Source organism: Exiguobacterium sp. SH5S13 (assembly GCF_004337085.1).
In the GTDB taxonomy this organism is placed as follows: Bacteria; Bacillota; Bacilli; order Exiguobacteriales; family Exiguobacteriaceae; genus Exiguobacterium; species Exiguobacterium aurantiacum_A.
This window is the reverse complement of record NZ_SJUS01000012.1, coordinates 1-57,671: the sequence shown is the minus strand read 5'-3', so window position 1 is coordinate 57,671 and position 57,671 is coordinate 1. Positions and strand designations below refer to the sequence as shown.

Genomic DNA, 57,671 nt, shown 5'->3' with positions numbered 1-57,671 from the left:
AATTTTGCGAATCAAGTTTCGCGCATCGTTATGACGCGGAATGTAGGCAGGGTCACCTGACAACAAGTATCCGACGATTTGATTGATCGGTTGGTAGCCTTTTTCCTCGAGTGCTTGATACACCGTGATCAGTGTCTCCCGAGTATTGGCTCGATTATCATCTTCTGGAAAATTGAATTGCATCGTGCGATCCATTTGGCTCACAAGAATCCACCTCTTTCCGTTTGCACTTCACATTCTATTATGCCAGTGATTGAACGTAATGTGAAGCAAACTTCAATGCTTCGTCCAGTTTTGTCGCATCACGACCTCCGGCTTGCGCCATATCAGGACGGCCGCCGCCGCCTCCACCGCAACGAGTCGCGACTTCTTTAATCAATTTCCCGGCGTGGAAACCGCGGTCGTTCAAGTCTTTTGTCACACCTGCGACGAGGTTGACCTTGTCGCCGTTCGCTGATCCGAGAATAATGACGGCTGATCCAAGTTTTCCTTTCAACTCGTCGACCATGCCCCGGAGCGCATCCATATCTTGTCCGTCGACACGTTTAGCGATCAATTGGACGTCGCCGTACGTCTCGATCGAATCTGTGAGCGTTGACGCCTCGATGTTCGCAAGTTTGGCTTTCAACGACTCGGTCGCCCGTTCCGTCTCTTTCATTTCAACTTGAAGCGCTTGGACGCGAGTAGGCACTTCGAACGGTTTCGTCTTCAACAGTTTCGCAGCCGCTTCAAGCGTCTCGATATGTTGGTTCATGACTTCATACGCGCCAGCGCCTGTGACTGCCTCGATCCGGCGAGTCCCGGCCCCGATACCTGACTCAGACAAAATTTTGAACAACCCGATTTCAGCCGTGTTGGCGACGTGGCAACCTCCGCATAGCTCGACCGAGTAATCACCGGCCGCGACGACGCGGACGACGTCCCCGTACTTCTCTCCGAACAGCGCCATCGCTCCCTTCGCTTTTGCGTCGGCGATGTTCATCTCTTCGATATCGACACTGATCGATGCCCAAATCTTCTCGTTCACTTGACGTTCGATCGACTGGAGTTCTTCCGCTGTCACTTGACCGAAGTGCGAGAAGTCGAAGCGGAGACGGTCCGGTGTCACGAGGGATCCGGCTTGATTGACGTGCTCACCGAGCGTGTCTTTCAAAGCGCGGTGCAACAAGTGCGTCGCCGTATGGTTCTTGATGATCGCTTGGCGCTCGTCTTTATCGACCGTAGCTGTCACCGCGACCTCAGCCTTGGCGATTCCTGAATCGACGACGACCGCATGCAAGTTTTGACCGTTCGGTGCTTTTGATACACCCGTGACGCGCAAGACGAAGTCCGTCCCGACGATTCGGCCTTTGTCACCGACTTGACCGCCGCTCTCGGCGTAGAACGGGGTGTGGTCAAGGATGACTTGCGCCTCTTCTCCTGCCGCGACGACGTCCGCAAGCTCGCCGTTATGAATCAAGCTGACGATTTTCGCTTCAGACTCAAGGTCCGTGTACCCGACGAATGATGACGGGAGCTTGATGTCAGCGAGGACACCGGATTGAATTTGCATCGACTCGACGTCAGCACGCGCCGTACGGGCCCGTTCACGTTGTGCGTTCATCGCTTGCTTAAATCCATCCTCATCGACCGTCAACTTGTGATCTTCTGCGTATTCGATCGTCAACTCGAGCGGGAAGCCGTACGTGTCGTATAGACGGAACGCGTCTTCTCCACTGATCACGTTCGATCCAGTTGCTTTTTGTGCTTTCGCGACTTCGTTCAATATCGCAAGGCCGTCGTGAAGCGTCTCGTGGAAGCGCTCCTCTTCGTTCTTGATGACTTTTTTGATGAAGTCCTTTTTCTCACTCACTTCTGGATAGAAGTCGACCATGATGTCGCCGACGACGTCGACGAGTTCAAACATGAACGGACGTTCGATCCCAAGCATCTTCGCGTAACGGACGGCACGACGGAGCAGACGGCGCAACACGTAGCCGCGGCCTTCGTTTGACGGGAGTGCCCCGTCCCCGATCGCGAACGATACGGTCCGGATGTGGTCGGCGATGACTTTGAACGCCACGTCTTTACTGTTGTTAGCCCGGTACGTCTCACCGCTGATTTTTTCTGTCTCGCGAATGATCGGCATGAACAAGTCGGTGTCGAAGTTCGTCGGCACGTCTTGAAGCACACTCGCCATTCGCTCGAGTCCCATCCCTGTATCAATGTTTTTACGCGGGAGCTCGGTATAGTTACCGTGACCGTCATGGTTGAACTGGCTGAAGACGATGTTCCAAATTTCAAGGTAACGCTCGTTTTCGCCGCCTGGATAAAGTTCCGGGTCGGTCGGGTCGTCACCGAACGCCGGGCCGCGATCGAAGAAGATCTCCGTATTCGGGCCAGACGGGCCTTCGCCGATCTCCCAGAAGTTTTCTTTGAGCGGGATGATCCGGTCAGCAGGAACACCTAACTCGAGCCAAATTTGTTTCGCTTCCTCGTCGTCCGGGTGAATCGTTACCGACAAAAAGTCCGGGTCAAGCCCGTACCAGTCGTCGCTCGTGAGTAGTTCCCAACCCCATTTGATGGCGTCTTCGCGGAAATATTCACCGACCGAGAAGTTCCCGAGCATCTCGAAGAACGTATGGTGACGCGCCGTCTTCCCGACGTTCTCGATATCGTTCGTCCGAATCGACTTCTGGGCGTTGACGATACGCGGGTTTGCCGGAATGACGCGGCCGTCAAAATATTTTTTAAGCGTCGCGACGCCTGAGTTGATCCAAAGAAGTGTCGGGTCCTCGACCGGTACGAGTGAGGCACTCGGCTCGACCGCGTGTCCTTTTGACTTAAAGAAATCTAAATACATTTGGCGAATCTCGGCGCCAGTTAATGGTTTGAGCGGTTTCATCAACAATTCCTCCTTATTCTGAACGAAACGAAAAAAAAGCGATGCCCATCCCTGTGGAAAGGGACGAAAGCATCGCTTCGTGGTACCACCCTCGTTCGCACGGATTTACCGTGCCTCGAAACATCCGATAACGCGGATGAGACGCCCAGGGTGAGTGGGGACTCCAGACTAGCTTCGGTCGACCGACCCCCATCTTCTCACAGCCTAGGAAGATGTCTCTGGTGAGGCGGTTACGACGTACTCATTTCCTTCATCGTCTTTAATCGTTTCAGTTTTCTATTGGTCATTATCACATGTCAGAAACCAGACGTCAAGACTTGCCGCCAAGCCGTTCGACGAGTTTTGTCCGCCGCACCGGCTCTTCTTCCCGCGTCGCCGCCTCGAGCGCCCGGACGTCGCCGAACAAGAGCAAACTCTTCTTCGCCCGCGTGACGGCCGTATAGATCAAGTTGCGCGACGAGCGGAACCCGCCGTTGAAGAAGACGGGCATGAGTACGATCGGAAACTCGGAGCCTTGCGACTTATGGATCGTGATCGCATAGGCGTGGGTGAACTGGTCCCATTCGCTGCGGTTGTATTCGACCTCAGTCTGGTCGAAGCGGATGTAAATCTTATCGACTTTGTCGACGTTCTCTTTGGCGAAGAAGATGTTCGTGATCTCGCCGATGTCACCGTTATAGACGTTCTCTTCGGCGTTGTTGACGAGTTGGAGCACTTTGTCGCCGCTCCGGTACGTCCGATTGCCGTGTTTTACTTCCCTTGCCGCCGACTTCGGATTGAACACGTTTTGGAGCGCCTCGTTCAACCCATCGATGCCGCACACCCCCCGATACGTCGGGGCGAGCACTTGGATATCGAACGGCGAATAGCCTTTTCGCAGTGCGGCGCCGGCCATCTGACAGATCGCCTGCAGCGCCGTCTCTTGGTTCGCTGTATAGAAGCGGCGGTCCGGCAACGCCGCGAGCAAGTCGTCCGGCATTTGTTTCGCGTTGAGAGCGTGCGCCAGACGCAGGATGCTCGATTCGGACGCCTGGCGATGGACGACGTCGAGCCGGACGACAGGGATGCCGCCGGTCGCCATCAAGTCGGCGAGCACTTGGCCCGGTCCGACCGACGGGAGTTGATCACGGTCACCGACGAACAAGATTTTCATCCCGTTCGGCACGGCCCGCAATAGGCTGCGGAACAAGAAGATATCGATCATCGACGCCTCGTCGACGATCAACACTTTGCCGACGAGCGGGTTCGTGTCATCGACTTGGAACGAGCTACCGTCAAACTTGAGCAACCGATGAATCGTCGAGGCCGGCAGCCCGGTCGATTCACTGAGCCGCTTGGCAGCGCGTCCGGTCGGTGCGGCGAGGACGAACGGGAACGGTTGGTTCGGTACCGGCTCGAGTTTCCAATCGAACACGTCGCTGAGCGCGTGGATGATGCCGCGGACGACGGTCGTCTTCCCTGTTCCCGGTCCGCCGGTGAGCACCATGAGCGGGGACTTCAAGGCGAGCTCGATCGCTTCGCGCTGTTGTTTGGCGTACTCGATCGAGAACATCTCCTCGACCCGGCCGACCGCATCAAAGATCGTCGTCATATCGACGTCTTCCGTCGTTGATGTCGACATGATCCGGGCCAGTTCTTCGGCTGCTTTGCGTTCAGCCCGGTAGATGCGCGGATGATAGACGACGCCGTCCTCGACGATGATCCGTTCGTCCTTGACGAGCGTCTCGAGCGCGCCGTTGAGCGCCTCGCCCGGGTCGCCGCCGATGATGCGCGGCATCTCGTTCGCGAGTTGATCGGCCGTGACGAACAAGTGTCCGTTCCCTTGCTCGAGTTCGAGCACATACAATACCGCCGCCGCGATCCGCTCCGGATGGATGCCTTGAATCCCGAAGTGGGCGGCGATGGCGTCGGCCGTCTTGAAGCCGATGCCTTGCACGTCATACATGAGCGCGTATGGATTCTTTTCAATCGTCTCCATGGCCCGACCTTCATACTCTTTATGAATCTTCGAGGCGAGTCGCGGTGTCACGTCGAACGGGGCTAAAAACAGCAACAGCTGGTCGACCCCATATAAGACGTTCAACCGCTCGGTGATGACGCGGGCTTGTTTTTCTTTCAACCCTTCGACTTTCGATAAGACATCGGGATGCTTGACGATCTGGTCGATACAATCGTCACCGAGCGTGTCCGCGATTTTTTGTGCCGTCTTTTGGCCGATCCCCGGAAACGATCCGTTCGTCAAAAAACGGACAGCAGCTCGCTTCGTCATCGGGACGACGCGGCGGATCCAATCCGCTTTCATCTGTTTGCCAAACCGTGGATGGTCGACGAGACGGCCGTGCGCTTTGTACGTCTCGCCTTTCTCAATGCCGACACCGACGCCGGCGATGACCATTTCGGTCTCGTCTGTCTCAAAATTTTTCTCTTTTATACGTACGAGCGCAATGGTATGCGCTTCTTCTTCCGATTGAAACAGGACGCGGATGACTTTTCCTGTCAACTCGTAAGGTGCTGCTATCATTCGAGCCACCTCCAGCTAGTTTTCCATTCCCCATTATAGCCCGAGTTCGAACGGTAGAACAAATCGACTAACTGAATAGATTCAAGATTTGCTCGAGTTGATCGAGATTGAGCCGCTCGAGCAGCCGAATCAATTGGTCGATATCGACCCGATTTAAGATGCGTTCGAGTTGCTCCAAGTCGACGGTCTCTAGCAACCGCTCGAACCGTTCGAGTTCACCTGAGTTGACGTATCCTTCAAGCCGGTCGAATAGCTCGGTCCGCTCGATGCGGAACAGCTGCTCGAGTGACGGCCGTTGAATGAAGAAGACGAGCCCGGCGGCCGCTACGTGGACACCCCAGTTGAGAACGACGTGACCGAGCCGTACCGTCTGTCCGACGAACGGGATGAGCGGGATGAACGAGAGTTGCAAGACGATGATGACGAGTTGAACATACGGGTTCGGGATGAACCAGGCGGTGAGCGCGAGCAGTGCTGGGACGACCCACGCCACACCGACCGTCCCGAGCGTCTTGGTCCACGACCGGTTTGATGACAACAGCCAATGCATGAGGATCCCGATGACGAGGAACGTCACAAATAATAACAAGAGCGTCGACGTCGCCCGCTCTGACTCGACGACGACCCGGTACAACAGATTGTTCGTCCATTCTCCCGTGGCAAGCCGTTCATCGACCGCTGTAAATAAACGTCCGAGCATGAACCATTCGACAATGAAAAATACGACGACACTAAATAAACTAAGTATGCGCATGATGTCTCCCCTTTCTAGCGTTCCCCTTCTTTTCCCCGAACCTGAAACAAGCTATGCACGTTTTTCGGTGAATCAAAGCGGGAACTGTCGAAGTGAAACCATGAAGGAGGAAACAATGATGACGAAACGGCTACCAATCAGTGGACTATGTGAACTCGTCTTAGAAGTGACCGACATGACGGAGGCCGTCGATTTTTGGCACGGAAAGCTCGGTCTGCCGGTCGTCGAGCAATGGGTCGGCGATGACGCCGAACCGAGTGCGTCGCAAGAAGGGGCGAACGAACCATGGGCGACATGGCTGTACGTCGGCGGCAATACGCGGCTCGGTCTATGGCTGAAGCGTGACTTTACGACAGACGAGGAAGAAAATCGCCAGCAGCAAGTGACCGAATGGGACACACTGTATGACGAAGGCGGCACCCACGTCCATTGCGCCTTTTTCGTGCCGATGAACTCGTTCGATCAAGCGCTCGAGGTGCTCGAGGCGTCAGCGATCCCGACGAAGCTGCGGACGTGGGACGAGGACGAGACGGTCAACGGCAAAGAGCGCTCGGCCTACTTTAAAGACCCGAGCAAGAACGTCATCGAATTGTATACGAAAAATATGGACGAGGCGTATGGCGAGTTTGCCGGCGAGCCGGTGAAGATCACGACGAAACAGCTATGATTCAAATTAAGTTGAAGTAAACCACGTGATAAGATGAGAGAAACTGGAAAAGGACGTGACTTATGAAAGCTGTCTCGCTTCTTACTGCGGCTTGCCTCGGCTTGTTGACGTATTTGCTTTACTTTGTGATTGATGCGTTTCCCACGCTCGATCGACCGACCTCTTTTTTCACACTTACCTTGTTATCATTCGTGGCGATATTCGTGATCTTGATCGACGGTGTGCGTAAGTCTAAATCGGGTGGCCCGGTCATGTGGAGCTATATCGCTCTCGCCTGCACACTCCTGCTCGCGGCTGGGAATCTTTTCATCTGGTTCATCGGACGATTGGCCATCTAGACAATTCGTACGTCAAAAAAGTGCCTTCGCATGTCGCGAAGGCACTTTTGTTTAGTGTCGATTCAATTCCCGAGCAACGCATCCATCTTCGCCTTCGCGTCACGCGCGAGCTCATGGTCCGGTTGCAGTTCGAGTACGCGCTCAAGTTCGGCGTACGTCTTGTCCTGCTCTCCGAGGAACGCATAGGCGATCGCCAAGTTGTAGCGGGCGTCGGTATGCGACGCATCCAAGTCGAGCGTGTCTTCGAGTGCTTCGACCGCCATGTCGAGCTGCTCGTTTTGCGCGAGCGCGAGACCGTATTGGAACGTGATCTCGACGTCTTCCGGCGCTTGCGCTTTCGCTTCACGAAGTCGCGGCAACGCGCGGACGAAGTCGCCCATCGCCTTGTACGTCAAGCCGAGCATGAAGTGCAAGTCTGCATCATTCATGCCGGAAAGGAGCGCTTGTCGAAGCGACGCTTCGGCCAAGTCGACTTGTTCGAGCTCATAGGCGAGCGCGCCTTTCGCGTAATGGGCCGCACCGAACGCATTGTCGAGTTCGAGCGCCTTGTCGTAAAAGACGACCGCCCGTTCATGGTCACCGATCGCTTGAAGCAGTGTGCCCATGTTGACGTAACCGGTCGGGTCCGTCGGGTTCGCCTCGATGGCGTCGTTGAAATATTTGGCCGCTTGTTCAAATTCACCTTGCTGCATCGCTTGGATGCCTTGTTCGTTTGCGTTCACTGTCATCACCTCATCCGATATAGTCGAGTTGTTTCCCGTTAATATACGCTTTGTCGATCGTCGCCCCGCCTAGACAGATATCCCCGTCATAAAAGACGACGGCTTGTCCTGGCGTGATGGCACGTTGTGGCTCATCAAATTTGACGAGTACTTCGCCACCTTCGAGCGGCGCGATCGTTACCGGCACGTCTTGTTGACGATAGCGGAACTTCGCCGTCGCCCGGAATTCCGCCTCAGGAGCCGAGCCGGTCCACGACAATTGTGACGCGAAGAGCGCGTCTGAATAGAGCGCGTCGTGGTGGAAGCCTTGGCCGACGTAGAGGATGTTCTTCTCGACGTCTTTCCCGACGACAAACCAAGGCTCTCCGTCTCCACCGATGCCGAGACCATGCCGCTGACCGAGCGTGTAATACATGAGCCCGTCGTGGCGTCCTTTCACAACCCCGTCGAGCGTCTGCATCTCACCTGGTTGTGACGGCAAATATTGACCGAGGAACTCTTTGAAGTTCCGTTCACCGATGAAGCAGATGCCGGTCGAATCTTTCTTCTTCGCCGTCGCGAGTCCAGCAGTCTCGGCGATGACACGGACGTCTTTTTTGTCCATGTGCCCGATCGGGAACATCGTCCGCGCGAGTTGGTCTTGCGACAATTGGTTCAAGAAGTACGTTTGATCCTTGTTGTCATCTTTCCCACGCAACAGGCGGTGCTCGCCGTCGACGAACTCGACGCGGGCGTAATGCCCTGTCGCGACGAAGTCGGCCCCGAGTCGGAGCGCATGATCAAGGAACGCCTTAAACTTGATCTCTTTGTTACACATGACGTCCGGGTTCGGCGTCCGCCCGAGGCGATACTCGGCCAAGAAATATTCAAAGACGCGGTCCCAATATTCTTTCTCGAAGTTGACCGCGTAGTACGGGATCCCGATTTGGTTGGCGACCGCGATGACGTCCTCATAGTCTTCTGTCGCCGTGCAGAATCCAGACTCATCCGTATCATCCCAGTTTTTCATAAAGATCCCGATGACGTTATACCCTTGCTCTTTTAACAGATGGGCCGTCACCGAAGAATCGACGCCGCCTGACATCCCGACGACGACCGTCGTGTCTCCAGGGGCTTTTGTTCGTAAGTTCATCTATCTCACTCCGTTCATAAATGTCGAGACGACCTCATGTAGTCGTTCGGCGAGCCGTGTCACGTCATCGACCGTGTTGCCCAGTCCAAAACTGATGCGGACCGATTGTTTCGTCCGGTCAGATTGACCGTACATGGCCGTCAGCACGTGCGACGGCTCAATCGTTCCAGCCGTGCAGGCACTGCCGCTCGAAATGGCATAACCACGCATATCCATCATGATCAGGAACGGCTCAAGCTCGATGCCCGGCAGGTACAAGTTGACGATGTGCGGCAAGCGGTTCGCCCCGTTCACTTCGTACTCGACGCCAAGTTCATCAAGCGTGTGTAGCAACGTGTCAGCCATCTCTCGGTAAGCTGTCACCCGCTCGTTCCGTTCGGCCATGACCAGTTCGGCCGCTCGGCTAAATCCGACGGCACCCGGAACGTTTTCCGTGCCGGCTCGACGTTTCCGTTCTTGTTGTCCTCCAAAAGAACGCGTCGCTAATTTTACACCTGTTTTTATAAAAAGAAAACCGATACCTTTCGGACCGTTCACTTTATGTGCCGACGCCGACAACAAGTCGACGCCGAGCGCGTGCACGTCGATCGTTTCTGTGCCGAGCGCCTGGACCGCGTCCGTATGGAACAACGTATCCCGGTCGGCTAGCAAGCCCCCGATGTCAGCAATCGGTTGGATTGTCCCGACCTCGTTATTGCCGTACATGACCGAGACGAGGATCGTATCGTCACGGAGCGCGTCTTTGAGCGCAGCGACCGATACGGCACCGGACTCGTCGACGTCTAAGTACGTCACGTCGAACCCTTCACGCTCGAGTTGCTCCATCGCATGCAAGACGGCGTGGTGCTCGACTTTCGTCGTGATCACATGCTTCCCTTTGTGTTGGTTCGCATAAGCCGCGCCGAACAAGGCGTAATTGTCTGACTCGGTCCCGCCCGACGTGAAGACGATCTCGTTTGGCGTCGCACCGATCCATGTCGCGAGCGTCCGGCGTGACGCGTCGAGTGCCGCCCGAGCTTTCCGGCCGACACCATGTATGCTCGACGGATTGCCGTACTGCTCTAAAAAATAGGGAGTCATCGTCTCGAGCACCTCAGGACGCATCGGCGTCGTGGCCGCGTGGTCAAAATAGTTCATATCCGTTCACCTCATCATTAAATATAGAACATGTAGCCTTCTGAATCTTCTTCCGCGAGATCGGCGAGTGTCGTTTCTTCTAACACCGTCTCGATCGCCGCTTTGATCTTGTCCCAAAGTTTTCGCTTCACGGCGTCGTCCGTCTCCGAGTCTTCGACGATCGTCAGCGGGCCTTCGAGCAATCGAATGATCTCACCGGCCGTGATGTCGCGCGGTGATTTGACGAGCTGATAACCGCCGTAGGCACCGCGGACACTTTTGACGAGACCGCCGTTACGGAGCGGGCCGATCAATTGTTCCAAGTAATGTTCTGGCAGTTCATGGCGCGCCGCGATTTTCTTCAAACTGAGCGGTTTGCTGTCCGTCTCACGGGCAAGCGCGATCATGATCGTTAAACCATAACGGCCTTTAGTAGATATTTTCATATTGGTTTCTCCTTCTGTTATACTGTTCGAACAAACGTTTGTCGAAAGGAACGTGTCCGTATGAGTGATTTATTTCAACAATCGAATAGCGGGCCGCTCGCCAACCGGATGCGCCCGGAGACATTAGACGAAGTCATCGGTCAACGCCACATCATCGGTGAAGGCAAGCTGTTGCGCCGCGCCATCGAGGCCGACCGGCTCGGCACCATTATTCTTTATGGTCCGCCCGGCACTGGCAAGACGACGCTCGCTCGCGTCATTTCAAACTATACGAAAGCGACGTTTGTTCAATTGAACGCCGTCACGGCAAAACTAGATGAGCTGCGGAGCGTCATCCGTGCAGCCGAATCTCGTTTTGATTTCGAGCAAGAGCGGACGATTTTATTTTTAGACGAGATCCATCGTTTCAATAAACTGCAACAAGATGCGTTGCTCCCGGCGCTAGAGGCCGGCAAGCTCGTCTTGATCGGGGCGACGACCGAAAATCCAAGTTTCGAGGTCAATGCGGCGCTATTGTCGCGCGCGACCGTGTTTCGGCTCGAGCCGCCTGGACAAGACGAGCTCCGGGTCGTGCTTGAGCGTGCGCTCGCCGACAAGAAAGGGCTCGGCAACTACCCGGTTGAAATCGAAGACGCGGCCGTTGACCATTATATCAAAATGGCGGACGGTGACTACCGTGTCTTGTTGAACGCGCTCGAACTGGCCGTCTTGACGACGCCGGAAGTCGACGGCAAGATCCAAATCACGCTCGACGTCGCCGAAGAGTCGATCCAACAAAAAGCCATCAAATACGATAAGACGGGCGACCGACACTATGACGTCATCTCGGCGTTCATCAAGTCGATCCGCGGCTCGGACCCGGACGCCGCCCTGTACTGGCTCGCCGTCATGATCGAGGCGGGCGAATCGCCGCGCTTTATCATGCGTCGCCTGTACGTTCACGCGGCCGAAGATATCGGTCTCAGCGACCCGAACGCGCTCGTCATCGTCGACGCGGCCGCACGGGCGAGCGAACATATCGGGTTCCCGGAAGCACGCATCCCGATGGCCGAGGCCGTCCTCTATCTGGCGACGGCACCGAAGTCGAACGCCGTCATCACCGCGATCGACAAGGCGATCCATCACGTCCGGACGGTCGAAGGTGGTCCCGTCCCGGTCCATCTCCGTGACGCGCATAGCCCTGGGGCACGCGAGCTCGGTAATGGCGCCGGCTACAAATATCCACATGACGAGAAAGACGGGTACGTCCCGCAAAACTACTGGCCGGAAAACTTGGCCCGGAAACGTCCTAAATATTATACACCGACGAGCCGTGGCTTCGAGCAACAACTCCAAAAACGGCTCGACTATTGGGAAAAACGACGCTGACTCATTCGAGTCGGCGTCGTTTTCTTAGTTCTGGATGCGATTGATCTCGACACCAGCCGTCTCGAGCATTTGATTGATGACGTACCCGGCGGCGACGAGTCCTGCGACCGACGGCACGAACGCGTTCGAGCTCGGTGGCATCTTCGCTTTACGGATCGGGGCGTCTTTCTTACCGACGACCTCGTTCACGTCCTCGCGCGTCACGATCGGTGACTCGTCCGAGAACACGACCGGCACGCCTTTATAGATGTTATGTTTACGCAAACGCGTCCGCACCATCTTCGCGATCGGATCGTATGACGTGTCTTTAATGTCGATGACTTGAATCCGGGTCGGGTCCATCTTGTTGGCCATCCCCATGCTCGAGATGACCGGGATACCGCGACGTTTACACTCGACGATCAAATGGATCTTATAGATGATCGTATCTGACGCGTCGATGACGAAATCGACGTTTTGAGCGAAGAACTCTTCGAACGTCTCTTCGGTATAAAACATCTTCAACTGGACGAGTTCGACGTCCGGATTGATGTCGAGCAGACGCGCCCCCATCGCCTCGACTTTCGGTTGTCCGACTGTCGACAAGAGCGCGTGGATTTGACGATTGACGTTCGTGATGTCAATATCGTCCTTATCGACGAGCACGATCCGACCGACCCCGCTCCGGGCAAGCGCTTCGGCCGCGAACGAGCCGACACCGCCGACGCCAAGAATGGCGACCGTCTTCCCTTTCAACGTTTCAATACCTTCTTGACCGATAGCCAACTCATTACGTGAAAACTGGTGTAACATAAGCTTCCTCCAAATTAATACTATTTTTTCACACTATTTTACTCGGAATTATAATCAAAAAAAAGACGTCTAGCGACGTTTTACAATAAAATCGATGGGGCCCGGAGTGCCGTGACGATGCCCTGCTTTTGAACCTGCTTAAGCAGGTGGGTGATCTAGCGTCCCCTTCACAAGTCCTCCTGCACGTGATGAGGCAGTTGATTCGGCTGGCAGTTCGATCTCCCGTATTCAAAGTGTTGGCTCAAAATAACGAAGGCGGCTCTCGTACACCTCAGGTATCCCATCTGTTGTCCTTACTATAGCACTACCTGTAAAAAGAAGTCAATCAGAAACTACGATTTCTAGTGACGGTTTCGTCACATCCACGTGTCACGAAACGCACGCGTCGGGTCATACGTATCTTGTTGGCGTGAGACGTTGAAACGCCGGTCGCGTGAATCGTTGCCGACACCGGCCTGATACGCCCAATTGCCATAATTGCTGGCGACGTCATAGTCGATGAGCATCGCTTCGAAGTAGGCCGCACCATAGCGCCAATCTTGTCCGAGCTCTTTGGCGAAATAGCTCGCGACGATTTGCCGGCCCCGGTTCGACATCCATCCCGTCGTGTTCAATTCGCGCATGAACGCGTCGACGAACGCGACGCCCGTCTCGCCTTGCTGCCACCGATGAATCACGTCCTCGTCCATTTTCCACGCCTTGTCCTTCGAACGTATCCCTTGGCGACGGAACAACCGCTTCCCTTGCTCGAGCGCGACCCATTGGAAAAACTCGCGCCACAACAGTTCAAAATAGAGCCAATATGTCGACTCGTTCGCCCCGTGCTGTCGTTCATGAAGCTCTAGTTCATGGAGCACACGCCGCGGCGAGAGCGAACCATTGGCAAGAAAAGCCGACAACTTGGATGAGTCGTCGACCCCAAAGCCGTTCCGTGTCTCTTTATACGTGCGGACGGGACCTGCCAAATAGTCGCTCAGACGTTTCCGCCCCGACGTCTCGCCGCCTTGAAACGGGAATGCGGACCGGGCGTCAAGCATCGGACGCTCGAACGGGACAGGAAACGGGAGCGGACGCGACTGACCTGAGCTCGTCCGCTCGATCAGCTGTTCAGGACGGGCATCGTCCTCGACCGCTTTTCGGAACTCGGTGAACAAAAACGGCATCTTTTTAAACGGGATTTCGGTGCGTGGGTACAGTGTGAACCCGTCGAACGATTGCCACTCCCCTTGCCAACGCGCGATGACGTCTTTTTCAAGCAAGCGTTCGTTCAATCCGATCGACCGTTGAAACAACAGCCGGTCTGTCGGGTCGAGGATGTCGAGCGGATGACCGACATGGATATGGAGCGGGATCCCGAGCGCGTCGAGCGATCCGGCCAAGTCTTCTAGCGACTCTTTTAAAAATTGAAGCCGTCTGGCCCCGAGCGGGATGACGCCGAACTGATTTTCGTTCAGCTCGTCCTCCCTTATAAAGTAATGCCCCTCGATCGCTTCATCATGTTTTTGCGCCTCTTCGAGCGGCCGATGGTCATCGATTCGTAAATCGTTCTGATACCAAATAATCGTCTTCATATTCTTCGCCTCCTGGCTCTATTATGCGTGATGCATCTGCCATCAATCGTGTCGAACCTGTTCGAAATATGTTTTCATTTCCGCAACGTGTGGAATATAACTCTTTAGAGAAGAGAAAGGGGTGCAACAACATGGCTAGAAAAGGAAAATTCGGTACACTCATCAAAGTCGCGACGGCGGTCGCTCCGTTCGTCTACAATTATTATAAAAAGAACAAAGCAAAAAAAGCAGAAACACCTAAAAAATAATCAACGACGTCTCAGCCAAGCTGAGGCGTTTTTTTCTTGCCTTGAAACCAATTATGATATGATGATGGAACATTTTAGGGAATCGAGGCGACCAACATGCAGGCGGTATGGATACAATCTTTACGAATCAGTTTGAAGTGGGCGTTGTTCATGGGTGGTTTGTTCCTGCTCGCTCTCGGATCGTCGATGATGATCACGGCCGACCTCGGCGTCTCGACGTGGGACGTGCTCCATCTCGGGCTCGCCCGGCACACGCCGCTCTCGGTCGGGACGATCATCCTCCTCGTCGGCTTGTTGCTCGTCTTATGCAAATACATATTGGACCGCATCCGACCCCAGTTCGGGACGCTCGTCAACGCCGTCTTCGTCGGCGTGTTCATGAACTTGATCCTCGACCACCACTTGTTGCCGACGCTCGACGGAACCGCACTCAATATCGCCTGGCTCGTTCTCGGCATCTTCGTCATCGGCATGGGTGCCGGGCTGTATGTCGCTATCGGTTACGGCGCTGGCCCGCGTGACGGACTGACGCTCGCCTTGGCCGACCGTTTCAATACGTCGGTCCGCATGATGCGGACGTGGATGGAGCTTTCCGCTTGCTTGATTGGCTGGGTGCTCGGCGGTCCCGTTTTTTTCGGGACGGTGCTGTCGATTTTCTTGATCGGTCCGTTCTTCCAGTTTTGGCTCGAACAGTTCCGCCGGCTCGTCTCGGTCATCGACCGGGCGAAAGCCGATATCGCCTGAATTTAAGAGAGGAAATCGGACTCAAGGGGTCCGATTTCCTCTCTTTGCTGTTACGGGACGAGGACGATCTTACCGACCTTGCCTTGCTGTTTGAAATACGTTTGCGCCGCCCGGGCCTCTTCTAACGGGAACGTCCGGTCGACGACCGGCTTGATCTGACCGCTCGAAATCGCTTGGAGCATCGCTTTGAATTCCGCTCGCGTCCCGAGCACCGATCCATACATCGTAATGTGCTTCAAGTAGAGCGTACGGAAATCGAGATCGGTCCGTTGTCCCCCGGCCGATCCGGATATGCAAAACTTACCGCCGTTCTTCAATACATCGAGCGACGTTGCGAACAACGCATCCCCGACGACGTCGAGCACGGCATCGACCGGTCCACCGTTCGCTGCTAAAATCTCGTCCGCGAGCGTCTTCGACCGATAGGAAACGACGTGGCTCGCCCCGAGCGCTTTCAGTTTCGGTGCGTCTTTCAAATCGCCTATGATGGCGATGACGTTCGCTCCGAACACGTGCGCTGCAATCTGCACGTTCAACGAGCCGACACCGCCGCTCGCACCGGTGACGACGACCGTCTCACCAGGACGGATTTGAATTTGCTCGTTCATATGCCACGCTGTCAACCCGCTCACCGAGAAGACGGCGCTGTCGACGAAACTGTCGAGCGGCATGTCATAACAAAGCTCGGCCGGCCAGACGACATATTCCGCATAACCGCCGTCATATTCCGAGCCAATGAACGACATGTCGGGAGCGATATGCTCCGCACCGTCCGCCCCACTCGACGTGAACGGAAACAAGACGACACGCCGGCCGATCATCCCTTCATCCACTTGATTCCCGACCCCGACAATTTCTCCGGTAATATCTGATCCTGGAATCCGGGGAAACTGGACTCCCTCCGGACGCCAGCCCGACTCTTGATCCGTCCCGTACGCCCCTTCTCGCATCCATATCTCCGTATTGTTGATGCCGCACGCCTGTACGCGAACGAGCACCTCATCGTCTTTCGGTGTCGGGACCGGGACGTCGACGACCTGTAATTGATCGACGTCACCGTATCCGATAACTTGAACTGCTTTCATCAATTCATTTCCTCCTCACACATACACTGATGCTTGTTTATACCCATTTTACGCAAAACAGCCACCAAGACTTGAATCACTGGTGGCTGCCCGACTAGTTAGAGCTGCTGCCGTCTGAGCAGCCCGGCGAAGACGCCGCCTTTGGCACTCAACTCGTCGTGCGTGCCGTCCTCGACGATGCCGTCGGCGGTGACGACGAGGATGCGGTCGGCATTCTTCACGGTCGCAAGACGGTGCGCGATGATGAGCGTCGTCCGGTCGGCCGCGAGTTCCGTAAGCGACTCTTGGATGATCGCTTCCGTCTCGGTGTCGAGGGCGGACGTCGCTTCATCTAAGATCAAGACCGGCGGGTTTTTCAAGAACATGCGGGCGATGGCGATCCGTTGTTTCTGTCCGCCCGACAGTTTCAGTCCCCGCTCTCCGATCTGCGTGTCGAGCCCGTGCTCGAGTTCGTCGACGAGCGAATTCAAATGTGCCTTCTCGACCGCGTGCATGACTTCCGCGTCGCTCGCCTCGAGCTTGCCGTAGGCGATGTTCTCGCGAAGTGTCCCGGCGAACAAGAACACGTCCTGCTGCACGATCCCGATCTGGCGACGCAGACTCTCTTTCGTCATGTCACGGATGTCGATCCCGTCGATCGTGATGGCCCCAGCCGTCACGTCATAAAAGCGTGGGATGAGCGAGCAGATCGTCGTCTTGCCGGCACCGCTCGTCCCGACGAGGGCGACCGTCGACCCGGTCGTGATGTCGAGGTCGATATGCGTCAACACTTCTCGGTAGTCCGAGTAGCCGAACGAGACATCGTGGAAAGCGATGTTCCCTTTCAGTGAACTGACCTCGACCGCATCCGGACGGTTCTCGATGTCCGGTGCCTCATCGATCAGTTCTGTGAACCGTTTGAAGCCGGCCATCCCTTTCGGATACATCTCGAGGAGCGCCGTGATCTTCTCGACCGGTTTGATGAGCAAGTTCATATACAAGATGAAACCGACGAGCTCACCGTATGTCAATTCGTTTTCATACGTCAAGTACGCCCCGTAGACGAGGACGAGCAACGTCATGAGCCGTGTCGTGATATAGATCCCGGCGAGCGACTTACTCATGACCCGATACGCTTCGATCTTCGAACCGCGATAGAAGTTGTTGTCTTGTTGGAACCGGTTGATCTCGAACGTCTCGTTCGTGAACGACTGGACGACACGCGCGCCAGAGACGCTGTCTTCGACGCGGGCGTTCACTTCACTGATGTTGCCGTACATCTTCTGCCACGCCTTGTTCATGTTTTTATTGGCGTACGTGATCATGATGACGAGGAACGGAACGGCGATGACCGTCACGAGCGCAAGTTGCGGATTGATCGAGAACATGATCCCGAACGCGCCGAGCAGCGTCATGATGGCGATGAAGAAGTCTTCCGGTCCGTGGTGTGCCACTTCGCCGATGTCGAACAAGTCGTTCGTGACCCGGCTCATCAAGTGACCGGTCTTATGGTTGTCGAAGAAGCGGAACGATTGCTTATGGATGTGCGTGAACAGTTCTTCGCGCATATCGGTCTCGATATTGATCCCGAGCTTATGTCCCCAATAGTTGACGACGTACTGCATCATCATGGCGAGTATGTACAGAATAAGCAGGCCGATACTGATGATAATGATCCAGTTCCATTCGCCGCCCGGTAACAGAACGTCGATGAACCATTTCACGGCGAGCGGGAAGCCAAGCTCGAGCAGGCCGACGAGGATGGCGAACGTGAAATCAAGGATGAATAACTTCTTATGTGGACGGTAATAACTAAAAAAACGTGAGATCATTTCCTTTCCCCCTTCTAAACAAATAGTTTACGCTTTTTTGCAGGAAGTGGAAAATGGGAAGCACGTCTTTTTCAATCTTTTTTCAGACGATGTATAATGGACGTAAGGAGTGATAACAATGAACGTACAGATTACAGACCGCGCGAACGAGCGCATTAACGCCTTAAAAGGCGACCGTGACGGACAGATGCATTTGTTTTATGAGACGGAAGGCTGCGGTTGCGGCAATAGCGGCATCTTCGAGATCCGTTACGTGACCGAGACGACACCGGAAGACGTCGAGATCGACTCGAACGTCGGGCCAATCCTCATCAAGAACTGGACGAAAGTGTTTCTCGATGAGGACATGATCATCGACTTTCGCGACGACAAACGGTCGCTCGTCTTGAAGAGCAACGGCCAAGTGTTCAACTCGAACCTGCTCGTGACCGACGGGACCGGTTGCCAGCTGAACGTGCCGAGCGCATGAAACAAGCGCTCCAGGAGCACCCGAAGTTGATGCTTTGGTTCCTCCTCAGCTTCGGCCTCGGTTTGTTCGGTATCTATCTCGCTTTCACGGACTCCGTCTATACGATGACGGCCGTGATCGCATCGCTGTTCGCGTTCGGATTCGCGCTTCAACGGACTGCAAAGAAGATGGAACAGCAGCATGACTAAAAAGGAGGTTCGCCGCGGCGAACCTCCTTTTGTTTATCCTTGTTTCTTCTCTTTCACCGCTGTCCGGATTGACAACTCTTCGAGTTGCGCGTCCGCGACCGGGCTTGGTGCTTGCGTCAATAGACAGCTCGCCGACGCCGTTTTCGGGAAGGCGATCGTGTCACGGAGGTTCGAACGACCCGCGAGGATCATGACGAGGCGGTCGAGACCGAGCGCGATACCCGCGTGCGGCGGTGTGCCGTATTCGAACGCTTCGAGCAAGAAGCCGAACTGGTCGACCGCTTCTTCTTCTGTGAAGCCGAGCAGTTTGAACATGCGCTCTTGAATGTCACGTTCATAAATCCGCTGCGATCCGCCACCGAGCTCATAACCGTTCAAGACGAGGTCATACGCGAGCGCGCGCACGCTTGCTGGGTCCGTCTCGAGCAAGTGGAGGTCGTCACGGTTTGGCATCGTGAACGGGTGGTGGTTGGCGTAGAAGCGGCCGTCTTCTTCTTCGAACGTGACGAGCGGGAAGTCCGTCACCCAAAGGAAGTTGAACTTCGACTCGTCGATGAGACCGAGCTCATGACCGAGCTTGACGCGAAGAGCGCCGAGGCTGTCGGCGACGACAGTTGGTTTTGCCGCCACGAACAAGAGCAGGTCGCCCGCTTCCGCGTTCGTCGCTTCAATCAACTTCTGTGCGTACGTCTCGTCGAAGAACTTCGCGATCGGTCCATTCAAGCCTTCAGCCGTCACTTTAAGCCAAGCGAGGCCTTTCGCGCCGTAGACGGCCGTGAACTCTTGAAGCTTGTCGATGTCTTTACGCGAGAACTTGTCGGCCTCGCCTTTGACGTTGATCGCTTTGACGTGTCCGTTCGACTCGAGCGCCATATCGAACACTTTGAAGCCTGCGCCTGTGACAGCGTCGGCGACGTCGATGAGTTCGAGACCGAAACGTGTGTCCGGCTTATCCGAACCGAAGCGACGCATCGCTTCCTCGTGCGTCATGCGCTCGAACTTGGCCGGTGTGTCTGTGCGACCGAGCGTCGCTTCCATCACTTGCCCCATCATCGCTTCCATCATCGCCATCAAGTCTTCGACGTCCATGAAGCTCGTCTCGATGTCGACTTGTGTGAATTCCGGTTGACGGTCGGCCCGGAGGTCTTCGTCACGGAAACAGCGGGCGATTTGGAAGTAACGGTCGAACCCAGCCACCATGAGGAGTTGCTTGAACAGCTGCGGTGATTGTGGGAGCGCGTAGAACTCGCCACCGTGGACACGGCTCGGGACGAGGTAGTCACGGGCGCCTTCCGGTGTCGACTTCGTCAAGATCGGTGTCTCGACTTCGAGGAACTCTTCTTCTGTCAAGAAGTTACGGATCGTGTTCGACGCCTTCGAGCGGAGACGGAACGTCTCTTGGAGTGCCGGACGACGCAGGTCGAGGTAACGGTATTTGAGGCGAAGGTCTTCTGAGACGTTTTCCGCTTCGTCGCCGATTGGGATCGGTGTCATCTTCGCCGCGTTCAAGATATTGATCTCTGAAGCGATGACTTCGATGTTCCCTGTCGGCATGTTCGGGTTTTTGTTTTCACGTTCGAGGACGGTCCCTTTGATGTCTAAGACGTACTCGCTACGGATTGATTCCGCGAGCTTGTGCACCGCTTCGTTCTCAGGGCGCACGACGACTTGGACGATGCCTGTGCGGTCACGAAGGTCGATGAAGATGAGTCCTCCGAGGTCGCGTCGTTTTTGAACCCAACCTTTCAATTGTACTTCTTGGCCGATCAGTGACTCTGTCACGCGGCCGTTCATATGTGTGCGTCCGATCATTGTCCTGCTCCTTCCGATAGTTCACGAATTTTGTCTGCGACGGCCGAGAGCGGCACGTCGACTTGTTCTCCAGTTGCCATGACTTTGAGCGAGGCCGAGCCGCGTTCGACTTCATCGTCTCCGAGGATGACGGTGAATGCCGCATTTAAGCGGTCGGCTTGTTTGAATTGTCCTTTGAACTTACGTCCGAGGTAATCGCGGTCGGCTTTGAACCCTTCCATGCGGAGGAGTTGCAACAGGCGCGTCGCCGTCGTCTCGACGTCTTTTCCGCCTTGGGCGACGACGAAGACATCAAGCCCGGTCGCAAGCTCAGGAAGCACGTTCTCGTTCTCGAGCGCGAGGATGAGCCGTTCAAGCCCGATCCCGAAGCCGATACCTGGCATATCCGGACCGCCGATATCTTGGACGAGACCGTTGTAGCGTCCACCGCCGCAAAGCGTCGTGATAGCGCCGAAACCTTCTGCTTCCGACATGATCTCAAACGCCGTGTGCGTGTAGTAATCGAGGCCACGGACGAGTGTCGGGTCGACAACGTATGCGACACCGAGCGCGTCCAAGTGCTCGAGCACTTTGTCGAAATACGCTTTCGACTCTTCGTTCAAAAAGTCGAGGATCGACGGTGCCGACTTCATCGCCGGGTGATCGCGATCGACTTTACAGTCGAGGACGCGGAGCGGGTTTTGGTGCAGGCGCGTCTGACAGTCTTGGCATAGTTCGTCTTGGACCGGCTCGAAGTGACGGATGAGCGCTTCGCGGTGGGCGTTGCGGCTTTCCGCGTCACCGAGCGAGTTGACGACGACTTTGATTTTTTGTAAGCCGAACGATTTGTAGATCGTGTAGGCGAGGCTGATCACTTCGGCGTCGACGGCCGGGTCACTGCTGCCGATCGCCTCGACACCGTACTGGTGCAATTGGCGGAAACGGCCTTTTTGCGGACGCTCGTAACGGAACATCGGTCCCATGTAGTACAGCTTTGTCGGTTGATCGGGACTGCCGAACAGTTTGTTCGTGACGAAAGCGCGAACGACCGAGGCCGTCCCTTCCGGACGGAGCGTGTACTCGTCCTTGCCTTTTTTGACGAGCGTGAACATCTCTTTTTGGACGATGTCCGTCGTCTCGCCGACGCTGCGTGTGAACAGGTCCGTCGTTTCAAAAATCGGTGTGCGAATCTCTTTATAGTTGTAGCGGGCACTAATGTCGCGTAACTTGTCTTCGACATACTGCCACGTCTCGACCGTGCCTGGGAGCAGGTCTTGTGTACCGCGTGGTGCTTTCATCAAAATTCCCTCCTTAGAATACAAAAAGGCCCTCGTCCGCAAAGGGACGAGAGCCTGTTAAAGTTTCCCGTGGTACCACCCTCGTTGCAGAGCCAAAATCGATACTCTGCCACTCGAAATCGGTTAACGCCCGATGAAACGGCTTCCCCTACTAAACGTTCAAGGAAGCACCTCCAAAGTGTCGTTCGGGTCATCATCCAGTCGATGCTTTCAGCCTCGGCATCGCTCTCTTTGCTGGTGGGGTGACCGTACTTCTCTTTATCATAGGTGTTAGGTTATATGGTTCATGATGCCGAATTTTGGCGCCTTCTGTCAAGCGTTTTTTTCGAGCATGAGCGTGACCGGACCGTCGTTGACGAGCCCGACGTCCATCATCGCCCCGAACTTTCCGGTCTCGACGACGAGTCCGTGCGTCCGCAAACGGTCGTTGAACTGTTCGTAAAGACGTTCGGCGATGTCGGGTTTCGCCGCCTGCGTGAACGCGGGACGGCGGCCTTTCGACGTATCGCCGTACAGCGTGAACTGCGACACTGACAACACTTTGCCGGCGACGTCTTGAATCGACAAGTTCATCTTCTCGTCCGCGTCTTCGAACACACGGAGCCCCGCCACTTTATCGGCGAGCCAGTTCACTTCCTGCTCGGTATCCTCATGGGTCACCCCGACGAGAAGCAGATAGCCGGCGTCGATTTGTCCGACCGTCTGTTCATCGACTTTGACAGATGCTTCCTTCACTCGTTGCAACAATACACGCACTTAAAATCTTCCTTTCGTCACGTCATCATGACTCGGCTGACCGAGTATACGTCCGAGATCTGTTTGATCCGGTCGACGACTTTTTGCAAATGGTTCACGTTCGGAATCGAGATCGTCATCGAGATGCGGGCTTGTTTGTTTTGGTCCCCACGCCCGCTGACGGCGATGATGTTCGTGTTCGTCGCTGAGACGGCTTGGAGCACGTCGTTCAACAGTCCCGACCGGTCATAACCGGTGATCTCGATATCGACGTTGTAGTTCTTCTCTTTCGCCTGGCCCGCTTCCCACTCGACGGTCAAGAGGCGTTCCGGGTGTTGCTCGTTGATGATGTTCAAGCAGTCTTTCCGGTGGATCGAGACGCCGCGACCGCGGGTGATATATCCGACGATTTCGTCGCCCGGCACCGGGTTACAGCACCGGCTCATCCGGATGAGCATATTGTCGATCCCTTTGACCGAGACGCCGGCCTCGGCCGTCTTCTTCTTCGGTGACTGGCTGACTTTTAGTTCGTTGATCGCGTCAGACAGTTCGAGTTTCGGCTCTTTCCGTTGCTTCTCCGTCAACTTGTGCGCGACTTGGGCCGCGGTGATGCCGTGATAGCCGACGGCGGCGTACATCTCTTCTTCGTTCCCGAAGTTGAACTTCTCGACGACGATGCTGATCGACTGGTCATCGATGACTTCTTTCGGTTCGAAGCCGAGCTTCTTGATCTCGACATCGACGAGTTCTTTGCCTTTCTCGACGTTCTCTTCACGTTGTTGGCGTTTGAACCATTGGCGGATCTTATTCTTCGCCTGACTCGAGACGGCGAGTTTGAGCCAGTCCTTGCTCGGTCCATAACTATGTTTCGACGTGATGATCTCGATGATGTCACCCGTCTCGAGTTTATGGTCGAGCGGCACCATGCGTCCGTTCACTTTCGCACCGGTCATCCGATGACCGATCTCGGTATGGATGCGGTACGCATAGTCGATCGGGACCGAGCCTTTCGGCAACTCAAACACGTCACCTTTCGGCGTAAAGACGTACAACATGTCGCTGAAGAAGTCGACTTTGAGCGACTCCATGAACTCTTCGGCGTCGGTCGTATCTTTTTGCAGCTCTAAAATTTCACGAAGATGGGCGATCTTTTCATCGAACCCGTTCGTCGCGACGTTTTTGCCTTCTTTATAAGCCCAGTGCGCGGCAATCCCGAACTCGGCGATGAAGTGCATGTCCTTCGTCCGGATCTGCACCTCGAGCGGCTCACCCTTCGGTCCGATCACCGTCGTGTGAAGCGATTGATACATGTTCGGTTTCGGCATGGCGATATAGTCCTTGAAACGACCCGGCATCGGCTTGTACTGCGTATGAATGATCCCGAGGACAGCGTAGCAATCACGGATCGAATCGACGATGATCCGGACCGCCATCAAGTCGTAAATTTCATTGAACTCTTTATTATGTTTCACGATCTTATTGTAAATCGAGTAAATATGTTTCGGTCGACCGTTGACATCGGCTTCAATACTCACTTCATCGAGCACGGCGTTCACTTCAGTGATGACCGACGTGACGAGCGCTTCACGCTCTGTCCGTTTCTGTTTCATCATCGAGACGATCTTATAGTATTGCTGCGGGTTGATATAGCGTAACGAAATATCTTCGAGCTCCCACTTGATCGTCGAGATCCCCATTCGGTGCGCGAGCGGCGCAAAGATTTCAAGCGTCTCCTCGGCTTTTTGGACTTGCTTCTCTTTTGGCATATGCTGCAACGTCCGCATGTTGTGCAAGCGGTCGGCGAGTTTGATCAAGATGACACGCACGTCTTCAGCCATCGCGATAATCATCTTACGGTGATTCTCCGCGAGTTCTTCTTTCTTCGACTTATATTTGATCTTCCCAAGCTTCGTCACACCATCGACAAGCATGGCGACTTCAACCCCAAATTCGTCAGTCAGTTCTTTGAGCGTGACATCCGTGTCCTCGACAACGTCGTGCAACAAGGCACCGACAATCGTCGTCGCATCTAAGCCGATGTCGACGAGAATACCGGCCACTTGTACCGGGTGCAGGATGTAGGGTTCACCTGAACGTCTGAACTGACCGGTATGATGAAGTTTTGCGTATTCGTAAGCGCGTTTCACTTCGGCAACATCATGCTCATCCATATACTTCCCGAGCGCGTCGAGAAGATCCTCAATACTTACGATTTGTTTTTTGGTCATAACATTCGACACCCTTTTTCTTACCGCTCCCAACGTCTCGGATTCGTCGCAGCATGGTAGTAGTTTGCGTTCAAGTTGTTCTATTTTTTATTACCATTATCAAAAAAATCTGACGACCTGTCAAAGGTTGTAGGTTGTTTTCCTCAAAAACTATTCAAAAAACGGGAAGCATGAGCTTCCCGTTTCCTCAGTCTTCGTAGCGGATGAGTGAGAACACGTCGTATCCTTCGAGACGTTCGCGTCCACCGAGGCCGTCGAGTTCGATTAAGAACCCGATTCCAGCAACGACACCACCGAGTTGTTCGATCATTTTGATCGTCGCTTCGATCGTGCCACCCGTCGCCAGTAAATCGTCGAGGATGACGACTTGCTGACCTGGCTTGATTGAATCTTTGTGCATCGTCAAAATGTCCGTGCCGTATTCAAGACCGTACGATACGCGAACCGTCTCGCGCGGTAACTTGCCTTCTTTACGTACCGGGACGAAGCCGAGTTCGAGGGCGTAAGCCGCCGGGCATCCGACGACGAATCCGCGTGCTTCTGGTCCGGCGATGAGTTCAGCGCCACGTTCCTGCGCGTAGACGATCAATTCGTCGACCGCTTTCTTATAGGCAGGTCCGTCTTGCATAAGCGACGTGATGTCTTTAAAGCTGATCCCTTCTTTCGGGTAATCCGCTACTTCTTTAATATGCTGTTTGAAATCCATTTTATGTGTAAGCCTCCTGCATCTTGTTCGATCGCAATGATTGTAACCGCTCTTTCAGCTCTGCCAACGACGCATAGACGAAACGTTCTTCGAGTTGTTCTCGTCCGACGCGACGTTTGTAACAAGGCGCTTCGGTCAAATCACGTTTCGGTGCTTCTGGATTCACTCCAGGCAGTCCGTCTTCCATTGTAACAAGAAATTCGAGTTCAGAGAATACTTGATGCATAAATTGAATCGTATTTTTTGTCCATTTTCGTTCGATTGACAAACGAATCAAGTTTTCACGCAGGTGTTTCCGTTCGCACGTGGCCATATGGACGTAATACGTTCGGAAATCTTCCCGGCTCGGCAATTTCTCGAAAAACGAATTACCCGCTTGGCCGAACGCGCAATAGACGCGCTCGACGTCTTCGTTGAGCAGGTCGGACAGCGCCGTCTCGTCGTCCGGTAAATCGAGCAAGACGACGAACCGTTTGACCGGCGTTTTGAAATCGTGGAGGGAAAACTCGTTCGACTCGCCTCTGAACGACACGTACGATGTCGCGTCACTCGGAAGCTGTCTCAATTCATCAATCGAGTTTTTCTTGCCTCGATAATCGAACACTTGGAACCCATCGACACGGATGTCTTGAATCATGAGTTGCGGCTTGCGCATCCCGTTCCATTCGTTCACTTGGAGACTCCCCATGACCGAGATGTGTGCCATCTTCGAGATTTCCGAGACGACGTGACCGAACCCGAAGCCGATGCCGTCGAGTTCGCGCTTGTCTCCAGCAAGCTGGACTTTAAGGTGCGTGTTGTCGCGCCCGATTTGACGGATATCGCGCAGTTTCGCGTCCGCGACGACGACCCGCGGTGACGGGTTGCCCATCCCAAACGGGGCGAGCTTGCCGATTTCTGCGATCAAGTCGAGCGATACGTCACTGACGTCGAGCTTCAAATCGACGTTCACGCGGGCGACGAACGTCTCGTCCGGAATCGATTCCGCTTGCTCGTTCAAGCGTCGTCTCAGCTCAGCCACATTCTCTGACATGAGCGTCATCCCGGCCGCTGCCGGGTGTCCTCCGAAGTGCGGGAGAATATCTTCGTTTTTAGAAAGCTCTTTAAATAAGTCAAAACCATCGATCGAGCGGCCCGAACCCTTAGCTTTCCCCGTCTTCGGATCGTGGCAGAGCAGGATGACCGGTCGATAGTACGCCTCGACGAGACGTGAGGCGACGATTCCGACGACGCCCGGATTCCAACGTTCGCTCGCGACGACGAGGACACGGTCGTCCGTCATCGATGCTTCGACGAGTTCGGTCGCTTCTTTCGCGATCGTCTTGACGATGTCTTGACGCTCTTTGTTTTGTTTATCGAGTTGATTCGCTAAGACGAGTGCTTCTTCGACACTTTCGGCGAGCAGCATCTGGAGGGCTGGCATCGCCGAGTCAAGTCGTCCGGCCGCATTGATGCGGGGACCGAACGCGAACCCGACCGACTCTTCGTTGAGCGTGCTGTCCGTCAAGGCACACACTTCGCGCAGCGCTAAAATCCCGGGCCGCTTCGATTCATCGAGCGCCTTTAGACCAAGCTTCGCGAGCAGACGGTTTTCTCCGTCGAGCGGGACGAGATCGGCGATTGTCCCGAGGACAGCCAAGTCGAGCAGCTCGTCAGGCATCCGCCCGAGCACGGCGTGTGCCACTTTAAGGGCGACTCCGGCTCCGGCGAGCTTGTCGTATGGATACGACGGATCGATGTGTGGATGAATGATCGCAAACGCGTCAGGTAGCGTCGCTTTCGGCTCGTGGTGGTCGGTGATGATCAAGTCGACGTTCAGTTCTTTCAACAGCGCCGCTTCTTCGATCCCCGAGATCCCGCAGTCGACCGTGATGACGAGCGTGAACCCTTCACTTGCCGCCCAACTGAACGCTTCTTTGTTCGGCCCGTATCCTTCCGTGAACCGGTTCGGGATATAGCACTCGGCCATGACCCCGATCTCAGTCAACGCATGCCACATGACGGCCGAGGCACTGACCCCATCGACGTCGTAATCCCCGTAGATGAGCACCATCTCGCCTTCGTCAGCCGCTCGCTTCAGGCGTTCGACGACTTTCGGCATCTGCTCGAACAAGTTCGGGTCGTGGAACTCGAGTTCGTCCTCGATCTGGAGGAACGCCTTCGCTGCGTCAGGCTCTCGATGGCCCCGTTGCGTGAGCAACGTCGCGAGTTGTTCCGATATATTTAGTTCTGTCTGTAGTTGTTCGATCGCGGTCGCATCCGTCTCCGGATACACCCACCGTTTCTTTGCATGATACATATCCTTCACTCCAATCAACTGTTGATTATATCAGAACAGAGACGTGTTTTGCCGTCTTGACATATGAAAAAGGTCCTCCGAACGAATCGGAAGACCTTGTCATCACGCCTCAGGGGCGGGTGTGGCTTGTTTCTTTTTATTGATCGTTAATTTTTTGAGCATGAGCCAGAGGTATGACGCGATGAAGAGCGACGAGTACATCCCCATGACAAGTCCGATGAGAAGTGCGACCGCGAAGCCGCGAATCGATTCGGCTCCGAAGATGTACAAAGCGAGCGCCGTCACGAGCACGGTGATGACGGTGTTGACCGAACGGACGATCGTCTCTTGAATCGACGTGTTGACGATGTCGCGGTATACGTCCATCGACTTGATCTTCCGCTCTTTTTCGTACGCTTGAATATTCTCGCGCAATCGGTCGAACGTGACGATCGTATCGTTGACCGAGTACCCGATGATCGTCAAGATCGCAGCGACGAAGTACAAGTTGACTTCGATCCCAAAAATCGAGAACGCGACGATCATGAAGAACGCATCATGCAACATCGCGACGACGGTCGCGACCGCATACGAGAATTGGAACCGGAACGTGATGTAGAGAATGATCCCGAGCGACGCGAGAGCGACCGCATAGATGGCGTTACGGGCGATGTCGCGGCCGACTTCGGCTGAAACGGTACTAATATTCGGATCACTTCCAAACGTTTCCGTGAATACAGTCTTGACTGAAGCGACTTCATCCTGGCCGAGCTGACCGACGAACGTCACGTTCGCGAGCGCCCCTCCATCGGCGTACTGAATCGAAGAAATCGACTCGTCGACGCCCGCTTCGGTAAAGGCGGCTTCAAGTTCTTGTTGTGACACTTGTGTCTCCGTCTGCACTTCGACACGCGTCCCTGACGCGAAGTCGATTCCAAGGTTTAACCCTCGGAAGAACAAAATACCGAGACCGATGATAACGACGGCACACGAGATGATGAACAGCGTGCGCATATGTTTCACATAGTTTAATTCAGTGAGCTTAAAGTTCACGGATTTCACTCTCCTTCACACCAAACCAGCCTTTACGTTTGTCGAACAAGCGACTAGCGACGAGGAGGTGCATCAAATAACGTGAGATGAAGACGTTCGAGATGAACGTCATCGCAATTGAGATCATGAGCATGATGGCGAACCCTCGGACCGAGCTTGTCCCGAAGTAGAACAACACAGCGGCTGAGATGAGCGTCGTCAAGTTGGCATCGATGATCGTACTGAGCGAACGGCGGTTACCGGCGCGGAACGCCGACAGTACCGACTTGCCTGAACGAAGCTCGTCTTTAATCCGCTCGGCCGTGATGATGTTCGCGTCAACTGCCATACCAACCCCGAGGACGAGAGCGGCAATCCCTGGCAACGTCAAGACGGCGTTGATTCCATTAAAGAATAACATGATCAAATTGATATACAAGACGAGCGTAATGATCGAGACAAGTCCAGGTAAACGATAGAAGAACAGCATGAACAATAAGACAGCTGCAATCCCGATGAGCGAAGCAAAGACGGTCTTATCAAGCGCGTCTTGTCCGAACTGGGCCGATACCGACGTCGAGTAAATCTCTTCAAGCTTGACTGGAAGCGCCCCGGCGTTCAAAATGTCGGCTAAGCGTTGTCCGCTCTCGGCATCGATGTCACCGCCCGAGATGATCGCTTTGTCAGATAGAATTGGTCCAGTGACCGAAGCATCTGAGACGATTTTCGAGTTCTCCTTTTGAATCTCTTCTTCATATGAATCGCCTTCTTCAAAGTCTAACCAGATGACGAGACGGTTCTCCGGCGCCGGACGCTGTGCGATTTGCGACGTCACTTCGCCGAACTTATCGGCTGACTGGAGCGTCAACTCGACGACCGGGTTTCCTTGTTGGTCATAACTGATGGCAGCGCCTCGCGGTGCGAGGTCTTTCCCGTCGAGCAAGACGTTGTCATCGATATCACGGAACGTGAGTTGTGCTGTCGATGACAGCACTTCCCGCGCATCGTTCTGGTTCGATACGCCTGCGAGTTGGACGCGGATGCGATTCTCGTCTTCAATCCGGATATCCGGTTCAGAGACACCTAAGACGTTGACGCGGTTGTTGATAGCGCGAACCGTTGCATTCATCGCTGATTGGTCGATGACATCGCCGTCCTCGAGCGGCTGGACTTCGTACAGCACTTCAAACCCGCCTTTTAAGTCGAGTCCAAGGTTCGTGTTCTTGACGACCCATGGCGTCGTGAAGACGGCGAGCAAGATCGTCGCGATCATGATGACCGCAAAAATCGCGATATTCCCTTTTTTGTACATACGGCTATTTCCTTTCTAGATACGTGTTCTATATAAAACTTCTCCCGTTAACATTACAAATATTCTAAACATTTATCAATCATTTTCCTAAAATTGTAACACCACCCTCGATATTTTCTGGTTTTTTTGCCCGAACGACTAAAAGTTGCGTTAGGGCAAAACTTACGTTATGCTATGATTATCGAAAATATATTACGTTTGCAAAGGAGTCCTCTACAATGGATAGTACAATTATTTTCGCCTTTTTGTTGACACTATTCGCTGGGCTCGCGACCGGGATTGGAAGCATGATCGCCTTCTTCGCGAAGCGGACCAACACAGCCTTTCTGTCAATCTCGCTCGGCTTCTCGGCTGGGGTCATGATTTACGTCTCGTTCATTGAGATCTTCCCGAAAGCGCTTGTCGAACTCGTCGGTGCCCACGGGGAAAAGGCCGGCACAATTTATACCGTGCTCGCATTTTTTGGGGGGATGCTCCTGATCGCGTTAATCGATAAGTTGATCCCTTCCCCTGAAAACCCGCATGAAGTCAAGTTCGTCGAGACGATGCAAAACGACCCATCGTCTCAAGAACTAGCCACGACCGCAACTAAGGATGAGCCCGCTCCGCTAAATCAGGAGACGAAGCAACGGCTTCACAAAATGGGTCTGTTCATGGCGCTCGCCATCACGATTCATAACTTCCCTGAAGGACTGGCCACGTTCATCTCCGCGCTCGATGATCCGGCCGTCGGTATCGCCATCGCGATTGCCATCGCCTTGCACAATATTCCGGAAGGGATTGCCGTGTCGGTGCCGATTTACTACGCGACCGGCTCGCGGAAGAAAGCGTTAAAACTCTCGTTCCTGTCAGGTCTAGCGGAACCGGTCGGTGCCATCGTCGGCTTCTTGATTTTGATGCCATTCTTGAACGATACGATCTTCGGTTTGTTGTTCGCAGCCGTCGGCGGAATCATGGTATTCATCTCGCTCGACGAACTGTTACCGGCCGCCCGTGAATACGGCCGGGCCCATCACTCGATTTACGGCATGGTCGCCGGAATGATGGTCATGGCAGCGAGCCTCGTCCTTTTAATGTAACGAAGACATGTGTCAATCTATGCACCTATCAATAAAGAGGTCGTTGAAACGGATTATCCGTCTCAATGACCTCTTTTCATTTCATAGATAGTAGTTCACTTAAGATGATTTTGTTCTCTACTCATCATTCAGAGTTTTTCTTCTTAAAAATTTCTAGCGCTTCAAAAAAAGCGATTCCTGTCAGCAATGAAATGTTTTTAAGGTTTAATACATTATTTTCAATCCAAATTTGTGCTAAAGATTCTCCACAACTTGCTCGAATCATCTCATCCGTGCCTTCATCATTTGCGACGGTCAACAATGCAATCTCTACTGCTTCGTTTTTTGAAATAAAACCCAAATCGATAGCAGCATCGTCTCTTTCTGCATCACTTGCTGTCTTGTCTACTAATATCCCGATTAAATCGCTCGTATTGTCCACACTTAAACCCCTTTTCAATGCGGTGTAGAAGTCTTGAACAAATGGACGAGATCTTTCAACTCAACCGACATATGGCTCATCGTCTCGGCGATGCCATTGATTTCTTGAATCGCGGCGAGCTGTTCTTCCACGTTCGCCCCCGCTTCTTCGACACTGCGTTGCGTCGAAACCGCGTTCGTCGACATGTCCTCGACCGAGACCGCGACTTCGGTCGTATTCGCACTGACTTCCTCTGTCGCTGCGGCAATTTCACTCATCTGACGCGATGTCTCTTGAATGACCGACACGATTTCACGGAACGCCCCGGCGACTTCACCCATTTGGGCGACGCCGTTCGTCACATGCCCGCTCGTCACGTCAAACGCCGCCTCAACTTGTTTCGTGTCCCGTTGGATATCGACAACGACCGCTTGAATCTGCTTAGCCGATTGTTTCGACTCTTCGGCGAGTTTTCGGACTTCGGCGGCGACGACCGCGAATCCTTTTCCATGCTCGCCAGCCCGCGCTGCCTCGATGGCGGCGTTCAAAGCGAGCAAGTTCGTCTGTTCGGTGATGGCCGTGATCGACCGGGTAATCTTTTCAATCTCAAGCGATTGGTTCGAAAGACGTTCGACCATCTGTTGGGTCAAATCGTTGGCCCGTTGAATTTCTTGCATCTGACTCTCGGCCAACTGAATCGTCTCAAGTCCGCCGCTCGCAGCCTCAAGTGTATGAATCGTCTGTTCATTCACACCTTGGGAGGCGGCAGCGATTTGATTCAAGCCGGTGACGGCCTGATTGACGCCAGACGTCCCTTCCTCGGCGCGCTTGGCCGACACTTGGGCCGCGATATTCATGTCTTCGAACAGTCCAGCCACGCCTTGGGTCGTCGTCGCGACATGGTCCGTGCTCGCGTATAGCTCTTCCGAATACGCCGTCACTTTATCCGAGGCCGCGCCGACCTGGCGGATCAACCCGACGAGGTTGCGTTTCATCTCGTTAAAAGCCGTCACGAGATCACCAAGCTCATCATTCGATTTGACGACGATGTCTTCCCCGGTCAAATCTCCTTCCGCGACGACTCGTGCTTCACGGACGAGACGGTTGATCGGTGTTAAGAACAGTTTTTGGAGCGCATAGAGCGACAATAGCCCGATGGCGACACCGATGATACTGATGATGATCATCCAGACGATCGAGGTGCCAGCGTTTGCTTGTACCGCCGCCGTCTCTTCGTCCAACATCTCCGCTTGATGAGCGACGAGATCGGTGACCGTCATCCGGACCCGATCGGTCGTCGGGGTCACGCTCGTGTTGAGTACCGTCTTGTACCCGATCTCATCTTGTTGTTGGCGCAGTTCGATGGCACGTGCCATCTCAGTGTCGAGCAGTTGATTAAACTTCTCTAGATCCCCAAGCCAGTTGAGCACTTTGTCGTCAGATGAAGACGCATTGAGGGCGTCCATCAATTCGTCGCGCTTTTGTTGCGACGCTTCTAAACTGATCAGCGTCTTCGGGTTCGAGACGAGTAAATAATAATTCAAGTAGCGCTCGGCATCAGTGACGGTCAACGCCAAATCTTCGGCGATCAACATGTCACGGAGACCTTCGTTCAACACCCGATCGTACTCAGCAGTAGCCTTTTGCAATTGATAAGAACCGAGCGCACCGACGAGGAGCAAGGCAATGATTGTCGGCACGAGCGCGATCGCCATCTTCCGTCGCATCAATGAACGGCCTTTCGTTTGTTTGACGCGAGCCCAACCTTGCCAATTTTTGATTGGTTGTAATAATCGTTTAACGTCCATGTCCGTTTCCTCATTTCCAATTTCTTCTCAACTTGACATTAATGCAAACGTTTTCACTAATCAATTTGATTTTTGGAAATGAGGTCGATGATTCGACAGATTGACGAAGTTTGACAAAAAGCAGACACTTACTCTATGATACAAATCGTAACTATTACTATTTAAGAGGTGGAAGCATGACTGATCTGTCAACACGGGTATTAATCATCGGCGCCGGCGTTCACGGTATGACCCTCGCTGTATCTTATTTAGAACAAGGCGGTGCGTTAGAAGAGCTTCTGCTAATTGACGCTCACGATCAACTACTCAAGAATTGGAAGTCCCAAACCGCTCATATTGAAATGTCACATTTGCGCTCGACGCGCGTCCATCATATATCGTCTAATCCATACGCGTTGAAACAGTTCGCGGCGGCGAACGACTATGGCTCTCATCATTTCAAGGATACGTTCGGCCGACCGTCTTTAGCGTTGTTCAACGATCACTGTGATCAAGTGATTGCGGACTTTAATCTTCGTTCTCGCTTTTTAGGCAATCAACCTGTCTCCTCGATTAAACGGTCCGGCAACGTCTACGAAGTGACGACATCAACTCGACGGATTACCGCCGAGACGGTCATCGTTTCGACCGGTCAATCGAGCTCGATGCATCTACCGGGCTTTGCGGACATCCCGACATGCCGACACGTCTTTTCAGCTAACGATCAGCCGGAACAATCGAACGTTACCGTCGTCGGCGGCGGGATCACGGCGTTACATTATACGGTATCGCGTCATAGTAAAGGCCATGACGTCACGCTCGTGACGAAGCGCCCGCTCGAGGTGAGCCAGTTCGACGCCGACCGCAGTTTTATGGGTCCAAAGGGGTTACGCGCTTTTCATCAGTTGGAAGAAAATTGGATTGAGAAACGTGACTTCGTCAAGCAAGAACGAAAGCCGGGGACATCCCCGAACGACCTCGTCTTGAAAGTGAAGCGGCTCGTGCAACTTGGTGAAATCCGGCACATCATTGGAGAAGCGGTCCGTGACGGTGACCAGTTAGTCGTCGATGGGATTGCGTTGCCGTCTGACGAGATCGTCTGCTGCACGGGGATCCGCCCGCTCCATCCGAAAGAGACGTTTTTACGGCCGCTCATGGAGCAACTCGACTTACCGCTCACCCCGTGTGGCACACCGGTACTCGATGCCTCACTCGCTTGGACGGACAACTTCTACATGACTGGCGCTTACGCCGACTTGATCGTCGGTCCGTTCGCTCGTGCCATCTACGGCGGTCAAGAAGGGGCTCGTCGTATCCTCCCTCGCCTATTACCCGCACGAAAAAACGCCTGACCATATACTGGTCAGGCGTCATTTGCTTACTCAGCGAATGAAGAGTTTCCTTTTTTCGTCACTTCAGCAATCGCACTGCGATTGAACTTGAGAAGTGCTTGGTCGCATTTCAATGTGACTTCTGTGTCTTCGATCTGATGGACGACACCGTGAAGGCCGCCAATCGTCACGACATGATCGCCACGCTCAAGCGCATTTTGCATCGTTTGTACTTGCTTTTGTCGCTTCGTCTGTGGACGGATCAACAAGAAGTAGAACACGACGAAAATAAGGATCATCGGTAATAGTGCTACGAGAGTTTCCATTTGTAGAATTCACCCTTTCCTTCAATATCAGGTTCATTATACCGTGAAACCGATTCGTTGTCACATAATCGCTGTCAGAGAATTAGAAATTCTTGGCGTTCGGTTTGTTATATCCATATTCTTCGAAGTACTCTTCTTTGAAATCGAGCAGACGGTCTTCGCGGATCGCTTGACGGACTTGTTCCATCAAATTCACGAGGAAATGAAGGTTATGCGTCGAGCAAAGGTGGAGACCGAACATCTCATCGGCACGGATCAAATGGTGCACGTAGGCCCGTGAATAGTTCTTACACGTATAGCAATCGCACTTCTCATCGATCGGGCCAAAGTCCGTCTTATGTTTGGCGTGTTTGATCGTCACGCGACCTTTAGACGTCATGAGCGTGCCGTTACGGGCGATCCGTGTCGGCAAGACGCAGTCGAACATGTCGATCCCGCGAATCGAACCTTCGATCAACGCATCCGGTGATCCGACGCCCATCAAGTAGCGCGGCTTATCTTCCGGCATGAACGGTGTCGTGAACTCGAGCGCCCGATACATGACGTCTTTCGGTTCGCCGACTGACAAACCGCCGACCGCATAACCCGGGAAATCGAGTGAGACGAGGTCTTCGGCGCTCTGACGGCGAAGGTCTTCGTACTCGCCACCTTGGATGATGCCGAACAGCGCTTGGTCCTCCGGACGTTCGTGCGCCGCGAGGCAACGTTCGGCCCAACGGCTCGTCCGCTCGACCGACTTCTTCATGTATTCATGCGTCGCCGGGAACGGCGGGCACTCATCGAACGCCATCATGATGTCCGCACCGAGCGCGTTTTGGATTTCCATCGCCTTCTCTGGCGACAAGAACAACTTGTCCCCGTTCAAATGGTTACGGAAATGGACGCCTTCTTCTTGAATGTTACGCAGGTCAGCGAGTGAGAACACTTGGAAGCCGCCTGAGTCCGTCAAGATCGCGCCGTCCCAGTTCATGAACTTGTGAAGTCCGCCCGCTTGCTTGACGACTTCATGTCCGGGACGAATCCATAGGTGGTACGTGTTCGATAAGATGATGTTCGCACCCATCGCTTTCACTTGTTCAGGTGCCATCGTCTTGACGCTCGCCTGCGTGCCGACCGGCATGAAGACAGGCGTCTCGAACGAGCCGTGCGGCGTATGGACGATCCCGTGCCGCGCTCCTGATTGTTTACACGTATGGATGTGTTCGTATGTGACTGCATGTTTGGTCATTTGTTTTCTTCCTTCCTCGTAATGAGCATCGCGTCCCCAAAGCTGAAGAAGCGGTATTCGTTTTCCACCGCGGTCCGGTAGGCGTGTAAGATGATGTCGCGTGACGCGAACGCCGAGACGAGCATGACGAGCGTTGACTTCGGCAGATGGAAGTTCGTGATCAGTCCATCGATCGCCTTCAACTCGACGCCCGGGTAAATAAAGATGTCCGTCCAGCCCGATGACTCGACGAAATCCCCGTGATCGCGCATGATCGTCTCGAGCGTCCGTGTCGACGTCGTCCCGACCGCGAAGACGCGGCCGCCGCTCGCGCGGACGTCACGGAGCGCCCGTGCCGATTGCTCGGACAGTTCAAAGTACTCGCTATGCATCGTATGCTCTTCGATCGTATCGGCCGTGACCGGGCGGAACGTCCCGAGCCCGACGTGAAGCGTGAGCGGGATCAAGTTGACCCCTTTCGCCTGGGCAGCCTCGAGCAATTCTTCTGTGAAATGAAGACCTGCCGTCGGTGCGGCCGCACTGCCGCGTTCGCGGGCGTAGACGGTCTGGTAGCGGTCTTGATCGTCAAGCTGTTCGCGGATGTAAGGCGGGAGCGGCATCGTACCGAGCTCGTCTAAAATCTCATAGAAGATCCCGTCATACTCGAACTTGAAGCGGCGTCCGCCTTCCGGGAGCTCTTCGACGCATTCGGCCCGGAGCAACCCGTTCCCGAATTCGACGATGGCGCCGACGCGGACTTTCTTCGCCGGTTTGACGAGCGCTTCCCAGACGTCATCTTCGGTCTGCTTCAAGAGCAGCAGCTCGACTTTTCCGCCCGTCTCTTGCTTCGCCCCGAACAGACGGGCCGGCAAGACACGTGAATCGTTGATGACGAGCGCGTCGCCTGCTTGTAAATAGTCGAGCACGTCACGGAAGTGGCGGTGCTCGATGTCACCTGTGTCCCGGTCGAGGACGAGCAAACGTGAGCTCGTCCGATCAAGGAGCGGGACTTGGGCGATCAGTTCTTCTGGCAAGTCAAAATCATAGTCGTTTACGTTCAATTGAATATCTTGCATCATTTACTCCTCTTCGTATCCAAAATGCGTCTTAGCGTATTGTGTGATCATGCGTCCTCGCGGTGTCCGCTGGAGGAAGCCTTGTTGTAACAAGTATGGTTCGTAGACGTCCTCGATCGTCTGGGCGTCTTCACCGATTGTCGCGGCGAGCGTCTCGAGCCCGACCGGACCACCGCCGAACCGTTCGACCATGGCCCGCAAGAGCCGATGATCGACCTCGTCGAGCCCGAGGGCGTCGACGTGCAGGCGATCGAGCGCACTCGATGCCATGGCTGGATCGATTTCTTTCGTCCCTTCCACTTGCGCGAAGTCGCGGACCCGACGCAACAGCCGGTTGGCGATCCGTGGCGTCCCGCGCGCGCGTTTGGCGATCGCGCCGCTCGCTTCCGGTGAGATCGACAGTCGGAACAGTTGGGCCGTCCGGCTGACGATGGCCGCGAGTTCGTGCGCTTCGTAATACTCGAGCTTGAGCGTCACCCCGAAACGGTCACGGAGCGGGGCCGACAACATGCCGGCCCGTGTCGTCGCGCCGACGAGCGTGAACGGTGGCAAGTCGATGCGGACGCTGCGCGCCATCTCGCCTTGTCCGTAGACGATATCAAGGCAATAGTCTTCCATCGCCGGATACAGGATCTCTTCAATCGTCCGGCTGAGCCGATGGATCTCGTCAATAAACAGGACGTCCCCCGGCTCGAGCGTCGACAGGATCGCTGCTAAGTCACCTGGGCGTTCGATGGCGGGACCGGCTGTCGTCTTGATGCCGACACCCATCTCGTTGGCGATAATTTGTGCGAGCGTCGTCTTCCCTAGACCAGGTGGCCCGTAAAGGAGGACGTGGTCGAGCGTCTCGCTTCGCATTTTTGCCGCTTGGATAAAGACGGATAAGTTCCCTTTCGCCTTCTCTTGTCCGATATACTGCTCGAACCGTTGCGGACGCAGGCTCCACTCTTCAGAGTCTTCATACTGTTGGTGGGATTGTGACAACAATCGTTCGTCCATAGGTTCCTCCTTATTTCAACAACAATTGCAGGGCGCGCTTTATGTAAGCGTCTGTCGTCAATATTTCTGAATTCAGTTCTTTGCGGACACGTGTGATCTCACGTTCCGAATAACCGAGGGCGGCGAGCGCTTCACACGCTTCGTCAAGTTCTGACGAGCCTTGTGCGAACAGGCCTGTGTTCGGCACATAGTCCGGTGCGAGCTCTGACAACTTCCCTTTTAAATCGAGCGCCATTTGTTTGGCCGTCTTCTTGCCGACGCCCGGGAACTTCATCAAGTACTTCTCGTTCTCGGTCTCGATCGCGTCAATCAACGCGTCCATGTCGCCCGAGGCGACGATGGCGAGCGCGCCTTTCGGTCCGATGCCGTTGACGCCGAGCAGTTTATTGAACAGTTCGCGCTCCCGGCGTGACCGGAAACCGTACAGCGTCTGTTGATCTTCTCTGACGTAATGGTGCGTAAACACGATTACATGTTCGTCTTGTTCACGATAAAAAAACGGGTTAGGCACATGTACTTTGTAGCCGACGCCCGAAACATCCAACGTTATATATTCCGCACACACGTAGGCGACGGATCCTTTTACGAATTCAATCACTTTGTTATCTCCTCTTCATAGGAAAACTGCATTCATTGTACCATAGAAAACGCCGTGAAAAAAGGACAGGCGATCGCCTGTCCGTTATCTCGCTAACATCCGCTCGAGGGCGAGCGTTGCCCATTTCGTCGTTTCCTCATCGACACGAATGATGTTGACCGGATCCGTCTCGAGCGACTCGAGCGCCCACAACAGATGCGGCAAATCGATGCGGTTCATCGTCAGACACGGACACATGTACGGGTTGAGGGAGACGATGTCTTGCTCGGGATGCGTCATTGCTAGTCGATTGACCAAGTTCATCTCCGTCCCGACGGCCCACTTCGTCCCCGGAGCGCTCGCCTCGATCTGGTCGATGATATACGACGTCGACCCGGCCTCGTCCGCCGCCCGCACGACGTCAAACGTACACTCGGGATGGACGATGATGCGTCGTTCCGGGTCATGCTTCCGCAACGCCTCGATTTGGGCGACATTGAACTTCTCGTGGACCGAACAATGCCCTTTCCAGAGGATGACCCGTACGTCTTCGATGTCGCCCTCGTAGTCGAGACGCTCACGAAGCGGGTCCCAGACGGCCATCGCCGCCAGCGGTACACCGAGATCAAACGCCGTGTTGCGCCCTAAGTGTTGATCTGGTAAGAACATCGTCCGTTCGCCAGTCTCGAGCGCCCAACGGACGATGTCGTGTGCGTTTGACGACGTGACAGTCGCGCCGCCGTTCTTTCCGACGAACGCCTTGATGGCTGCCGTCGAATTGACGTACGTGATCGGGATGATGTCGTCACCGAACAAGTCGGTCAATTCCTCCCAAGCAATCTCGGTCTGGTCGATATCGGCCATATCCGCCATCGAGCAACCGGCCCGCATGTCCGGCAAGATGACGAGTTGGTCGTCGCGTGTCAGCATGTCGGCCGTCTCGGCCATGAAATGGACGCCGCAAAAGACGATAAATTCGGCCCCATTCATTTGTTCGGCGAGTCGTGCGAGCTGGAGCGAATCTCCGGTCGCGTCCGCGAACTGGACGACCTCATCCTTTTGATAGTGATGTGCCGGTAGAAACAGCCGGCTGCCGAGCCGTGCTTTAATGGCTTCGATCCGCGCTTCCATCTGTTCGATCGTCATATTAGCGTATTGCGCTGGCATCGTTCCGAGTAACTGCATGTTTGACCCCTCCTTTAAGATTTAAGCTGCAATCGAGCGCCGTCACCGAATGCGTCAACTGTCCGATCGAGATGACGTCGACGCCCGTCCCGCGGTAGGCAGCGATCGTGTCGACGGTGATCCCGCCCGACGCTTCCGTCGTGATGTGGGACGGCACGAGCACAACCCACGCCTTCAATTCTTCCGGTGACCGGTTATCGAGCATGATGATGTCAGGACTTGCCGCGATCGCCTCACGCAACTGCTCGATCGTCTCGACCTCGACTTCGATCGGTGTCGTGTGCCCGTTTTGAGCTCTCGCCGTTTCGATGGCCCGCGTGATGCCCCCGAGTGCCGCAATATGGTTGTCTTTGATCATGACGGCATCGTCGAGACGCAGCCGATGGTTGTACCCCCCACCACATCGAACGGCGTATTTTTCAAGCATCCGCAGTCCCGGCGTCGTCTTCCGCGTGTCGGTGACCCGGATCGATGGGTCGGCAAGCGCCTCGACGCAGCGCCTTGTCAGCGTGGCGATGCCGCACATATGTTGCACGAGGTTGAGCAGTATCCGTTCCGTCTCGAGGATCGTCCGCGTCTTACCGCGCAAAGCGAACATGACGTCCCCTTTTTTCAAGTCCGTCCCATCGTCACGGCACTGTTCGACGACGAGCCGCTGCATCGCCGCGAGTTCCATCACGACGTCAACACCGGCGAAGACCCCGTCCGCCTTGGCGGTGACGACGGCTGTCGCCACGTCGATCGGGTCGATGAGCGCGCTCGAGGCGTCTCCAAATCCGATATCCTCATTTAGAAATTGTGTGAGCTGTTCGCGCAGTAACGTTCTGTTCATGGAACTCCTCCGTTCTCATAAAGGCGCGTGCTAAAATCCGGCCCGCCTCAAGTTGTAGTGTTCGTTCTGCCAATTGTCTTGTCACGTGTTTCGTCCGTGCCAGTTGTTGGGTATTTTCTAAGAAACTTCTCATTTCTCCAAACTCAGGCGAGATTGTCAGCCAGTTGCCTAATCGCCGACGATACGCTTGAAACGTCTCCTTCGATAACTCATAAGCGGTCACTTCAGTCACCGTGAACGGCCTTTCTTCGAGTCGCACCGATGCAGCGACCCGTTTTCCGAACACCCAGCATTCGAGTAGTGAATTCGACGCCAAGCGGTTCATCCCGTGAACACCCGTGTCGGCGACTTCACCGACCGCGTAAAGCCCGGCCACACCCGTCGACCCGGTTTCATCGACCCGCACCCCGCCCATATGAAAATGCAGACCCGGCCGGACCGGGATGCGAGCGACGTCGATCCGTTCGGCCCGACACGTCGCCCACAATTTCGGGAACCGGGCCGCAATGTCTTTGACACGACTCGTATCGAGATAGACCGGGCCGCAGTGACGTGTGAGCACGGCCGCCACTTCATCACGGGGCGCCAGACTGCCTAGCGGATGGTGCCGCATCACGTGACACCCGTCCTCATCGACGAGTTCCGCGCCCGCACCTCGCAGCGCCTCGGTCACGAGGTGCGGCGTCTCGACCGCTAGCAGCGTCGGATGAAACTGGATCTCGGTCAAGTTGGAAAGTTCGGCACCGGCAGCGCTCGCCAAGACGAGTCCATCCCCCGTCACGGCCCGACAGTTCGACGTCCAATCGACGAGCCCGCCGATGCCACCTGTCGCCAAGACGACCGCGCCCGCTTGAATATGAATTCGTTCGTCGCCTTGGAACCCGGTCGCACCGACGACTCGTCCGCCCGTTTTTGTCAGTCCGTCGATCAAGACGTGTTCCATCACTTCAACGTTTTGCGGGAGCCGTTCCCGTAACGCGGTCATCACATGACGTCCGGTCTCGTCACCACCGACGTGGTAGATCCGATGTTTCCCGTGGGCGCCTTCTCGGCCGATCTTATACCCGGACTCGTCCCGGTCGAACGCGACACCGAACCGCTCCATCTCTGAAACGACACTACGGCCGTCCTCGACGAGCGTGACGACCCGATCCGCTTGCGCCGTCATCTTGGAAGCGACGAGCGTATCGTGTGCGTGATCGAGACTCGACGGCTCCAAATATGAACTCGCGATCCCGCCTTGGGCGAGGTCAGAGTTCGAGGAGGTCACGTCACGTTTTGAGACGAGGAGGACACGGTACGTCTCCGGCAAATGGAGTGCCACCGTGACCCCGGCCAACCCCGCCCCGATAATCAAAACATCGACTTGTTTTAACTGTAAAGACATCTGTATATCACCTGTATTTCATATGTAATGTTGACTTGTAAACTAGTTTCGCATAATTTTGTGAAGAAGACAACATGAGAAAAGGGGATACTTCGATGAACGGTTACTTTGACTACGCGGCGACACACCCGATGACCCAAGCCGCCCTTGACCATTACGTCGCCATGGCCAAAGGCGTCCCCGGCAATCCCTCGTCGCTTCATACACATGGGTTCATAGCCGAGGACTATTTGACAGAGGCGCGCCGGCTCGTCAAGCAGGCGCTCGGTCTCGATATGCTGAGAGGGAAGCTGTTGTTTACCGGGAGCGGCTCGGAAAGCAATTACATCGCGCTGACGAGTCTGCGCAAACGCATGAAAGGCAGCGAGGTCATCACGTCCTGGCAAGAGCACGACTCGGTCTCGCTCCTCCTCGACGAATGGGAAGCTGAAGGTGTGATCGTCCATCGCCTCAAGCTGAAAGACGGCCAGTTCGACCACGACAAGTTCCTCCACTTGCTCGATCGTGATATCGGACTCGTCACGTTTCAGCACGTCAACTCGGACACCGGCTGGATTTTGCCGCTCCATAACATCCTCTGTAAACTTAAATATAAGAAAGTACTGCTCCATATCGACGGAGTACAAGCGCTCGGAAAAATACCGGTCTCGGTCGACGGGATCGACGCTTACTCGTTCAGCGCCCATAAAGTCGGCGGGCCGAAAGGGGTCGGCGGTCTCTATATGGAACGTCTATTGCCTCCACCCTACTACCCGGGTCACCATCAGTACGGCATCCGTCCTGGGACGATTGACGTGCCCGGCATCTCTGCGTTCGTCAAGGCGTTCACCAATCGGCACGAGAATCGGACACGTCACGAAAGAAATTTCTTAGCGTTTCGTGCTATCTTGAAAGAGAAGACATCGTCACATGTTGACTGGCTCGAGTTCGACGACCAAAGTCCGGCCATCCTCTCATTCGTCTCGGACAAACGGGACGGCCAATGGTGGATGACCGAACTCGACGCACTCGGCTTCCAAGTGTCGGCCGGCTCGGCTTGCCGGGCCGGTCAAAACGGACCGAACCGCATGCTCGAATCACTCGGCTATGAGACGAGCGCCTGCCACGGGCTCGTCCGAATTTCCTTCGGCGAACAGACAACCGCCGAAGCCACGGCGGCACTCGCCGATGCCATCGTCACTTTAGCAAGGAGAGTTGAACACCATGAACAAACGTTTAGCCGGTGAAGAACGCCGGCGCACTTTATTGGAATTGATTGAAGCGAGTACGGAACCGATCACCGGTTCCGAGCTCGCCCGCCGCGTCGCGGTCAGCCGCCAAGTCATCGTCCAAGACTTGTCGCTCTTGAAGGCGAAAGGCCACCAAATCGTCGCGACCGCCCGCGGCTACGTCTATCTACCCGGCGAGGCGTCACCGTCCGCCTACACACGAAAAGTCGTCTGTCGGCACGAAGCCGAGGACATGGAAGCCGAGATGAACGCCATCGTCGACGAAGGTGTCACGATTCGTGACGTCATCATCGACCACCCCGTCTACGGGTCGCTGACTGGTCAGTTGATGGTGAAGAGCCGGCGCGACGTTCGGGCCTTCCTCGAACGCGTCGAGGCCAACCAGGCTGCCCCACTGTCCCATTTGACGGGTGGGCTGCACATTCACACGCTCGAAGCCGACAGTGCGGACGCGATTGATGCCGCCGTCTCTGAACTTGAGCGCCTCGGCGTGCTCGTTTCCGAACTCGACTAAAAGATGTCACGCCTTTGTGACATCTTTTCTTTTGCTTTCCTAGTTTGTCCGTTATACTGATGGATGGAACAAATTCCCTACTACGTATTGAAAGGAGTGATCTGTCATGTGGCACTTCCTCGAGCAACTCTTGGCCGGATGCGGCGTCTTCAGTATCCCGCTCGGCATCTTCATCCAAGTCATCCCAAACGAGCTCGTCCTCGCATACGGCGGTTATCTCGTCGATTCCCTTGACGCGTCATTCCTGTTCATCTTTTTGCTCGCTTGGTCGGCTTTCGTCGTGACCCAGGTCGCATTGTATGGGATTGGCCGCTACGGCGGACGACCGGTCGCCCTGCGATTGTATCGCTCGTTTCGGATCAAGCAGGAGAAACAGCTTCAAGCCGAGTCGTGGTTTGAGAAGTACGGGGCTTGGATCGTCTGCCTCAGCGTGATTTGGCGTCAATTGTTCGCCATCAGCGCCGGCGTGATGCGGTTGTCGTTCCGTAAATTCCTGACGATGACAACGATCGTCTTCGCGGTCTGGTCGTTCGTCTTCGTCAAAGTCGGCATAATGCTTGGCAGTAATTGGCGATATATCGGCGAATACACACACGGCCTGTTTCCTTATATCGGTCTCGGCATCGGCATCTTCTTTGTCGCCCGCTATGTCCGCTCACATCCGAACTTCATGAAAAAGTCAGCCTGAACAAAAGTTCGGGCTGACTTTTTTTAAATAGAGGGTAAACTGATACGTATGGCGAATACGTCATAGTGAGGAAATCAATCTATTTCTAAAGCACAGAGACAGCAACCGTCAAAGGAGGAATTTTCATGTTCCATCGTCGAAAAACGTATACGATCCGTCCCGAACGCTTGCAAGAATTCACTGAGTTTTTCCATACATACCTGTATCCGATTCAGGTATCGCACGGCGCACGGCTCGTCGGCCGTTGGGTGACCGAGGACCAAACCGAGGTCATGGCACTTTGGGAATACCGCGACCGTGAGCACTACGAACAAGTCGAACGCGATTACCGCACGAGCGCACTCCGTCGCGAGGCGATGAAGAAGCGGGCCCGTCTCGGGAAAGACTTGTACATCAAGTCGAGCGAAGAGTTCATGATGCCGACCGGGCACTACACCCCGCCGCGCACGATCGTCTCCGTGACCGCCTACATCACGAACGATGACGGCGAGGTGCTGCTCGTCAAAAACACGCACCGGAGCGACACGTACGAGATGCCGGGCGGACAGGTCGAAGAACACGAATCGATCATCGATGCGATCCATCGTGAAGTGAAAGAAGAGACCGGGGCCGACATCGAGATCGACGGCATCATCGGGATCTATCAAAACGTGTCGTCACGCGTCCTCTGCGTCTCGTTCCATGGGCGTTACGTCTCGGGCGACCTTCGTCCGCAAGCAGGCGAGACACATGAGGTCGGATTCTTCCCGATCGATGCGTCGAACGTGTCGGACTACATCAAACGTGACCACTTCCAGATGCGTCTCATTGATGCGATCGACCCGACGTACATCCCGCACGCAATCTACAAGGTTCGTCCTTACGAGTTGCTCGAGCGCGTCGAGCGCCACCATACCGTCTAAACAAAAAGGAGATCGCCACGTGGCGATCTCCTTTTCTTATGCCTGTTCAGCCGATTCGGATTGACTCGTTTCGACTAACAGTTTGCGAATGCGTCGTTTTTCGACGTGGAGAACGGTGAACGTCATGTCGTCATACGTGACACGCGCACCTTTCTCTGGGATGTCGCCGAGCAGCTCGACGATCCATCCACCCATTGTATTCGAGTCTATTTCAGGTTCTTTAATCCCCATCTCGTCAGCGAACTGATCGACGTCCATGTCGGCCATACACTCGTATACGCCGTCTCGAAGCCGTCTCAAGTAGACGATCGATTCGTCGTGCTCGTCCCAAATATCGCCGACGAGCTCTTCAAGCATATCCTCAAGCGTGATGAGACCAGCCGTCCCACCAAACTCATCGAGGACGACAGCCATGTGTGATTGTTTTTGCTGCAGAATTGGAAGCAGTTCGATCAATTTTGTCTGCGGTGACACGTACGTGAGCGGACGGATGAGCGCCCGCACATCTGTCACTTCATCTCGCATCATCGAACGAAGGAAGTCACGTTCCGACAACACCCCGATGACGTTGTCGATCGAGTCTTTATACACCGGGAGACGAGAGTGCCCCCCGCTAAAGATCGTGTCTTTGATTTCTTCGAGCGTATCGTCGACATCGACGGCGAGGATATCAATCCGCGGTGTCAACACGTCATCGACGGTAATGTCGTTGAACGCGAAGGCGCTGTGGACAAGTTCGGCCTCGGTCTCCCCGAGCACGCCTTCCTCTTCACCCATATCGACGAGCACTTTCAACTCTTCTTCCGTCACCGACGGTTCTTTATCGGCCATCCCGATCATGCGAAGCGTCAAGCGCTTGAGACCGGTGAACACAATCGTGATCGGTTTCAGTACTTTGACGAGGAAGACGAGCGTTCCGCTAATTAAGAGCGAATACTTTTCAGAAAACTCTTTAGCGAGCGATTTCGGCAAGATCTCACCAAAGATCAAGATGAGCACCGTCGTCGCGAACGTCGAGATCAATAACCCCGTCCCACCGGTAAAAATTGACGTCGCAATCGCTGTCGCGACGGTCGCTGAACCGATGTTGACAACGTTGTTCCCGACGAGGATCGTCGAGAGCGTATCGTCAAACCGATCGACGAGGTGGAGGACGCGCTTAGCACGCTTATCCCCATCCTCGCTCATCCGGATCATCCGGACGCGGTTCACGCTCGAGAGCGCGGTCTCTGCTGAAGAGAAGAAAGCTGACAAAAGAATCAAAACTGCATAAAGAATTAAACTAGACGAGGGCACAGGGTCCACGTTTACTTCACACTCCATTTCTTATTTAAAAAATTATTCGACAAATTCGAATTCAAAATCAGAGATTGCTACGACGTCGCCATCTTGAGCACCTAGCTTACGAAGGTCCTCATCGACGCCCATTTGACGCATCTGACGGGCGAATCGTTTGATCGAGTCATCGTGATCGAAGTTCGTCATCTTGAATAGCTTCTCGATGCGCGGCCCCGTGATCACGAAGCGTTGGTACTCATCGACATGAATCTGATACCCTTTCTCTTCCTTCTCGTAACGATAGACGACACGTGGTGTGGCCGTTTTCGCTTCGAGCTCTTCGAGTGGGAATTCAGGTGTCGCGTCGACGAGATTAGCTACTTCGATGAGCAAGTTGCGAAGTCCTTCTTTCGCGAGTGCCGAGATCGGGAAGACTTTGACGTCATCGCCGACTTTCTGTTGGAACTCTTTAAGAAGTTCTGGCGCATCCGGCATATCCATCTTGTTGGCGACGACGATCTGTGGACGCTCGAGGAGACGTAAATTGTACGACTCGAGCTCACGGTTGATCGTCGTGTAGTCTTCGAACGGGTCACGTCCTTCGATCCCACTCATATCGATCATATGGACGATGACTTTCGTCCGTTCGATATGACGCAAGAACTGGTGACCGAGACCGACGCCTTGGCTCGCACCTTCGATAAGTCCAGGAAGGTCGGCCATGACGAAGTCACGGTCGTCAGCTGTTTTGACGACACCGAGGTTCGGTGTGATCGTCGTGAAGTGGTACGCTCCGATTTTCGGACGTGCCGATGAGACGACCGACAAGAGCGTCGATTTCCCGACTGACGGGAATCCGACGAGACCGACGTCGGCGAGGAGTTTCAGTTCAAGACGCAACTCGCGCTCTTGGCCTGGTTCCCCGTTTTCAGCGATTTCTGGTGCCGGGTTCGACGGTGTCGCAAATCGACAGTTTCCGCGTCCACCGCGGCCGCCTTTAGCGATCGTGGCCCGTTGGCCGTGCTCGGTAAGGTCGGCAATGACAGTATCCGTCACTGAATCGAAGACGATTGTGCCTGGCGGGACTTTGACGACGAGCGGCTTCGCTTTACGTCCGTGCATCCCTTTCGACATTCCTTTTTCACCGTTATAGGCGATGAACTTCTTCGAGAAGCGGAAATCAACGAGCGTCCGTAATCCTTCTTCTACTTCAAAGACGACGTCGCCACCGTGACCACCGTCACCACCTGCTGGTCCACCGTCTGGAACATACTTCTCGCGACGGAACGCGACCATTCCTTTACCACCGTCTCCAGCTTTTACAAAAATATTCACCTGATCGACAAACATTTAATTCCCTCCTTTTAAACGAAACGTAGAACATTCTACAGTCTGTTCGTGCACTTCGTCTGACGTGAACACATCTCCCGGCACGTTGCCGAAGACGCGAACCGCCAGTCCGTCCGTGAACGTCACATGAATCGGTCCATCCGTTCCTGACAGAAGACGGACAAGTTTATCCGCCACGCGTGCGTCGTCCAACGACGCACGGTCGGTCGATACCTTATAGGTCAACCGCCCTTCCCAATTCGCCTGTATGATGACGAGACTAGTCGCCGGCATATTTAAGCGAACGAGCGCACTCTCCTCGTCGGCGTGCTGACGATAACGTTCGTACAGCTCCTCGAGTCTATCAGGCTCGAGCGCCGCATACAAGGAGATCATCTGAAGCCGATTCATCCATTCGTGACGGACGGTCGATAATAATTTCAGTGTTGCCTGTGAGTCCATTTGATCCTCTCCTAGTAAAAAAGACTCTAACCAAATAAGTGGCTAGAGTCTTTTGCGTGGTTCTACTTACGCAACTGGGTAAACGCTCACTTGTTTCTTGTCGCGACCAAGACGCTCGAAGCGTACTACGCCGTCAACTTTAGCAAACAATGTGTCGTCGCCACCACGGCCGACGTTTTCACCTGGGTGAATTTTCGTACCGCGTTGACGGTAGAGAATCGATCCAGCTGAAACTGTCTGTCCGTCAGCGCGTTTAGCGCCGAGGCGTTTCGAAATCGAGTCACGACCGTTTTTAGTCGATCCTACTCCCTTTTTCGATGCGAAGAACTGAAGGTTCAATTGTAACATGAGGTCCACCTCCTATTGTTCAATTTGGATATAATCACCGTAACTTTGGGCGATCGTGTCTAGTTGCACGAGCATCCCTTCTAATAACAGCTGGGTGCGAGTCATATCCTGCGGTGATAGTTCAGGATATGTCTCGACATAAAAGTAACCACCCTCTGTTTTGTCTGCCATTTCTACAAGAAGCGACTGGCCTGCGAGTACCTCAACAGCGTTATACGCCCCAAAAATGATAGCGGAAACGCCGGCACACACTAAGTCAGAACCGGGTTCAGCAAAGTTGGCGTGACCTGTCACTTCGACGGAACGAATCGACTTCGTCTCGTCTCGTCTGACCATTACTCGAATCATAAAGCTTACGCTTCGATTTTCTCGATGCGAACTTTCGTGTAAGGCTGACGGTGACCTTGCTTACGACGGTAGTTTTTCTTAGCTTTCATTTTGAAGACAGTGATCTTTTTCGCGCGACCGTGTTTAACGACAGTTGCTACTACTTTAGCGCCCTCTACGAATGGAGCTCCGACTTTAACATCGTCACCACCAACGAAAAGAACTTCACCGAATTCTACAGTACCCTCGACATCAGCATCGAGTTTTTCGATGTAGATCTCTTGACCTGCTTCAACTTTGATTTGCTTACCACCAGTTTTGATGATTGCGTACATATACGTGCACCTCCTTATTAAACTCAGACTCGCCATCCAGGGCAGGGCGAAACCGTTTCAACCCGTTCTGTGCGGTTGTAGCCATTTGGGTGCTTCCAAACGAACTAACGTTATAGATATTACCACTCTCGCGCGAAGCTTGTCAATGACGAGATACGAAGTTCTCACATTCCTCGAGTGTACCATGAAAAGCGACATCGGGCTCTCCTTCTATAAAGAACACATGAAGACCTGACGCGTCCCAGGCCCCGTCTTGCCACTTCGCCGGCAGCGACAGTACGACCGCCTCCTGTTTTCCGTCTAGCTCCATGAGCGTGCGTTCAAGCCGTGAGAACACGGCCAGCTTCGACGGTGCACCGTTATACGTCATCCGGTCTTGAATCGAACGTCCGGTCCGCTCGCGTGATAGTTCGAACAGTCCCATCCGTGTGAAGCCGTACACTTCGACACGACGTGGGTCACGGGCCCCGAGTTCTTTCATTCGTTTCAAAAGTCGGTCTTGTCCGTCTTTTGACCCGCGTAAAAAGTCGATGACGACCATGCCGCCGATGTTGCGCAGGCGGAGCTGTTCCATAATCGCATACAGTGCCGCCTCATTGATCGTGTCGGCGGCGCGTCCTTTATCTTTGACGGCGACGTTCTTGCCGCTGTTGACGTCGATGACGGTCATCGTCTCGACTTGTTCGACCAAGACGTAAGACCCGCCTTCGAGCCAGACGACACGGTTCTCGAGCTTCTCGATCGCTGTGTCTAAACGCGCGGCTTCTTTCATCCGGCCTTTGCCGATATGGCGTTCGACCGGGACGTCGAGCCGCTTCAAACGCTCTTGCGCCTCTTTATCGTTCAACAGTACCGACTCGACCGAATGGCGCCGGACGAACTGCTCACAGAGCAGTTCGTCTTGACCGCGGCGCGCCGTCTCGACGTCAGCAGCCCGGGCCCTCAACAAGGCCAGCTCCTCGCGAAGCGCCTCGGGACTGGCTTGTCCTGATTCGGTCCGGAACAACACACCTTCCACCTCATTGAGCGTGAACACTTTCGATAGCCGGTCCTGCGTAGCGAGGTCGAGCTTACGGCTGAACAACTGGCGCCGTCCATACGGGAAGTAGACGAGATAGCGCCCTCCGAACCGAATGTTCTCGGTCACTTTGTGGTGCTTACCCCCGATGCCCTCTTTCGTCACTTGGACGAGACGTTTCTCCCCGACGACGGCCGCCTGACCGATGCCCAGTACTTCCGGGTAGACAGCGAGCGCCCGGAGCGTCTCGGCGATCGGCAAGAAAAACGTCGTCTCGCCGTTGACGAGGAAGGCGGCGCCGAGTGACGGATGGATCCGCTCGATCGCGGCTTCAAGGATCGTCCCGACCGAGAGCTGGTCGACAAAGCGCTCCTCGACTTCAAGCAGACGCTCGCCGTCGACGAGCATGGCCCGCTCGATCGACGGGGTCCGTTCATAGATGAGTTTCATACGAGCACTCCTTTCGACACAAAAAGGCAACTTTCGTTGCCTTAGGCTTTTTTCATTCCAAACTTCAATAGCAATCGTGCCCAAAATCCGGTCGGTTGTTGGTCCGTCTGGATGGACATGAGCGGCACCGACTCACCGAGAATACGGCGCGTGATGTTGCGATACGCTTGTCCGGCGTTATTGTCCGGGTTCATCGTCACCGGGACACCTCGGTTTGCCGCGGCGATGACTTCTTCATCATCGACGACGACGCCGAGCAGGTCGATCGACAGGATGCGCATGATGTCATCGATGTCGAGCATGTCGCCCGATGCGACGAGATGATTCTTCACGCGGTTGACGATGAGTTTAGGCGGCGCGACGTGTTCCGCTTGTTCGAGCATACCGATGATGCGGTCCGCGTCTTGGACGGCCGCCTTCTCAGGCGTCGTCACGACGATAGCCTCGTCGGCGCCGGCGATGGCGTTCATGAACCCTTGCTCGATACCGGCCGGGCAGTCGATCAAGACAAAATCATATTCCGTCTTCAACTGGTCGATGATCTCTTTGACTTGCTCCGGTTGGACCGATGTCTTGTCTTTTGACTGGGCCGCCGGCAGCAGATACATCTCTTCGAACCGTTTGTCACGGACGAGCGCTTGGGGCAGCTTGCACTGCCCGTTGATGACGTCGACGAGGTTATAGATGCTCCGGTTATCGAGTCCTAGGATGATATCCAAGTTCCGTAGACCGATGTCCGTATCGACGAGACAGACCGAGTGTCCGGACAATGCGAGACCCGTCCCGAGGTTAGCGGTCGTCGTCGTCTTGCCGACGCCACCTTTCCCCGACGTCACGACGATGGCCCGACCTTTCTTCACTTCTTTTGCTGTATGTACAGGCTCTACTACTTGCTCCATCAAACTCACCCTCTCTGTAATTCCATTGCATATGCGTCTTTAAGCCCTGTCATGACTTGGCGGAGACGCGTCATTTCAATGCCATGATTCGTCTGATACGCGCAGCCCATCTCGATCTCTGGCATCTCGGTATCATCGTCTGGCGTGAGCACGTGCTCACCGATCGCTAGAAACAGCGGATGCAACAGACTTGCGGTAATGACCGCGTCCTCCCATCCTTCGACACCGGCCCGGACATTTCCTCGTATCGTGCCTAAACAATAGATACTTCCTGTCGCCCGAACTTCAGACCCCGGATTGACGTCGCCGATAATGAGCACCGAACCCTCAAATGAGAGCACTTGCCCGCTGCGGATCGTCCCGCTATGGTAATGGAACGTCTTTTTCCCGTAAGTCGCTTTCGCCTCTTCGGTCAACATGACCTCGCTCGACAGCTCCTCGATATAAAAAACGCCATGACGAGCAACGACTTCACGAATTTGACGTGACAGCTCCTCGTCCAAATAACGAGTACCCGCGTGCAACTTGAGTGCAATCTCCCCAGAGGGCGGCTCCATTTCTTGTAACGTGGCCTCAAGCTCTCCGAGCACCTCATCGACGCCACTCCGTGGATTGAAGTGGATTGCAATACCGTTGCGATGTCCTTTTATCGTAATGTGTCGTTTACGCTCCATCATGGCTACCCTCTTTTCGCTACAGGGCGCACCGCCACGTATCGCGTCATCGGATAATAAAGAATCGCGACGGCGATCACATTGACGACGAGCGTCCCTGGAATCTGTTCAACTAATAGTGTTTGTATGGTCATGGTCGTCCCACCGACCGCTGCCATGATACCGTAAATCCCGAAGGAGAAGACGAGGATCATGAACGTGAACGTGATGACGACCGAGAAGAAGTTCTCACCTATATATTTTAACACGAAGCTGACTAAGAGAGGAATGAGTGAAAAAGTAAATAAGTAAATTCCGAGCAAGTCGGTGTAGACGATGTCATACAACAACCCGAATACGAGACCGAATCCGAGTGCCGACTCAAACCGGCCATACAAACTGACGTACATTAACCCAATCAACGTCAAATACACGAACGGCGTCGCGTAGTGCCATGAAAAGATGGCAGCCCATGTCCCTTCAATAAGAAAGAGGAGGAACAGGGCGATGAACACTTTCATGTTACTCACCCGCTGCTCCTCCTTCCTCGGGACCCGTCAAAAACGGTTCGTCTAGCGTTCGATCGATGACAAACATTTGCGAGAACTCGTTGAAGTCCGCCTCTGGCGTGATGCGGGCAACTTGAGACACGCCATATTCATCGGTCTCGATCGTCTTCACCTTACCGATGACGAGACCGGCCGGATAACGTCCGCCGAGCCCTGACGTCGAGACGATCTCACCTTCTTTCAACTTGACGCTGTTCGAAACCTTTGTGAAAAAGAGTTCGTTCGTCTCGCTGTCGAAGCCGTCGATCGTTCCGTACGCCGCCTTACCGTCCGCATCCTTGACGACCGCCGAGACGTTGTTCGTCCGGTTGTTGTCGCTCAAGAGCTGAACTTGTGACGTATAGGCGCTCGTTTGAATGACGCGTCCGACCATGCCGCCGGCGGCCGTCACGGCCATGCCTTTTTCAACGCCACGTTCTTGCCCGACGTTGATCGTCACATAGCGCTGCCAGTCGTTCGGCGTGCGCCCGATGACCTCGGCCGGAATCAAATCAAAGTCACGGAGCGAGCTTTCGCCAGCCGCGACCATTTGACGCAACTCCTCGTTCTCACGGCGCAGGTCGTCGGCTTCGACGGACACTTCGGCGTATTTCGTCAAATGTTGCTTCAATTCGCGGTTCTCTTCATAAATATCACGGACGTTCGAAATCGAGGACACGGTACTATCCATCCAGCCGATCGGCACCGTGAACACTCGTTGGAACGTTCCGACCACATCACGCGTGACGTCTTGGTACCAGGCGGATTCCGACCGTCCTCGAATCGAAACCCCTAAAATGACGAGAAATAAGATGATACCGATCAGCGTGATGATGAGCTTTTTATTGCGTACAAACCGGCTCATCGTTTAACACCTTTCATCGACGTGACGAGATGCCTGATTTTGAACGGAGGACGTCCATCATTTCAAGAGATTTTCCAGTCCCGATCGCAACGCAATCGAGCGGTTCATCCGCAATGAGTGTCGGGATGTGCGTCTCATCAGAGATGACACCGTCCAAGTTTTTAAGGAGCGCGCCGCCGCCTGTCAGAACGATGCCGCGGTCCATGACGTCGGCTGCGAGTTCTGGCGGTGTTTGTTCGAGCGTTTGTTTCACACCGGCTAGAATCGCGTCTACCGTGTCTGAAAGCGCCTCGCACACTTCAACTGCCCCTACTTCGATCTGTTTCGGGAGACCGGTCACGAGATCGCGTCCGCGGATCTCCATCGTTTCGTTTTCGTTCGACTCGTCGATGCGGGCCGAACCGATTTCCATCTTGAGCGCTTCTGACGTACGTTCCCCGATCATGAGGTTGTATTTGTTTTTAATGTAACGAATAATGGCGTCATCCATTTCGTCACCACCGACACGGATCGACTGGCTTGTCACGATGCCGCCGAGTGAGATCACTGCGACTTCGGTCGTACCACCACCGATATCAACGACCATCGAGCCTGTTGGTTCCCAAACTGGGAGACCGGCGCCGATTGCTGCCGCGAACGGTTCTTCAATCGTGTACGCTTCGCGAGCGCCTGCTTGCTTGGCCGCATCTTCAACCGCACGTTTTTCAACTGACGTGATGCCGCTTGGCACACAGATCATGACGTTCGTCTTCGATGAGAACAACCCGCTCTTCGATTTTTGTGCTTGCTCCATGAAATATTTGATCATCGTTGCAGTCGTTTCGAAGTCAGCGATAACCCCATCTTTCATCGGACGGCGTGCCGTGACGTTCCCCGGCGTACGTCCAATCATATCTTTGGCCTGATTACCTACGGCCTCAATTCTACCTGTATCTGTACGGAACGCCACTACGGACGGTTCACGAACAACGATTCCTTGACCTTTTACATAAACGAGCGTATTTGCCGTTCCAAGGTCGATTCCGATTTCTCGGTTAAAACTACGAAACATACGTACTGCCCCTCTCCTGGTTACACTAATTATTATTATAACGGAAAAATCATGTTTGAAAACGTTCAATCGATTACAGGTTATTTACAATCCCCTTCATCTCAGTCCTGTTCCACCGTATATTAGTGTGCCTGCTTTTCAACAAAAACGCAAATCAAAAAGCAGACGTCTGAAGGCGTCTGCTTAGATGAACCGATCATTTAGAGACCGGGTTGGAGCGGCAGCAACAGCATTGCCGCGTAAAAGACGACCGAAAAGATGAGGAGCGGCCGAAAGAAACGGGACGGCCGCTCGCGCGTCGCACCCGCCAAAAAGCTCGCCATCGTCACGGTGAACAAGTAAATCCCGACGTAAACGAAGACAAGTTGCGGGATGACACGCCACGCTTGACTGTCTCCTGACGCATTTACCCAGGCGATGAACAGACCAATGTAGGCGATGAGCGACACAATTCCGAGTCCGACCCCGGCGAGCGGCGGGTAGCAGTCAAGCCAATGCCCGTCTTTTGAAAACTGTTGAAATAGCGCCATACTCACAAAGACGAACAACGCGAAGACGACGAGCGACAACGCGAACGGCTCGAGCGGAACAAAACTCGCGGCGAGCGCGATTCCAATCATAATAATCCAGACTAGTTTCTCCATACGAACACCTCGTTCGTTAGTATACCAAACTTCAAGAGGGATATGGGAAACGTCTCCTAATTTCACCCGTTCATATACCCGCGTTGCTTCATACTGACATAATGATCTTCGCCGATGATGACGTGGTCGAGGCAAGCGATCCCGACGATGTTGCCCGCTTCGACCAAGCGCTCGGACACTTCGATGTCTTCCCGGCTCGGCGTCGCGTCCCCGCTCGGATGGTTATGCAGAGCGATGAAACAAGCCGCCGACAGCTTGAGCGCTTCGCGGAAGACGTCGCGCGGATGAACGATCGACGAATTCAACCCGCCGACGAACAACGTCTTGCGCGCGATCAATTGATTTTTCGTGTTTAAGTACAAACAGACGAAATGTTCTTGATTAAGTAGCCGGAGCTCATCACGCAGCAGCTCGTACGCGTCCTGCGGCGACCGGATCGTCGGCATGTCGACTTTCGGCTCCTCGACGTAACGGATGCCGATCGTGAACGCCGCGAGCAACTGCTCGGCTTTCTTCTTCGTCATCCCTTCAATTTGACAGAGGTCGTGCACGGACGCCTGTGACAGCGCCCGAAGCGTCGGATACACATCTGACAACCGCCGGGCCGTCGCCTGCGGGTCCCCGCCCCGTCCACCGATTTGAAGCAGTCTGGCAATAGCGGATTCAACACTTCGGTCGAGCACCATAGTCATTCCTTCACCTACTCTCGCATCATTCACAGAAAGCGCGGCGATACCCCGTGACGCTCGAGCGTCTCGACGAGCGGCCGGAGCGGGAGGCCGACGACGTTATAGTAATCCCCTTCGAGCCGTTCGACGAACAAACCGCCCGACCCTTGGATCCCGTAGGCACCGGCCTTGTCATACGGCTCCGACGAATCGAGGTAGCCGTCGAGCCAAGACTCCGGGATGTCGATGAACGTGACGTGCGTCGTCGTGACGAACAAGTCGTGCCGGTCTGGTCCGATGATGCTGACGCCAGTGAGCACTTCATGGGTCGCCCCTGACAAGTGCTCGAGCATCCGGCGTGCGTCATCGCGGTCGTTCGGTTTCTCTAAAATCGTTCCGCCGAGGACGACGACCGTGTCCGACCCGATTACAATCGCGTCGCGGTTGTCTCGTGCGACGTCCATCGCTTTCTCACGGGCGAGACGTCCGACGTACTCGTCCGGATGCTCACGTCCGTCGGTTCCTTCGATGACGTTTGACGGGATCACCTCGTGCAAAATACCGGCTTGTTTCAACAACTCGGTCCGCCGCGGCGACATCGAGGCGAGGATGACACGTTTCTGTGTTGTGTTCATTGTATCGACTCCTTCCATACTTTCGAAACGGGCTTCCTTGCCGTTTCACGCTTCTCTGTTGATTGTAGGCAAAGCGTCACCCGAACACAATCCAAGACGCCAAAAAAAACGCCCCTTCTTTTCAAGAGGGCACTGAAAAACTTCAAATAATTTTGAGCAGAGGAGCGTCATCCCGGATGGGATGGCGCTCCTCTGCTTTCATTGCCCTTTAAAGCCGCCCTGTCCGGCACGCCGCTTTCCTGGGGGCGGTCAGCGAGCCGCATCGCGACGATGTCGCTACTGGGTCTCGCCTTGCCCGCTGTTCCCCCGGGAGTCGGCGTGCCCTCGGGGCGACGCTGTACGTCCTTGCCGTTTCGGACTAAACTGGCTATAACTACACATCCTGGAGGCGATCCCGATGATGCCA

Annotated in this window: 55 protein-coding genes, 1 other RNA gene, 1 pseudogene and 2 other annotated features (1 of these 59 running past the window's edge); of the genes and pseudogenes, 12 read left to right on the top strand and 45 right to left on the bottom strand. The window is 54.5% G+C overall.

Annotated elements, in window-relative coordinates; translation table 11 throughout:
- From EVJ30_RS08130 to EVJ30_RS08115, 4 genes are all read right to left on the bottom strand, one after another.
- On the bottom strand, nt 1-204 hold the 5' portion of the coding sequence (locus EVJ30_RS08130) for an IreB family regulatory phosphoprotein (RefSeq protein WP_035386073.1). 63 nt of this gene lie to the left of the window's left edge; the window shows 204 of its 267 coding nt (coding positions 1-204); it begins with the start codon at nt 202-204; the stop codon falls past the left edge of the window.
- Between the two features lie 37 nt (nt 205-241).
- Entirely contained in the window at nt 242-2,884 is a 2,643-nt protein-coding gene (gene alaS / locus EVJ30_RS08125; RefSeq protein WP_131457323.1) for an alanine--tRNA ligase, read from the bottom strand.
- 310 nt (nt 2,885-3,194) lie between these two features.
- Nucleotides 3,195-5,405, bottom strand: a complete 2,211-nt coding sequence (recD2, locus tag EVJ30_RS08120) for an SF1B family DNA helicase RecD2 (protein WP_201738310.1) — start codon at nt 5,403-5,405, stop codon at nt 3,195-3,197.
- Nucleotides 5,406-5,472: 67 nt separating this feature from the next.
- Nucleotides 5,473-6,159, bottom strand: coding sequence for a magnesium and cobalt transport protein CorA (locus EVJ30_RS08115; protein WP_131468661.1), 687 nt, complete (start codon nt 6,157-6,159; stop codon nt 5,473-5,475).
- Nucleotides 6,160-6,277: 118 nt separating this feature from the next.
- On the opposite strand from EVJ30_RS08115, the gene EVJ30_RS08110 reads away from it, so the two are divergent.
- Together EVJ30_RS08110 and EVJ30_RS08105 are read left to right on the top strand one after the other, a co-directional pair.
- Nucleotides 6,278-6,826 carry a VOC family protein gene (locus tag EVJ30_RS08110; RefSeq protein WP_236633982.1) on the top strand — a complete coding sequence of 183 codons (549 nt, stop codon included), beginning with the start codon at nt 6,278-6,280 and terminating at the stop codon, nt 6,824-6,826.
- Nucleotides 6,827-6,888: 62 nt separating this feature from the next.
- Complete coding sequence (locus EVJ30_RS08105) at nt 6,889-7,164, top strand: hypothetical protein (protein ID WP_131457329.1); 276 nt, start codon at nt 6,889-6,891, stop codon at nt 7,162-7,164.
- A 62-nt stretch (nt 7,165-7,226) separates the two neighbouring features.
- Here EVJ30_RS08105 and EVJ30_RS08100 read toward each other — a convergent pair whose 3' ends face one another.
- From EVJ30_RS08100 to cymR, 4 genes are read right to left on the bottom strand one after another with little or no spacing between them, the layout of a single operon-like run.
- Nucleotides 7,227-7,892, bottom strand: a complete 666-nt coding sequence (locus EVJ30_RS08100) for a tetratricopeptide repeat protein (RefSeq protein ID WP_201739068.1) — start codon at nt 7,890-7,892, stop codon at nt 7,227-7,229.
- Between the two features lie 4 nt (nt 7,893-7,896).
- Nucleotides 7,897-9,018 (bottom strand): tRNA 2-thiouridine(34) synthase MnmA, encoded by a 1,122-nt coding sequence (mnmA, locus tag EVJ30_RS08095; protein WP_131468654.1) that lies wholly within the window; start codon nt 9,016-9,018, stop codon nt 7,897-7,899.
- Entirely contained in the window at nt 9,019-10,155 is a 1,137-nt protein-coding gene (locus EVJ30_RS08090) for a cysteine desulfurase family protein (RefSeq protein WP_131457335.1), read from the bottom strand.
- A 17-nt stretch (nt 10,156-10,172) separates the two neighbouring features.
- Nucleotides 10,173-10,580: a cysteine metabolism transcriptional regulator CymR gene (gene cymR / locus EVJ30_RS08085; RefSeq protein ID WP_131468652.1), complete on the bottom strand. Its 408-nt coding sequence runs from the start codon at nt 10,578-10,580 to the stop codon at nt 10,173-10,175.
- A gap of 60 nt (nt 10,581-10,640) precedes the next feature.
- Here cymR and EVJ30_RS08080 point away from each other — a divergent pair, with 60 nt between their 5' ends.
- Nucleotides 10,641-11,948, top strand: coding sequence for a replication-associated recombination protein A (locus EVJ30_RS08080; protein WP_131457337.1), 1,308 nt, complete (start codon nt 10,641-10,643; stop codon nt 11,946-11,948).
- A 24-nt stretch (nt 11,949-11,972) separates the two neighbouring features.
- Here EVJ30_RS08080 and EVJ30_RS08075 read toward each other — a convergent pair whose 3' ends face one another.
- The 3 genes from EVJ30_RS08075 to EVJ30_RS08065 all read right to left on the bottom strand — a co-directional run bounded on the left by EVJ30_RS08075 (nt 11,973) and on the right by EVJ30_RS08065 (nt 14,311).
- A complete protein-coding gene (locus tag EVJ30_RS08075) occupies nt 11,973-12,740 on the bottom strand; it encodes a tRNA threonylcarbamoyladenosine dehydratase (RefSeq protein WP_131468650.1) in 768 nt (255 codons plus the stop codon).
- A 94-nt stretch (nt 12,741-12,834) separates the two neighbouring features.
- Nucleotides 12,835-13,021: non-coding RNA, 6S RNA (gene ssrS, locus EVJ30_RS08070), on the bottom strand.
- Nucleotides 13,022-13,096: 75 nt separating this feature from the next.
- Entirely contained in the window at nt 13,097-14,311 is a 1,215-nt protein-coding gene (locus tag EVJ30_RS08065; RefSeq protein ID WP_131468648.1) for a DASH family cryptochrome, read from the bottom strand.
- Nucleotides 14,312-14,655: 344 nt separating this feature from the next.
- Here EVJ30_RS08065 and EVJ30_RS08060 point away from each other — a divergent pair, with 344 nt between their 5' ends.
- Nucleotides 14,656-15,303, top strand: coding sequence for a YczE/YyaS/YitT family protein (locus EVJ30_RS08060; protein WP_131468646.1), 648 nt, complete (start codon nt 14,656-14,658; stop codon nt 15,301-15,303).
- A 50-nt stretch (nt 15,304-15,353) separates the two neighbouring features.
- On the opposite strand, the gene EVJ30_RS08055 is transcribed toward EVJ30_RS08060, so the two are convergent.
- Together EVJ30_RS08055 and EVJ30_RS08050 are read right to left on the bottom strand one after the other, a co-directional pair.
- Entirely contained in the window at nt 15,354-16,388 is a 1,035-nt protein-coding gene (locus EVJ30_RS08055; RefSeq protein WP_131457346.1) for a zinc-binding dehydrogenase, read from the bottom strand.
- Between the two features lie 98 nt (nt 16,389-16,486).
- The gene (locus EVJ30_RS08050) at nt 16,487-18,199 is read right to left on the bottom strand and encodes an ABC transporter ATP-binding protein (RefSeq protein ID WP_131468644.1); all 1,713 of its coding nucleotides are present in this window, start codon (nt 18,197-18,199) and stop codon (nt 16,487-16,489) included.
- Nucleotides 18,200-18,317: 118 nt separating this feature from the next.
- Here EVJ30_RS08050 and EVJ30_RS08045 point away from each other — a divergent pair, with 118 nt between their 5' ends.
- On the top strand, nt 18,318-18,668 hold the full coding sequence (locus tag EVJ30_RS08045) for an iron-sulfur cluster biosynthesis family protein (protein ID WP_131457351.1): 351 nt from the start codon (nt 18,318-18,320) through the stop codon (nt 18,666-18,668).
- A complete protein-coding gene (locus EVJ30_RS08040; protein WP_131468642.1) occupies nt 18,641-18,856 on the top strand; it encodes a hypothetical protein in 216 nt (71 codons plus the stop codon). The genes EVJ30_RS08045 and EVJ30_RS08040 overlap by 28 nt, the downstream gene beginning before the upstream one ends.
- A 33-nt stretch (nt 18,857-18,889) precedes the next feature.
- Here the strand turns inward: EVJ30_RS08040 and aspS are convergent, their stop codons facing one another.
- The 7 genes and pseudogenes from aspS to secD all read right to left on the bottom strand — a co-directional run bounded on the left by aspS (nt 18,890) and on the right by secD (nt 30,236).
- Nucleotides 18,890-20,668, bottom strand: coding sequence for an aspartate--tRNA ligase (aspS, locus tag EVJ30_RS08035; protein ID WP_131468640.1), 1,779 nt, complete (start codon nt 20,666-20,668; stop codon nt 18,890-18,892).
- Nucleotides 20,665-21,945 carry a histidine--tRNA ligase gene (hisS, locus tag EVJ30_RS08030; protein WP_131443437.1) on the bottom strand — a complete coding sequence of 427 codons (1,281 nt, stop codon included), beginning with the start codon at nt 21,943-21,945 and terminating at the stop codon, nt 20,665-20,667. The genes aspS and hisS overlap by 4 nt, the downstream gene beginning before the upstream one ends.
- 39 nt (nt 21,946-21,984) lie before the next feature.
- Nucleotides 21,985-22,219: a binding site (T-box leader), on the bottom strand.
- 38 nt (nt 22,220-22,257) lie between these two features.
- Entirely contained in the window at nt 22,258-22,701 is a 444-nt protein-coding gene (gene dtd, locus EVJ30_RS08025; protein ID WP_131457355.1) for a D-aminoacyl-tRNA deacylase, read from the bottom strand.
- Nucleotides 22,702-22,718: 17 nt separating this feature from the next.
- Nucleotides 22,719-24,908 (bottom strand): RelA/SpoT family protein, encoded by a 2,190-nt coding sequence (locus EVJ30_RS08020; RefSeq protein ID WP_131457357.1) that lies wholly within the window; start codon nt 24,906-24,908, stop codon nt 22,719-22,721.
- A 187-nt stretch (nt 24,909-25,095) separates the two neighbouring features.
- Nucleotides 25,096-25,614, bottom strand: a complete 519-nt coding sequence (locus tag EVJ30_RS08015) for an adenine phosphoribosyltransferase (RefSeq protein WP_016508814.1) — start codon at nt 25,612-25,614, stop codon at nt 25,096-25,098.
- 1 nt (nt 25,615) lies between these two features.
- Entirely contained in the window at nt 25,616-27,913 is a 2,298-nt protein-coding gene (recJ, locus tag EVJ30_RS08010; protein ID WP_131457359.1) for a single-stranded-DNA-specific exonuclease RecJ, read from the bottom strand.
- A gap of 102 nt (nt 27,914-28,015) precedes the next feature.
- Nucleotides 28,016-30,236: pseudogene (gene secD / locus EVJ30_RS15345) on the bottom strand (protein translocase subunit SecD).
- Between the two features lie 218 nt (nt 30,237-30,454).
- Here secD and zupT point away from each other — a divergent pair.
- Nucleotides 30,455-31,315 (top strand): zinc transporter ZupT, encoded by an 861-nt coding sequence (zupT, locus tag EVJ30_RS08000; RefSeq protein ID WP_131457361.1) that lies wholly within the window; start codon nt 30,455-30,457, stop codon nt 31,313-31,315.
- Nucleotides 31,316-31,439: 124 nt separating this feature from the next.
- On the opposite strand, the gene EVJ30_RS07995 is transcribed toward zupT, so the two are convergent.
- Nucleotides 31,440-31,736, bottom strand: coding sequence for a hypothetical protein (locus tag EVJ30_RS07995; protein WP_131457363.1), 297 nt, complete (start codon nt 31,734-31,736; stop codon nt 31,440-31,442).
- A 14-nt stretch (nt 31,737-31,750) separates the two neighbouring features.
- Nucleotides 31,751-33,523 (bottom strand): methyl-accepting chemotaxis protein, encoded by a 1,773-nt coding sequence (locus EVJ30_RS07990; protein ID WP_131468638.1) that lies wholly within the window; start codon nt 33,521-33,523, stop codon nt 31,751-31,753.
- 176 nt (nt 33,524-33,699) lie between these two features.
- Here EVJ30_RS07990 and EVJ30_RS07985 point away from each other — a divergent pair, with 176 nt between their 5' ends.
- A complete protein-coding gene (locus tag EVJ30_RS07985; protein WP_131468636.1) occupies nt 33,700-34,854 on the top strand; it encodes an FAD-dependent oxidoreductase in 1,155 nt (384 codons plus the stop codon).
- Nucleotides 34,855-34,880: 26 nt separating this feature from the next.
- Here the strand turns inward: EVJ30_RS07985 and yajC are convergent, their stop codons facing one another.
- The 8 genes from yajC to EVJ30_RS07945 form a co-directional block, all read right to left on the bottom strand.
- Entirely contained in the window at nt 34,881-35,159 is a 279-nt protein-coding gene (yajC, locus tag EVJ30_RS07980) for a preprotein translocase subunit YajC (RefSeq protein WP_070327676.1), read from the bottom strand.
- An 82-nt stretch (nt 35,160-35,241) separates the two neighbouring features.
- On the bottom strand, nt 35,242-36,387 hold the full coding sequence (tgt, locus tag EVJ30_RS07975; RefSeq protein ID WP_070327677.1) for a tRNA guanosine(34) transglycosylase Tgt: 1,146 nt from the start codon (nt 36,385-36,387) through the stop codon (nt 35,242-35,244).
- Nucleotides 36,384-37,427 carry a tRNA preQ1(34) S-adenosylmethionine ribosyltransferase-isomerase QueA gene (gene queA / locus EVJ30_RS07970; protein WP_131468673.1) on the bottom strand — a complete coding sequence of 348 codons (1,044 nt, stop codon included), beginning with the start codon at nt 37,425-37,427 and terminating at the stop codon, nt 36,384-36,386. Before queA ends, tgt begins: the two co-directional genes overlap by 4 nt.
- A gap of 18 nt (nt 37,428-37,445) precedes the next feature.
- Entirely contained in the window at nt 37,446-38,441 is a 996-nt protein-coding gene (gene ruvB / locus EVJ30_RS07965; RefSeq protein WP_071399448.1) for a Holliday junction branch migration DNA helicase RuvB, read from the bottom strand.
- A 10-nt stretch (nt 38,442-38,451) separates the two neighbouring features.
- Nucleotides 38,452-39,039: a Holliday junction branch migration protein RuvA gene (ruvA, locus tag EVJ30_RS07960; protein ID WP_070327680.1), complete on the bottom strand. Its 588-nt coding sequence runs from the start codon at nt 39,037-39,039 to the stop codon at nt 38,452-38,454.
- Between the two features lie 84 nt (nt 39,040-39,123).
- Entirely contained in the window at nt 39,124-40,203 is a 1,080-nt protein-coding gene (gene nadA / locus EVJ30_RS07955; RefSeq protein ID WP_131468634.1) for a quinolinate synthase NadA, read from the bottom strand.
- A complete protein-coding gene (nadC, locus tag EVJ30_RS07950) occupies nt 40,166-41,035 on the bottom strand; it encodes a carboxylating nicotinate-nucleotide diphosphorylase (RefSeq protein WP_131468632.1) in 870 nt (289 codons plus the stop codon). Before nadC ends, nadA begins: the two co-directional genes overlap by 38 nt.
- A complete protein-coding gene (locus tag EVJ30_RS07945; protein ID WP_236634126.1) occupies nt 40,989-42,422 on the bottom strand; it encodes an L-aspartate oxidase in 1,434 nt (477 codons plus the stop codon). Before EVJ30_RS07945 ends, nadC begins: the two co-directional genes overlap by 47 nt.
- Nucleotides 42,423-42,517: 95 nt before the next feature.
- On the opposite strand from EVJ30_RS07945, the gene EVJ30_RS07940 reads away from it, so the two are divergent.
- From EVJ30_RS07940 to EVJ30_RS07925, 4 genes are all read left to right on the top strand, one after another.
- On the top strand, nt 42,518-43,648 hold the full coding sequence (locus EVJ30_RS07940) for a cysteine desulfurase family protein (protein ID WP_236633411.1): 1,131 nt from the start codon (nt 42,518-42,520) through the stop codon (nt 43,646-43,648).
- Nucleotides 43,626-44,165, top strand: a complete 540-nt coding sequence (locus EVJ30_RS07935) for a transcription repressor NadR (protein WP_070327684.1) — start codon at nt 43,626-43,628, stop codon at nt 44,163-44,165. The genes EVJ30_RS07940 and EVJ30_RS07935 overlap by 23 nt, the downstream gene beginning before the upstream one ends.
- A gap of 106 nt (nt 44,166-44,271) precedes the next feature.
- A complete protein-coding gene (locus tag EVJ30_RS07930; protein WP_131468630.1) occupies nt 44,272-44,853 on the top strand; it encodes a DedA family protein in 582 nt (193 codons plus the stop codon).
- A gap of 125 nt (nt 44,854-44,978) precedes the next feature.
- Nucleotides 44,979-45,755, top strand: coding sequence for an NUDIX domain-containing protein (locus tag EVJ30_RS07925; protein ID WP_131468628.1), 777 nt, complete (start codon nt 44,979-44,981; stop codon nt 45,753-45,755).
- Between the two features lie 36 nt (nt 45,756-45,791).
- Here EVJ30_RS07925 and EVJ30_RS07920 read toward each other — a convergent pair whose 3' ends face one another.
- From EVJ30_RS07920 to EVJ30_RS07850, 15 genes are all read right to left on the bottom strand, one after another.
- The gene (locus EVJ30_RS07920; protein WP_131458827.1) at nt 45,792-47,018 is read right to left on the bottom strand and encodes a hemolysin family protein; all 1,227 of its coding nucleotides are present in this window, start codon (nt 47,016-47,018) and stop codon (nt 45,792-45,794) included.
- Between the two features lie 75 nt (nt 47,019-47,093).
- The gene (obgE, locus tag EVJ30_RS07915; RefSeq protein WP_070327688.1) at nt 47,094-48,383 is read right to left on the bottom strand and encodes a GTPase ObgE; all 1,290 of its coding nucleotides are present in this window, start codon (nt 48,381-48,383) and stop codon (nt 47,094-47,096) included.
- A complete protein-coding gene (locus EVJ30_RS07910) occupies nt 48,384-48,824 on the bottom strand; it encodes a Spo0B domain-containing protein (RefSeq protein WP_070327689.1) in 441 nt (146 codons plus the stop codon).
- A 66-nt stretch (nt 48,825-48,890) separates the two neighbouring features.
- Nucleotides 48,891-49,172: a 50S ribosomal protein L27 gene (gene rpmA, locus EVJ30_RS07905; protein ID WP_016508537.1), complete on the bottom strand. Its 282-nt coding sequence runs from the start codon at nt 49,170-49,172 to the stop codon at nt 48,891-48,893.
- A 12-nt stretch (nt 49,173-49,184) separates the two neighbouring features.
- The gene (locus EVJ30_RS07900) at nt 49,185-49,520 is read right to left on the bottom strand and encodes a ribosomal-processing cysteine protease Prp (protein ID WP_131468626.1); all 336 of its coding nucleotides are present in this window, start codon (nt 49,518-49,520) and stop codon (nt 49,185-49,187) included.
- Between the two features lie 5 nt (nt 49,521-49,525).
- A complete protein-coding gene (rplU, locus tag EVJ30_RS07895; RefSeq protein ID WP_070327691.1) occupies nt 49,526-49,834 on the bottom strand; it encodes a 50S ribosomal protein L21 in 309 nt (102 codons plus the stop codon).
- Nucleotides 49,835-49,849: 15 nt separating this feature from the next.
- Nucleotides 49,850-49,921, bottom strand: a sequence feature (ribosomal protein L21 leader region).
- 55 nt (nt 49,922-49,976) lie between these two features.
- Nucleotides 49,977-51,302 (bottom strand): ribonuclease E/G, encoded by a 1,326-nt coding sequence (locus EVJ30_RS07890; RefSeq protein WP_131468624.1) that lies wholly within the window; start codon nt 51,300-51,302, stop codon nt 49,977-49,979.
- A gap of 41 nt (nt 51,303-51,343) precedes the next feature.
- Nucleotides 51,344-52,201, bottom strand: coding sequence for a septum site-determining protein MinD (minD, locus tag EVJ30_RS07885; RefSeq protein ID WP_131468622.1), 858 nt, complete (start codon nt 52,199-52,201; stop codon nt 51,344-51,346).
- A 5-nt stretch (nt 52,202-52,206) separates the two neighbouring features.
- Complete coding sequence (locus EVJ30_RS07880) at nt 52,207-52,875, bottom strand: septum site-determining protein MinC (RefSeq protein WP_236633412.1); 669 nt, start codon at nt 52,873-52,875, stop codon at nt 52,207-52,209.
- A 5-nt stretch (nt 52,876-52,880) separates the two neighbouring features.
- Nucleotides 52,881-53,375, bottom strand: a complete 495-nt coding sequence (gene mreD, locus EVJ30_RS07875; protein WP_131458828.1) for a rod shape-determining protein MreD — start codon at nt 53,373-53,375, stop codon at nt 52,881-52,883.
- Nucleotide 53,376: 1 nt separating this feature from the next.
- Entirely contained in the window at nt 53,377-54,267 is an 891-nt protein-coding gene (gene mreC / locus EVJ30_RS07870) for a rod shape-determining protein MreC (protein WP_131458811.1), read from the bottom strand.
- A gap of 13 nt (nt 54,268-54,280) precedes the next feature.
- A complete protein-coding gene (locus tag EVJ30_RS07865) occupies nt 54,281-55,318 on the bottom strand; it encodes a rod shape-determining protein (protein ID WP_070327697.1) in 1,038 nt (345 codons plus the stop codon).
- A 200-nt stretch (nt 55,319-55,518) separates the two neighbouring features.
- Complete coding sequence (locus EVJ30_RS07860; protein ID WP_236636053.1) at nt 55,519-55,962, bottom strand: hypothetical protein; 444 nt, start codon at nt 55,960-55,962, stop codon at nt 55,519-55,521.
- A gap of 62 nt (nt 55,963-56,024) precedes the next feature.
- Entirely contained in the window at nt 56,025-56,654 is a 630-nt protein-coding gene (gene radC / locus EVJ30_RS07855) for a RadC family protein (RefSeq protein WP_131468620.1), read from the bottom strand.
- 23 nt (nt 56,655-56,677) lie between these two features.
- Entirely contained in the window at nt 56,678-57,265 is a 588-nt protein-coding gene (locus tag EVJ30_RS07850; protein ID WP_236636051.1) for a Maf family protein, read from the bottom strand.
- Nucleotides 57,266-57,671 lie beyond the last annotated feature (406 nt).

Bases quoted from the DNA above. Each gene is read 5' to 3' on its own strand.
- nadC (WP_131468632.1), bottom strand. From the start codon at position 41,035: ATGAACAGAACGTTACTGCGCGAACAGCTCACACAATTTCTAAATGAG.
- EVJ30_RS07890 (WP_131468624.1), bottom strand. From the start codon at position 51,302: ATGAAACTCATCTATGAACGGACCCCGTCGATCGAGCGGGCCATGCTC.
- EVJ30_RS08075 (WP_131468650.1), bottom strand. From the start codon at position 12,740: ATGTTACACCAGTTTTCACGTAATGAGTTGGCTATCGGTCAAGAAGGT.
- nadA (WP_131468634.1), bottom strand. From the start codon at position 40,203: ATGCAGTTACTCGGAACGATGCCAGCGCAATACGCTAATATGACGATC.
- EVJ30_RS07935 (WP_070327684.1), top strand. From the start codon at position 43,626: ATGAACAAACGTTTAGCCGGTGAAGAACGCCGGCGCACTTTATTGGAA.
- EVJ30_RS07990 (WP_131468638.1), bottom strand. From the start codon at position 33,523: ATGGACGTTAAACGATTATTACAACCAATCAAAAATTGGCAAGGTTGG.
- minD (WP_131468622.1), bottom strand. From the start codon at position 52,201: ATGGAGCAAGTAGTAGAGCCTGTACATACAGCAAAAGAAGTGAAGAAA.
- EVJ30_RS08110 (WP_236633982.1), top strand. From the start codon at position 6,278: ATGACGAAACGGCTACCAATCAGTGGACTATGTGAACTCGTCTTAGAA.
- EVJ30_RS08080 (WP_131457337.1), top strand. From the start codon at position 10,641: ATGAGTGATTTATTTCAACAATCGAATAGCGGGCCGCTCGCCAACCGG.
- EVJ30_RS08090 (WP_131457335.1), bottom strand. From the start codon at position 10,155: ATGAACTATTTTGACCACGCGGCCACGACGCCGATGCGTCCTGAGGTG.
- yajC (WP_070327676.1), bottom strand. From the start codon at position 35,159: ATGGAAACTCTCGTAGCACTATTACCGATGATCCTTATTTTCGTCGTG.
- radC (WP_131468620.1), bottom strand. From the start codon at position 56,654: ATGACTATGGTGCTCGACCGAAGTGTTGAATCCGCTATTGCCAGACTG.
- rpmA (WP_016508537.1), bottom strand. From the start codon at position 49,172: ATGTTACAATTGAACCTTCAGTTCTTCGCATCGAAAAAGGGAGTAGGA.
- EVJ30_RS08065 (WP_131468648.1), bottom strand. From the start codon at position 14,311: ATGAAGACGATTATTTGGTATCAGAACGATTTACGAATCGATGACCAT.
- EVJ30_RS08015 (WP_016508814.1), bottom strand. From the start codon at position 25,614: ATGGATTTCAAACAGCATATTAAAGAAGTAGCGGATTACCCGAAAGAA.
- mreD (WP_131458828.1), bottom strand. From the start codon at position 53,375: ATGAAAGTGTTCATCGCCCTGTTCCTCCTCTTTCTTATTGAAGGGACA.
- EVJ30_RS07910 (WP_070327689.1), bottom strand. From the start codon at position 48,824: ATGGACTCACAGGCAACACTGAAATTATTATCGACCGTCCGTCACGAA.
- EVJ30_RS07900 (WP_131468626.1), bottom strand. From the start codon at position 49,520: ATGATTCGAGTAATGGTCAGACGAGACGAGACGAAGTCGATTCGTTCC.
- recJ (WP_131457359.1), bottom strand. From the start codon at position 27,913: ATGTATCATGCAAAGAAACGGTGGGTGTATCCGGAGACGGATGCGACC.
- zupT (WP_131457361.1), top strand. From the start codon at position 30,455: ATGGATAGTACAATTATTTTCGCCTTTTTGTTGACACTATTCGCTGGG.
- EVJ30_RS08115 (WP_131468661.1), bottom strand. From the start codon at position 6,159: ATGCGCATACTTAGTTTATTTAGTGTCGTCGTATTTTTCATTGTCGAA.
- EVJ30_RS07930 (WP_131468630.1), top strand. From the start codon at position 44,272: ATGTGGCACTTCCTCGAGCAACTCTTGGCCGGATGCGGCGTCTTCAGT.
- EVJ30_RS07985 (WP_131468636.1), top strand. From the start codon at position 33,700: ATGACTGATCTGTCAACACGGGTATTAATCATCGGCGCCGGCGTTCAC.
- EVJ30_RS08060 (WP_131468646.1), top strand. From the start codon at position 14,656: ATGCAGGCGGTATGGATACAATCTTTACGAATCAGTTTGAAGTGGGCG.
- EVJ30_RS08105 (WP_131457329.1), top strand. From the start codon at position 6,889: ATGAAAGCTGTCTCGCTTCTTACTGCGGCTTGCCTCGGCTTGTTGACG.
- recD2 (WP_201738310.1), bottom strand. From the start codon at position 5,405: ATGATAGCAGCACCTTACGAGTTGACAGGAAAAGTCATCCGCGTCCTG.
- EVJ30_RS08050 (WP_131468644.1), bottom strand. From the start codon at position 18,199: ATGATCTCACGTTTTTTTAGTTATTACCGTCCACATAAGAAGTTATTC.
- EVJ30_RS07850 (WP_236636051.1), bottom strand. From the start codon at position 57,265: ATGAACACAACACAGAAACGTGTCATCCTCGCCTCGATGTCGCCGCGG.
- tgt (WP_070327677.1), bottom strand. From the start codon at position 36,387: ATGACCAAACATGCAGTCACATACGAACACATCCATACGTGTAAACAA.
- ruvB (WP_071399448.1), bottom strand. From the start codon at position 38,441: ATGGACGAACGATTGTTGTCACAATCCCACCAACAGTATGAAGACTCT.
- EVJ30_RS07945 (WP_236634126.1), bottom strand. From the start codon at position 42,422: ATGTCTTTACAGTTAAAACAAGTCGATGTTTTGATTATCGGGGCGGGG.
- EVJ30_RS07940 (WP_236633411.1), top strand. From the start codon at position 42,518: ATGAACGGTTACTTTGACTACGCGGCGACACACCCGATGACCCAAGCC.
- EVJ30_RS07865 (WP_070327697.1), bottom strand. From the start codon at position 55,318: ATGTTTCGTAGTTTTAACCGAGAAATCGGAATCGACCTTGGAACGGCA.
- cymR (WP_131468652.1), bottom strand. From the start codon at position 10,580: ATGAAAATATCTACTAAAGGCCGTTATGGTTTAACGATCATGATCGCG.
- alaS (WP_131457323.1), bottom strand. From the start codon at position 2,884: ATGAAACCGCTCAAACCATTAACTGGCGCCGAGATTCGCCAAATGTAT.
- EVJ30_RS08100 (WP_201739068.1), bottom strand. From the start codon at position 7,892: ATGACAGTGAACGCAAACGAACAAGGCATCCAAGCGATGCAGCAAGGT.
- aspS (WP_131468640.1), bottom strand. From the start codon at position 20,668: ATGATCGGACGCACACATATGAACGGCCGCGTGACAGAGTCACTGATC.
- mnmA (WP_131468654.1), bottom strand. From the start codon at position 9,018: ATGAACTTACGAACAAAAGCCCCTGGAGACACGACGGTCGTCGTCGGG.
- mreC (WP_131458811.1), bottom strand. From the start codon at position 54,267: ATGAGCCGGTTTGTACGCAATAAAAAGCTCATCATCACGCTGATCGGT.
- EVJ30_RS08020 (WP_131457357.1), bottom strand. From the start codon at position 24,908: ATGACCAAAAAACAAATCGTAAGTATTGAGGATCTTCTCGACGCGCTC.
- obgE (WP_070327688.1), bottom strand. From the start codon at position 48,383: ATGTTTGTCGATCAGGTGAATATTTTTGTAAAAGCTGGAGACGGTGGT.
- EVJ30_RS07925 (WP_131468628.1), top strand. From the start codon at position 44,979: ATGTTCCATCGTCGAAAAACGTATACGATCCGTCCCGAACGCTTGCAA.
- EVJ30_RS07860 (WP_236636053.1), bottom strand. From the start codon at position 55,962: ATGGAGAAACTAGTCTGGATTATTATGATTGGAATCGCGCTCGCCGCG.
- EVJ30_RS07880 (WP_236633412.1), bottom strand. From the start codon at position 52,875: ATGGAGCGTAAACGACACATTACGATAAAAGGACATCGCAACGGTATT.
- rplU (WP_070327691.1), bottom strand. From the start codon at position 49,834: ATGTACGCAATCATCAAAACTGGTGGTAAGCAAATCAAAGTTGAAGCA.
- EVJ30_RS08045 (WP_131457351.1), top strand. From the start codon at position 18,318: ATGAACGTACAGATTACAGACCGCGCGAACGAGCGCATTAACGCCTTA.
- hisS (WP_131443437.1), bottom strand. From the start codon at position 21,945: ATGAAAGCACCACGCGGTACACAAGACCTGCTCCCAGGCACGGTCGAG.
- EVJ30_RS08055 (WP_131457346.1), bottom strand. From the start codon at position 16,388: ATGAAAGCAGTTCAAGTTATCGGATACGGTGACGTCGATCAATTACAG.